Genomic DNA, 57,671 nt, shown 5'->3' on the forward strand with positions numbered 1-57,671 from the left:
AGAAAAAGGAGAAAAAAGCCCCCTTAAAAACGGTGTATCGTAAAACCAAAGCGAAGGAAAAATCAAAAAAGGAATATGGCAAGGAAGCGCATCAGCGTAAAATAGATGCTATTTTGGATAAAATAAGTAAGTCGGGATACGAAAGCCTTTCCAAGGCAGAGAAGGATTTTTTGTTCAAAGCCGGTAAAGAAGATTAGTTTGATCAAGCGCTTATCTCTCTTTAATAAAGCGATTTTTGTTTTTAATGCAATCTTTGCGCTCGCCCTGTTGCTTGTTTATCTTGATTTCTATGGACTTTTGGGGAGACTTTCCCTCGTGTCGTTTTTAAATCTATTGGTCCCATTTCTGGTAGGTGCCAACATACTGTTTTTGGTCTACTGGTTAATTCTTAAGAAATGGGCATTTCTTTTATCTACCGTTATCCTTCTTCCAGGGTATTTTATGTTCGGGGCATTTATAAAATTATTTAATTCGAATACTATCATTGACACCCAAGACATTAGTATTTTAACCTATAATGTTCATGGTTTTAATGGATTAAAATGGGGAAGAGATTCGGTATTCGGCAATGAAATCTTAGATTTTCTTTCGGAGCAGGATGCCGACATCATCAATTTTCAGGAGTTTGGCCATCTGAAAGTTGATGCCTTGGATAAGTATCCCTATAGCTATGTTAATTTCCATTCTTTGGAAGAGGAAAAGCATGTGAACCAGGCTATTTATTCCAAATATCCGATAATTTCAAAAGGGTCATTGAATTTTCCAGGAAGCCGGAACAACGCTATTTATGCCGATATAGTAATTTCCTCGGATACATTACGTGTTTATAACGTTCATTTACAGTCTTTAAGTTTTCGTCTAGGTTCCTTTAAAAGGGAAGAGCCGCAACGGCTCTATAAAAGATTGGGCAGAGCACTTGCTAAACAAGGAGATCAGGCCAGGAGGTTAGCCGACCATTTTAAAGGCACTGAACATAAAAAGATTGTTTTAGGCGATTTCAACAACACCCAATTTTCACGCATATACAGCACATTAAAGGGTGATTTTAAAGATACCTTTCAGGAAAAGGGTATGGGATTGGGAAGTACATATAATTTAAGATTTCTACCCTTTCGAATTGATTTTATCCTGGTGGATCCAAGTTTTGAAGTGACTGCGCATAAAAACTACGATGTGCAACTTTCAGATCATGAACCTATAATGGCTTCATTCCGACTGAAGGGCGAGGAATAAACAATCTGTGGCATCCGCTAGCATATGTATCAAAGCTGCTATTCCGAAAATTCTAACCCTTTTAAAAAACAACAACGCAAAATAGACCGCAATTGCCCAATAGCTATGCAAAGGATGGAAATTGATACTGCATCGATTTGAATCAAAAATAGGATCGGCCCATAAATGATCAATATCCAAAAGAATTCCCGCCCAAAGTATTAGAATTATATACCATTTTTTACTCTTAAAAAAAAGTAGGCCCACGGCTACGGGAACCAAAAAATGTATTCCGTAATGTAACGCAAACCTAAGCATAGATGAAATCCAAATTCTGATTTTTCAAGAAAGAAGTAGTATGGGGACCTTCGTTGAACAAGAGATCCAACACACTTAAATTTTTGATAAATCCATGACGATTTCCAAAAACCTGAGTATATGTTTCCTGAACCAACTGGATTTCCTTTTTGGTATTGACCAAGAAACGGGCGTCGACGGTTTTGGGTCCTTGTCTTAACATTTCCATACTTTTTTGATAAGTGAAGGTCTTTTTTGAAGACATTTTTATTTGAAGACAATCACAAATAGTTTCAATGGTCTTAAGATTGAAATCCAGTAAAAAAAGATGTTCCTTTTCAAACAACGGGGCAATATCATCTTCGTAGTACTCAAAAAATGGCGAGGTTCTATAAGCTGTTTGTAATGTACGCCAATGTTGTCGCTGCCATGAATATGAATTATCCAATCGAACCTCCTTATATTTTTGTCGACCCTCTTTGCCGCCTACATGTTTTATGGGGATTGTAAGCATGTGTTTTCCCTGATCGGTAGAAATATAGCAACGATTACGGTAGGTCTGTTTTTGATAATTATCTTCTATCTCCCAGATAACCTTATCCCCAATTATAATCGCAAAAGCTGCTATATTTGGAAAGTAAGTAGGGTGGAGCAGGGTCTGCATTAGGAATTGATTAAAACGGATCGGCAAAATGAAATAAACCATCAACCGACCATTAATGATTTAAGCTGTGCCTTTCTTTTTTCTTTTTCGAATAAAATCAAAAACGAACCAGGCCGCTAAGGCTATCAAAAACCATTTGAAATAGGATTTTGGCTCCCCTTCTCCATGTACCGTAGTGAAGACCCTGTCCCAGCGTATTTCCCAGTTACCAAGGCCATCGGTAAAATTCTCGATACTCATCCATATAAAAATCGGCGTCCCCACAATGTGGTCCTCAGGTACATAGCCCCAGGCCCTACTATCCTCTGAATGGTCCCTATTGTCCCCCATCATCCAATAATAGTCCTGTTTAAAGGTATAGGTATCGGCCACTTCACCATTAATTTTTATCTGATTCCCGGAGACTTCTATGGTATTTTGTTCGTAGTCCCGAATAATTTTTTTGTAAAGGGGTAAACTCTTTAAATTCAAAGGTACAGTACTGCCCTTTTCTGGAATGTAAATAGCCCCCATATTATCATAATTCCATGGATATTCCGGATTTTGGGGAAATAAATTTATTCCCTGTCTTCCTTTAGGTTCAATGACTTTTACAACGGAATCAATTGCAGAATTGTCTCTTAACTTGGTAGCCATTTCATCCGTCAAGGTTACAATCCGTTGTCTATCCGCAATTTCCTTTAAGGCCAACCGCTGTTGTCTTATGAGATTGGGATCAATGCCTTTATTATCCGTTAAAATTTGAATAGGCTGGGATTCATAGACCCTATGTCCCGCCAATTGTAAGGCCCTTTTCTGAACTTGGGTCAAAGTCTGGGAGACATACAACCTATTAAATTCGTTCACTCCCAATTCCATGAGCAATCTGGAGGAAACGCCTTTTTGGCCATAGGCCATATAATCGTATTGGGGTTTGGCCCGATCGGAAAGTTGAAGTTGCTTCCCATTAATATAAACAAAGCCATCTATTACGGCCAAGGAATCACCAGGAATTCCAACACATCGTTTTACGTAATTTGATTTTTTATCAATGGGCTTTTTAACTCCTTTTTCCTTTTTAAAGAAAACCCTGACCGTATCCGCGGGCCAGCTGAACACTACAATATCATTGCGTTTTACTTTTGTAAAGCCGGGCAATCTAAAATAAGGAAGTTGGGGCTTGTTCAAATAGGAACGGGTGCCAATCAATGGAAGTGTATCGTGAACCATAGGGGCTGCAACCGTTGTCATAGGTGTTCTAGCACCGTAATGGTATTTACTAACGAACAAAAAATCCCCAACACGCAAGGTTCTTTCCAAAGACCCCGTTGGAATCACATAAGGTTGAATAAAATAGGTATGTACCACTGTAGCGGCTACGATGGCAAAAACAATGGAACTTACCCATTCGCCCAGTCCGGTTTTGGGATGAAGACTACGGTCATCCACATATTGAACATCCAAGGCATAATTAACGTAGTAAATATAAAACCCAAGAGTAAGGATGACCAGCCAGGTCTCCAAGAGATTATTTCTTCCAAAACTTCGTATGGTCTCGACCCAGATGACAGGAAACATCAACAAATTGATTATGGGAATGAACAATAAAATGACCCACCACTTAGGCCGGTTAATGATTTGCATCAAGATTATGGCATTATATATGGGAATGGCCGCTTCCCAAGCTTTTCTACCTGCCTTCACGTACAGTTTCCAAGTGCCCAGGAAATGTATTATCTGTATAAGAAGAATAAAAATAATCCATTGTGATCCGTTCATAGAAAATTGTGTTAGTTACTATTGGTCAGCTTGAAAATTAATTTTTAAATAAAGGTTTTTGTAAAAGTATACATGAGGATACGTACTTTATACTTCGAAAAGTTACACATCTTAACCTAGATTTAACACATCTTTCATGGAAAATATGCCTTTCTTTCCCAAAATCCATTCCGCTGCAATTACGGCTCCAAGGGCAAAACCTTCCCTATTGTGTGCGGTATGCTGTATTTCAATGCTATCCACTTCGCTATGGTATGAAACGGTGTGCGTGCCGGGTACGGCATCGATTCTTTTTGAGGTTATAGGTATGGTTTTTTCTCCATTGCCATTTAGCTTCCAATCTAGATAATCTGTATTTTCTATGATCCCTTGTGCCAAGGTTATGGCCGTACCACTGGGAGCATCCAATTTTTGGGTGTGATGGGTTTCCTCCAATGTTATTTTGTATTCATTCACATTTCGCATCATTTTGCCCAGATAGGCATTTAGTTCAAAAAAAATGTTTACACCTAAACTGAAATTGGATGCATAAATAAAGGCTCCATTTTTTTTATGACATAAATCCACCACTTTATCATAATCCTTTAACCAACCCGTGGTACCCGAAATAATAGGAATCCCATGTTCCAAACAACTGCTTATATTGCCAAGGGCAGCGTCTGGCGTGCTAAAGTCTATAGCCACATCCATATCGGAAAAGTCGATATTGGTAGTTCCTATATCCACTTTGGTACTAATGACATGTCCTCTTCCAAGAGCAGTGCGTTCTATCATCTTGCCCATTTTTCCATATCCGAACAATGCAATTTTCATGCGCTAAAACTTAATGGTTAATGCCAACCCATAATTGGGATCGGTGGTAATTGGATTTAAATCGATATAAGGTTGTATGTCCAAATTAAAACTTAAATCATCATCAATATTGTATTGCTTTAAATGCGCATCTACATTGGCATCCACAACATTAAGGGCATATAAAAGAATAGTTATCAAAAGGGCCAGATCCCTGTCCCGTTGAAATCTTTCCTGAGCATCCTCAAGGGCATCATCGGAAAAATCCGGATTTCCTGGGTCTATCCCGCTTCCATCCAAATCATAAAACTCATCATCGGTGAAACCGGCCCTTCTCCTTTTAAAAGCGTCCCTGAAACGATTGTAACGACCATCGTTGAAGGTATAGGCATAAATACCGGTTCCGATAGCGGCATATACAATAGGGACCTTCCAATACCTTTTATTGTAAATTTGACCAAGTCCCGGTAATACTGCGGAGTAAAACGCGGCTTTACTGGGAGCCAGTGGATTTATACGTTTTTTTTTGGTAACCAGGGTGTCTACAACCATAACCCCTTCCTCTTCTAAATTCATTTTCAAGGAATCTACTTCTTGATTCTGGGGTTTCTTTTCTTGTGCGGAACCTATTGTTGCGGCAAGAGCAAAACAAATGGCTATTATGAGGGTTCTATTCAACAAGAATCAATTTTTTAAGCCGATCAAGTTCTTCTTTGGTATGAAAAGGAATGATAATTTTTCCCTTGCCGGATTTTGAGGCATTGATGACAACTTTTGTAGATAGGTGACTGGTGAGCTCCTCGGTGAGATTTTTTGCGAAGTCCGGTTTTTCGCTAGGCCTTTTAACCAGGTCGTTACCAACGCTATTGGCTTTATGATAAGCTTTCACAGCCTTTTCCGTGTCCCTGACCGATAGGTTTTTGGAAACTATTTTTTCATACAAGGAAATCTGATCTTCCTTTATATCAATATTCACCAATGCCCTACCATGGCCCATACTCACAAACCCATCACGAATTCCAGTTTGGATTATGGGATCCAGTCGTAAAAGGCGTAAATAATTGGTAATGGTGGAACGTTTTTTTCCTACCCTATCACTTAACCTTTCTTGGGTCAATTCAATCTCATCGATCAATCTTTGATAGGACAGGGCAATCTCAATGGGGTCTAGGTCTTGGCGTTGTATATTCTCGACCAATGCCATTTCCAGGGACTCTTGGTCGTTTGCGATACGGATGTACGCTGGAATGGTGGCCAGACCTATCATTTTAGACGCCCTTAATCGTCGCTCCCCGGAAACCAATTGATAGGAATTGAATCCTGATTTGCGGACGGTAATGGGTTGTATAACTCCTAATTCCTTTATAGATGTGGCCAACTCGTTTAATGAATCATCATTAAAATTAGATCGTGGCTGAAAAGGATTTACAGCAATGGCATCCACATCCAATTCCACGATATTACCAACAACCTTATCCGCATTTTTGTCAGATGCCGATTGTATGTCATTTTCGGGATCTTTCAGCAGAGCGGACAACCCCCTTCCAAGAGCTTGTTTTTTTGTTGCTTTCGCCATTATACAGTCTCCATATTTTTCTTCACCAGTTCATTGGCCATGTTAAGATAGTTGGCCGCACCTTTGCTACTGGCATCGTATTTAATAATACTCTCACCATAGCTAGGCGCCTCACTGAGCCTAACGTTGCGCTGTATTATCGTATCAAAGACCATGTCTGCAAAATGTTTTCTTACTTCCTCTACTACTTGATTGGATAGGCGCAATCTAGAATCGTACATGGTAAGCAGCATCCCTTCGATATCCAAATCAGGATTATGTATTCTTTGTACGCTTTTAATGGTATTCAGCAATTTCCCAAGACCTTCCAATGCAAAATATTCGCATTGAATTGGAATGATTACGGAATCGGCTGCCGTTAAAGCATTTAGGGTCAATAAGCCCAAGGAAGGGGCACAATCGATTAGAATATAGTCATAGGTGTTTTTTAGCTCGGCAATTGCTTTTTTGAGCATGTATTCCCGGTCTTCCTTATCGACCAATTCAATTTCAATGGCTACCAAATCGATATGGGCAGGGATTAAATCCACATTGGGCGAAGAAGTCTCCAAAATGGTTTCGGTAGCATTTTTTGTATGTTCCAAAAGTTGATAGGTACCCAAATCCACTGATTCTACCTCAATTCCCAATCCGGATGTGGCATTGGCTTGCGGATCCGCATCAATAAGCAAGACCTTTTTCTCCAGAACCCCCAATGAAGCCGCTAAATTAACCGTTGTAGTGGTTTTCCCAACTCCGCCTTTCTGATTGGCAATAGCAATAATCTTCCCCATTATATCATCATAAGTTAGGGGTTAAAAATACGATTATTTCATCGACCAGAAAATGTATTTTGTTAACACAAGGTGAATAACTAGAGCGCTTTGCGTTAAAGTTGGTTAAATAGGGTCAATCCTGTTAATTTATGTGTCCAACCTTATTCGACTTTGACATTTAGTCCAGCAATATCTCCAGAATCTGAATGGCCGCATCACTAATTTTGGTACCTGGACCAAAAACGGCTACTGCTCCGGCATCGAATAAAAATTCGTAATCCTGATGTGGAATTACCCCACCTACAATTACCATAATATCTTCCCTGCCATGACTTTTGAGCTCTTCCAAAACCTGTGGCACCAAGGTTTTATGACCGGCCGCCAAGGAGGAAACCCCTAAAACATGTACGTCATTCTCAACAGCCTGTTTGGCCGCTTCTGCTGGAGTTTGGAAAAGGGGGCCAATGTCCACGTCAAATCCTAAATCGGCATAACCGGTAGCGACCACCTTTGCTCCCCGATCATGGCCGTCCTGTCCCATCTTGGCAATCATAATACGTGGTCTCCTACCATCCTTTTCTGCAAATGTATCGGCCATTTCCCTGGCCTTTTTGAAACTCTCGTCGTCTTTTATCTCCTTTGAATACACACCGGTAAATGTTTGAATTTTTGCTTTATATCGCCCGAATGCCGTTTCCAAAGCATCACTGATCTCCCCTAATGTAGTTCTGGCCCTCGCCGCTTCTACTGCCAAGGCCAACAAATTATCTTCGTTGGAGGTTCCCTGGGAATCGGATTTTCTTTTGGCCGCTTCCGTCAATTTTTGAAGTACCTTTTTTACTGTCTGGGCATCCCTATCTTTTTTAAGTGATTCCAAACGTTCTATTTGCTGTCGTCGTACCTCGGCATTATCGACTTCCAAAATCTGTAAGGGATCTTCTTCTTCGAGCTGATATTTATTGGTACCTACGATAATATCCTGCCCTCCATCAATACGTGCTTGTTTTCTGGCCGCTGCTTGTTCTATGCGCATTTTTGGAATACCCGCCTCAATGGCTTTGGTCATTCCGCCCAATTCTTCTATTTCCTCGATCAACTTCCATGCCTTATGTGCCAAATCATGGGTAAGGCTTTCTACATAATAACTTCCGCCCCAAGGGTCCACAGTCTTTGTGATTTTGGTTTCTTCCTGCAAAAAGATTTGAGTGTTCCTTGCGATGCGCGCGGAAAAATCCGTAGGGAGGGCAATTGCCTCGTCCAAGGCATTGGTATGTAGGCTTTGGGTACCTCCAAATGCTGCTGCTGCTGCCTCAATGGCCGTACGGGCCACATTGTTAAAGGGATCTTGCTCCGTAAGGCTCCATCCACTGGTCTGACAGTGCGTACGAAGTGCCAGGGATTTTGCGCTCTGAGGATTGAATTGTTTTACCAGCTTGGCCCACAGCATGCGGCCGGCCCTCATTTTGGCTATTTCCATAAAATGGTTCATGCCTATGGCCCAAAAGAACGAAAGCCTTGGGGCAAATTGATCAATGCCCAGACCCGCTTTTAGTCCGGTCCTAATATATTCTAAGCCATCAGCCAAAGTATAGGCCAATTCAATATCCGCAGTAGCTCCAGCTTCCTGCATATGATATCCGGAAATACTTATGCTATTGAATCGGGGCATATATTTACTGGTGTACTCAAAAATATCGGCGATGATCTGCATAGAAGGAGTAGGGGGGTAAATATAGGTGTTCCGTACCATGAACTCCTTTAGGATATCATTTTGTATGGTACCCGCCAATTGTTCCGGTGCTGCGCCTTGTTCTTCAGCAGCAACAATATAAAAGGCCATGATGGGAAGTACCGCCCCGTTCATGGTCATTGAAACGGACATTTTGTCCAAGGGAATAGCATCAAAAAGAATTTTCATGTCCTCCACCGAATCTATGGCCACTCCAGCTTTACCTACGTCGCCAACAACACGTTCATGGTCACTATCATAACCTCTGTGGGTGGGAAGGTCAAAGGCAACGGATAATCCTTTTTGGCCCGCAGCCAAATTCCTTCTGTAAAAGGCATTGCTCTCCTCCGCAGTGGAAAATCCGGCATACTGCCGTATGGTCCAGGGTCTTCTCACATACATGGTAGAATATGGCCCCCTTAGGTTAGGGGCAATGCCCGCTACAAAATCTAGGTGTTGTAAGCTTTCAATTTCCTTTTTATTATATATTGGTTTTAAAGGAATATGTTCCGCTGTATCAAAAACATCACTATTTTGGGTTTTCTTTTCCGACATTGGATTTTGCTTCAACTCCAAATGCCCCACTTCTTTTCTATTCATCACCTAATCTTTTTTGTTCAAGGGATTCCGCCAAACGTTTTTCCAAAATAGGCTCTATCAAGGTTTTACGTTTGTCCTTCTTTAAAAAGGGGTAGAGTTCCAAGGCCTCTTTCATATGGTCTTGATCGTTCTTATACTTGTTAGTACCCAACAGCACCTCCTTTCCTTCGTCAAAGAGCAATTGTTCTTTTTCCGCACTTTCCTTTACCTTTTTTTGAATTACATGTTCTTTTAGTTGTTTTAGAAATCCTCCCCCGGCTTCGATGGATTTAAAGAGCTCCAGTGCCTTTTCTGCCAATTGATGGGTCAAGCTTTCAATATAGTAGGCACCATCAGCGGGGTTGGCTACTTTCTCAAAATAGCTTTCACCCTTCAGAATCAACAATTGATTCCTGGCTATCCGTTCTCCAAATTCATTGTCTTTATGGAAAATGGAGTCATAGGAAAGGTTACATACCGAATCGGAACCTCCTAAAATGGCCGACATACTTTCCGTTGTGGTACGGAGCATATTTACATTGTAGTCGTATAGCGTTTTGTTTCTTTTGGTGGGAATGGCCAGAATGTGGCAATCGGTTTCTACTCCATATTCTTGGGCCAAAGTTTCCCAAAGCAATCTAAGCGCCCGTAATTTTGCTATTTCAAAGAAATAATTGGTGCCTACAGTAACCTTGAAAGCAATGGTGGCTACCTCTTTATCCAATTCCTTGAAAAAATTAAGGTATTCATTGGCCTGTGCAAGGGCATAGGCCAATTGTTGTACTTTATTGGCCCCGGCATTTTGATATAAGGAAACGTCGGTTCCTAGAATACAAATGGAGGGATTTCCTTGGGCGTAATCATGGATTTCCTTTACTATCTGGTAATCCTTGTCCATAGAATGATACCAATTTCCGGTTCTTGCCAGATTTCCCACAATATCCAGGTTAAGAAAAACCTCTGTCTTTTTATCACCGATATAGTCCACAAGGGACTTTAAATATTCGGATGATAGAAAATTAAACTCAAAATGAATAGGAACTGATTCTAAATCAATATTGGTCAGTAGATCGTTAATGGAAATAGTCTCCGAGGGTATGACTATCAAAAGACTTTCCGCACCCCTTTTCAGGGCTTCTATTGCTTTCTTGTTCGCACGTTTTGAATCTTGGGCATAAAGACTTTGGGTCACATACCATTTTTTGGGAGATTTCGAGATGTTGGAGAGGACCCCTTCAACATCCTCGGAATGGTAAAACGGTTTTACATCAATACCCTCGGGGGATTTCCAAATCAAAGCTTCGTTGTAATCCGCACCTTTAAGATCCACTTGGATTTTTTGTTTCCAAGCCTTGGCTGACACGGGGTCAAACTCATCGAACAAATTTACGTTACTCATCTTTATTGGTTTTAAGGCTATCTTCATACTCTATGAGATAGATTTCTTCATTTTTCTTTTTGAGATAGTATTGCTCACGTGCAAATTTTTCCAACTCTTTAGGGTCGGACAGTTTCTCTATAACCTTTTTGTCCTTCGCAATCTCCTCCCTCAAAAACTCCTGTTGCTTTTCCAATTTTTTAATTTGTTTTTTCAGCTCCATATGGATCAAGAGTGAATTGGTATCAAAAAACAACATCCATATCACGAATACCGTAAGCACCAAGACGTAAATGTTGGTTAGCACTCCGAACCATTTTTTCTTCTTAAGTTCTTTTAGACCCATGATACTAAGCTAGTTTTTGGTTAATGATGGTGCGAACAATATCCACGGCCACCGTATTATAGGTGTTATTGGGTATAATGATATCTGCATATTCCTTTGTGGGTTCTATGAACTGGTCGTGCATCGGTTTTATGGTAGTCTGATAATTGTTCAAGGTCTCGTTGAGGTCCCATCCCCTTTCGTTAACGTCCCGCTTTAGTCTACGAATCAATCTTTCATCGGAATCGGCATGTACAAAAATCTTTATATCGAACATCTCTCGGATCAATGCATTTGTCAATATTAGAATACCCTCAACAATGAGTACCTCGCTGGGGTTTACCGTGACCGTATCCGTTGTTCTGTTGCACTCCAGGAAGGAATAGACCGGTTGTTCAATGGAATGTCCTGAACTCAACAATTTTAGATGTTCCTCCAATAGTGCGAAATCTATGGACTGTGGGTGGTCAAAATTGGTTTTCTTCCTCTCTTCGATATCCAAATGTGAAAGGTCTCGATAATAGGAGTCCTGAGAAATAATACCCACTTCTCCTGGAGGAAGTTCATCAACTATTTGATTTACCACCGTAGTCTTACCACATCCGGTACCCCCTGCAATTCCAATAATCAACATACGCTTTGGTTTTAATCCAAAAATACGGATTTGGCGCTAAAGCAACTATTTCCCGTGGTCTTTTACGGGTACAAGATTAGTACCTTCTTTTGTATAAAAACATGATAAATTTCATATTCCCAAGTGTTTTTTCAGGATACTTTTGTTCCAGAATGTGAAGTGCCGATTGGGCGTTATGGGAGGCCGCTGGGTATTATTGATAGTTGGGAAAGAAAAAAAAAGAATTGGTTAACTTAAGAATTTTTGATTTGAAACATAAATTAACGGAAAATTAAACTTTAAATGACCATGCCTATGGACAATGTATTTAAGGTAACGGTAAACGAGAATCTTACGTTTGACCTAGCCGATGGGGATATCCAAAAAGTAGATGCCCTTCGTACCTCTGGGACCCAGTATCATATTCTTCAGGGGAACAGACCTTTTTCAGTCGAAATTGTAGACTCCGACTTCAATCAAAAAACATATGAAATAAAAGTGAATAACAATTCATATGCTGTTAACATAGCTGATGCATTAGATCTTTTGATCAATGATATGGGGTTTTCCTTATCGTCGGCCAAGGATATTGGTTCTATTGAGGCACCTATGCCCGGTTTAATCTTGGAAATAAGTGTAAAGGAAGGTCAGGAAGTAAATGAGGACGACCAGCTTTTAATTTTGGAAGCCATGAAAATGGAGAATGTGATTACCTCTCCTAGGAACGGTGTAATCAAATCCATTGGGGTTAAACAAGGAGATGCGGTAGAGAAGAAACATTTACTTATTGAATTTGAATAATATGAAAAAAATATTAGTAGCAAATAGAGGAGAGATTGCGATCAGAGTCATGAAAACAGCCCAGAAAATGGGTATTAAGACTGTGGCCGTTTATTCCGTTGTGGACCGAAACGCACCTCACGTCCGGTTTGCCGATGAGGCTGTTTGTATTGGGGAAGCACCTTCCAATCAATCCTATCTTAGAGGTGACAAGATCATTGAGGTGGCAAAAAGTTTGGGTGTAGACGGTATTCATCCCGGGTATGGATTTTTGAGTGAAAATGCTGATTTTGCGGAGGCGGTAGAGAAGAACGATCTTGTTTTCATTGGCCCCAAATCCAAGGCTATTCGGGTTATGGGAAGTAAGTTGGCTGCCAAAGAGGCGGTAAAGCAGTATAATATTCCCATGGTCCCAGGTATAGACGAAGCTATAACAGATGTCCAAAAGGCCAAGGAAATTGCCAAGGAAATCGGTTTTCCCATTTTAATAAAGGCATCAGCCGGGGGAGGCGGAAAAGGTATGCGTATTGTTGAGAAGGAAAAAGACTTAGAATCGCAGATGAATAGGGCCATTAGTGAAGCGACTTCGGCTTTTGGGGACGGTTCCGTATTTATTGAGAAGTATGTAACCTCGCCCAGACACGTGGAAATTCAGGTGATGGCGGACAGTCATGGCAATATCCTACATTTCTTTGAAAGGGAGTGTAGTATACAGCGTCGGCATCAGAAAGTGGTAGAGGAAGCTCCTTCATCCATCTTGACCCCGGAATTAAGGGCAGAAATGGGGGATGCTGCCGTTAAGGTAGCCAAGGCATGTGATTACCTTGGTGCAGGAACCGTGGAATTCCTTATGGACGCCGACCACAACTTCTACTTTCTGGAAATGAATACACGCTTACAGGTAGAGCATCCCGTAAGTGAAATTATTGCAGGTGTGGATTTGGTAGAATTGCAGATCGATATTGCCCGGGGCGAAGCACTTCAGATAAAACAGGAAGACCTTGAGATACATGGGCATGCCCTGGAACTTAGGGTATATGCTGAAGACCCGTTAAACGACTTCCTGCCTAGCGTAGGTACTCTGGAAACCTATAAATTACCAACAGGAGAAGGAGTTCGCGTGGATAATGGTTTTGAGGAGGGAATGGATGTTCCCATTTATTATGACCCCATGCTTTCCAAATTGATAACCTATGGTAAAAATCGAGAGGAGGCCATTCAGCTTATGATCAAGGCCATTGAGGACTATCATATTGAAGGGGTGCAGACCACGCTGCCTTTCGGGAAATATGTTTGTGAACATGAGGCCTTCCGTTCAGGAAACTTCGATACACACTTTGTAAAGAATTACTATTCGCCAGAGGCATTGAAGGAAAGTACCGAGGAAGAGGCCAAGATTGCAGCGATCATGGCATTGAAACAATATAAGGAAGATCAAAAACTACTAAGAACACCAATAAACTAGAATATGGATCCAAAATTGGAAAAGTTGAAAGAAAGAGTGGCCCTCGCACATTTGGGTGGTGGCCAAAAACGGATAGATAAACAACACCAAAAGAAAAAGCTGACAGCAAGGGAGCGGATAAACTATCTATTGGACGAAGGGTCGTTTGAGGAGACAGGAGTTTTGGTAACGCACCGTACCACAGATTTCGGAATGGACAAGGAGATTTATTTTGGCGATGGGGTAGTTACTGGATACGGAACCATTAATGGACGATTGGTGTACGTTTATGCTCAGGATTTTACTGTTTTCGGCGGGGCTTTGTCCGAAACCCACGCAGAAAAAATATGTAAGGTGATGGACCTTGCCATGAAAGTAGGAGCTCCCGTTATAGGACTTAATGATTCCGGCGGGGCCCGGATTCAGGAAGGTGTAAAATCCCTAGGCGGATATGCGGATATTTTCTTTAGGAATGTCCAAGCCTCGGGCGTGGTACCCCAGATTTCCGCAATTATGGGTCCCTGTGCTGGAGGTGCTGTGTATTCTCCGGCCATGACGGACTTTACGATTATGGTAGAACAGACAAGTTATATGTTCGTTACCGGGCCCAATGTGGTAAAAACGGTGACCAACGAAGAGGTGACCGCGGAGGAACTGGGAGGGGCTACCACCCATGCCATGAAATCCGGAGTGGCCCATAAAACCTCAACTAACGATGTAGCCTGTTTGGAAGACGTAAAGAAGTTGTTGAGCTATCTACCCCAAAGCAATAAGGAAATCCCGGAAAAGTTACCGTTCGATTTGAGGGATGAAGTTCGTGATGTGCTCACGGACATTATTCCGGACAATCCCAACAAACCTTATGACATGCACGATGTGATCAATGGTATCATCGATGAGGATTCGTTCTATGAAATCCATAAGGATTATGCGGAGAACATCATCGTAGGTTTTGCCAGATTGGGTGGTCGTAGTATCGGAATCATTGCGAATCAGCCGATGTTCCTTGCTGGTGTTCTAGGTGTTAAGAGTTCTCGAAAGGCAGCACGTTTTGTTCGCTTCTGTGACTCTTTTAATATTCCGATGTTGGTGTTGGAAGATGTTCCAGGGTTTTTACCAGGAACCGATCAGGAGTGGAACGGTATCATTGTTCATGGAGCAAAATTGCTCTATGCCTTCAGTGAGGCCACTGTACCAAGGGTTACCGTTATTACGCGAAAGGCATATGGTGGAGCCTATGATGTGATGAATTCCAAGCATATAGGAGCCGATTTCAACTATGCCTGGCCTACCGCCGAAATTGCGGTTATGGGTGCCAAGGGTGCCAGTGAGATTATTTTTAGAAGGGAAATCATGGCCTCGGATGATCCGGCCAAAAAATTGGCGGAGAAGGAAACGGAATATGCGGATAAGTTCGCCAACCCTTATAGGGCAGCCAGACGGGGCTTTATCGATGAGGTTATCCTTCCCAAAAATACCCGACGAAAATTGATAAAGACCTTTGCAATGTTAGAAAAGAAGATTGTGGAATCACCTAAGAAGAAACATGGGAATATTCCCTTGTAATCATGGTTTATTTCGAGATTTGAGGCCCCGGAGGTAATAAACCTTCGGGGCCTTTTTTTCAATTTAACAGAAAATTCAAATGCTTTTTAAGTTACAATAAAAGGCATATACCTACTTTTGCCCAATGCAAAATAAACCTGAAAAACCCGACTTTGAGTTTTTGGTCTTAATGGCTTCTTTAATGTCCATTGTGGCCCTGGCCATCGATGCGTTACTACCGGCCATTTCGGAAATTGGTGAGTCTATTAAGAGCTTTAATGCAACGGACAACCAGTTGCTCATCACCATGATATTTTTAGGGCTTGGGGTCGGTCAATTGTTTTTTGGCCCATTGTCGGATTGTTATGGTCGTAAGCCTGTAGTTTATATGGGTTTTACCCTTTTCGCCGTTGCAAGTGTAGTCTGCGTTATGGCCCCTTCGTTGGAAATTATGGTTTTGGGTCGAATCTTGCAAGGCGTTGGACTTTCAGCCCCTAGAACAATCGCCATATCCATTATTCGCGATACCTATAAAGGGGATTATATGGCTAGGGTAATGTCCTTTGTTACGGCCTTTTTTATTTTAGTGCCCATAGTGGCACCTGCCATTGGAAAGTGGATACTGGATGCATTTGGGTGGGAAGCTATATTCTATATACAACTGTTTTTTGCCCTGGTTGTGGCCATATGGTTTTGGAAACGTCAACCGGAAACCTTAAAGCCCGAATATAAAATCCCTTTCTCCAATCATGTTTTTGTTGACGGGTTGAAGGAATTTTTAAAATTTCCTGAAACTATCGCCTTTACATTTACATCAGGCTTAGTTACCGGTGCATTTTTGGTATACCTAAGTGCGTCCCAACAAATATTTGAGTCACAATATGGCCTAAAGGATGCCTTTCCCTATATCTTTGCCGGCCTGGCTATTTCCATCGGTCTTGCTACATTTCTCAATGGGGCTCTGGTGATTCGATTCGGCATGCGAAAATTAGCACTTATGGCACTCATGGCATTTTGTGCCATTGCCCTGCTTTATGTTTTCATTTTTTGGAACAAACCCAATCCGGGAGTTTTCGTTCTGGTCGCTTTTTTATCCTTTCAATTTTTCTGTTTAGGATTTCTATGGGGGAATTTCCGTTCCATTGCCATGGAACCTGTAGGACATATTGCTGGAATAGCCGCCGCAATCAATGGTTTCGTTTCAACGCTTCTGGCCATACCTATCGCTACCTATATAGGTGGTTTTGTTGTGGATTCCGTTTGGCCGCTATTCGCAGGTTTGGGAATTTGCGGATTGGTCTCACTTGGGATTATGCTTTGGGTACGAAAACCCCGAGGGATAGTTGCGCGGGGATTGAGCCGATGACCTATACTTAGTTGTCCGTCTGAACGCCAATCTGAATAACTTTGTCAGGCAGGTAGTCGAAAACATTTGATGAATGTCAGTCTGAGCGCAGTCGAAGACACTTCATCTTGTGTTCCTAAATTTTCCTAAGTCGTTTATGGCTTTTTAATCAAAGTACATTCTCCATAATCTCGTCCACAACCTCAGGATTCAAAAGTGTACTGGTATCTCCCAAATTGGAAGTTTCCTTGCTGGCTATCTTGCGCAGTATTCGTCGCATAATCTTACCACTTCGCGTTTTGGGAAGGCCGGATACAAATTGAATCTTGTCCAGTTTTGCAATAGGACCAATCTGTTCCGTAATCTGTTGATTGATTTCCTTACGCACATTGTCCCTGTCCCTACTTTCTCCGGTTTCTTTGAGCATTACATATCCATAGAGGGCGTTTCCTTTTACATCATGGGGGAAGCCCACAATTGCGGATTCTGCCACTGCTGGATGTTCGTTAATGGAATCTTCTATTGGGGCCGTTCCCAAGTTATGACCCGAAACAATGATAACATCATCTACCCGACCGGTTATGCGGTAATAACCCACAGCATCCCTATGGGCCCCATCGCCGGTAAAGTACTTATTTTCATAAGCTGAAAAATAGGTGTCCCGGTAACGGTCATGATCTCCCCAAATGGTGCGTGCCATGGAAGGCCATGGAAATTTAATACACAATCTCCCATCTACCTGATTGCCTTGGATTTCTTTGCCTTCCTCGTCCATTAAGGCGGGTTGTATCCCTATGAAAGGTAACGTTGCGTAGGTCGGTGTAGTTGGTGTAACATAGGGAATGGGAGAAATCATGATTCCTCCAGTTTCCGTCTGCCACCAAGTATCCACGATAGGACTATGTTTTTTGCCCACATTGTTGTTATACCAGTGCCAGGCTTCCTCGTTAATGGGTTCACCCACGGAACCCAATACTTTTAGACTACTTAAGTCGTATTTTTCCACGAAGTCCAAATTCTCCTTGGCCAAGGCTCTTATGGCCGTTGGAGCGGTATAAAACTGGTTCACTTTGTGTTTTTCCACAATTTCCCAAAAGCGGCCAAAATCCGGGTAGGAGGGAACCCCCTCGAACATAACCGTGGTAGCACCATTGGCCAAGGGCCCATAAAGAATATAAGAGTGACCGGTAATCCAACCAATATCTGCCGTGCACCAAAACACATCGTCCTCTTTGTATTGAAAGATATTTTTGAAGGTATACGCAGTATAGACCATATAACCACCACAAGTATGTACCATTCCTTTGGGTTTTCCGGTGGAGCCTGAAGTATAAAGGATAAATAAAGGGTCTTCCGCATCCATAATTTCCGCTACCAAATCGCCATATGCCTCATTCAAAAGGGGTTGTATCCAATAATCCCGATTTTTTTTCATATGGATTTCACTTCCAATCCGCTTCACCACCAAAACCGTTTCTACACTTGGGCAATCCTCCAAAGCCTTATCTACAATACCCTTTAGGTCTATCGTCTTGGCACCGCGGTAAGAACCATCCGAAGTTATGACCATTTTACAATCCGAGTCGTTGATTCGGGTGGAAAGGGCGTTGGCCGAGAATCCGGCAAATACTACGGAATGAATTGCACCAATGCGCGCGCAGGCCAGGAGCGCGATGGCCAATTCCGGTATCATGGGAAGATAGATGCACACCCGATCTCCTTTTTGGATACCTTTTTCTTTGAGTACATAGGCCATTTTGCTGACCCTTTTATGCAACTGACGGTACGTAATATGCTCTGGTTTTTCGGTAGGGTCATTGGGCTCAAAAAGAATGGCCGTCTTGTCACCTCGGGTGGGTAAATGTCTATCGATACAGTTTTCCGTAATGTTCAATTTGGCGCCGTCAAACCATTTAACCTCGGGCTTCTTAAAATCCCAATGCAATACATTGTCCCATTTTTTTCGCCACACAAAATGTTCTTCCGCGATCTCTTCCCAAAACCCTTCCGGGTTGCGTGTGGATTTTCGATATACCTGATAATATTCCTCTAAATGTTTAATGTGATAATTGCTCATGCGTACTTTAGATTTCTTTTAAAAATAACAAAATTTAGTGACTGGACGCTTCTCCGGCACCGCTGGGTATCCTAATATCCTCGACAATTTCTTGGACCTCTTGTGGGGGTTCAGGTGTAAACTTATTGATAACTATAGAGACGATAAAGTTGACCACCATGGCCACACTTCCAAAACCTTCCGGAGAAATGCCGAACCACCAATCTCTTTCAAGACCAGGTACTGCAGCTTTTCCTCCGTCAAAAATCCCAAACTTGAATTTGAGCATATAGAACAACATTAAAGAAATACCGACTACCATACCGGCGATTGCTCCTTCTTTGTTCATCTTTTTATAAAATATGCCCAAAACAATGGCAGGGAAGAAAGAGGCGGCTGCCAGGCCAAAGGCCAAGGCCACTACTGCGGCAACAAATCCGGGTGGATTAATGCCAAAATAACCGGCGATTACCACCGCAACGGTAGCAGCGCCGCGAGCGGCCCAAAGTTCTCCTTTATCGGATATGTTGGGGACAAAAACCTTTTTGATCAGATCATGGGAAACTGAGGATGAAATTACCAAAAGCAATCCTGCTGCCGTGGAAAGTGCCGCTGCCAGACCTCCGGCAGCAACAAGAGCGATTACCCAAGCTGGGAGATTTGCTATTTCCGGATTGGCCAAGACCATGATATCATTGTCAATGACCAATTCGTTGGCCTTCTTGTCAGCGACATATTGAATCTTTCCATCCTGATTTTTATCGTTGAAAGTCAATAATCCCGTTTCTTCCCAATTCTTGAACCAAACCGGCATGTTCGTGTACTCTTCCTCATTCACCGTATTGATAAGGTTTGTTTTGGCGAATACTGAAACGGCAGGAGCGGTAGTATATAGAATCGCAATAAGGAGTAATGCCAGTCCTGCGGATTTTCGTGCATCCTTTACGCGTTTTACAGTGAAGAAGCGTACGATAACATGGGGAAGCCCTGCAGTGCCTACCATCAAAGCCAATGTAATCATAAACACGTCCATAATTGATTTCTTACCTTCGGTATATTCGGCAAACCCCAATTCGGTTGAAAGTCCGTTCAATTTTTCCAAGAGATATAATCCAGACCCATCATTCAATTTAGAGCCCATCCCTAATTGGGGAACCGGGTTCCCGGTCATTTGAATGGAAATAAAAATGGCGGGTACCATAAAGGCAAAAATTAGTACGCAATATTGCGCAACTTGGGTATAGGTAATGCCCTTCATTCCACCTAAAACGGCATAAAAGAGTACTATTACCATCCCTATGACCACTCCCGTATTAATATCCACTTCCAAGAACCGGGAAAAGACAACACCTACACCCCGCATTTGTCCCGCCACATAGGTAAAGGAGACGATCAGGGCGCAAATAACCGCCACGATACGTGCGGTCTTTGAATAGTAACGATCTCCAATAAAGTCGGGAACGGTGAATTTTCCAAATTTCCGCAGATACGGGGCTAGCAGCAGCGCAAGAAGTACGTAACCGCCTGTCCATCCCATAAGGTAAACCGAGCCGTCATACCCTGCAAAGGCGATAATCCCGGCCATGGAAATGAAAGATGCTGCGGACATCCAATCAGCTGCGGTGGCCATTCCGTTCGCAAGAGGGGATACACCGCCTCCGGCGACATAAAAGTCCTTGGTAGATCCCGCCCGAGACCAAATGGCAATACCAATATACAGGGCAAATGTGATTCCCACTAAAACATACGTCCATACTTGAACACTCATAATTTTTAAAGTTTAGGTTGGTTAGGATCAGGTATCGTACCCGTATTTTTTATCCAATTTATTCATCAATCGTACATAGACGAAAATGAGGATGACAAAGATGTAAATGGATCCTTGCTGTGCGAACCAAAAACCGAGTTTGAATCCTCCGATTTGGATGTTATCGAGCACATCTTTAAATAAAATTCCTGCGCCGTAGGAAACCAGAAACCAAATGGACAGTAGAATAAACAAATATTTTACATTTTCTTTCCAATAAGCTGAAGCCTTGTGCTGTTTTTTGTTCATAGTCAATTTGATTTAATATGGTGCATCAATATAAGGATTTGCGACTAAATTTATGGGTCTATTTAATTTGTATATTTCATATACTAACAAGGTAGGTAAACTACACCGCTTGAAGAGTCCTGCATGGCCCCGGTAACCGAACCCAATACATTCGTTTCGTTTCTTAACCGCAACACACCCATCAACGAAAATACGAGGGCTTCCTTGAACTCAACCAGTTTTTTTGAAGGTATTACTACTTCAATATCATTGCCTAACTGAACTTGCAATTCTTCAATAAAAAAAGTATTCAAGGCACCGCCTCCGGTTACAAAAAGAGTATTGTCTTTTTTGGTTTTATTCATATGAATCTGATTTGCAATTTGGTGGCAGTTATGATGAATGGCCGTATGCAAAAGATTTTCAATACTATCTTCAGTTGCATCTACAATAGGGACAATTTTTTCGATAAACCATTCATAACCCGTAGATTTAGGATATGGAAGCCCATAGTACTCCAACGCATTAAGCTCTTGGAGCATCTGAGGGTTTAATGCGCCTTTACCTGCTATTTCCCCCCCCGGATCATAATTCAATCCGATTTTCTGTGTAATATGGTTTAAAATCATGTTTGCCTGGCCGATATCATAAGCTATGCGCTTTCCATTTTTTTCAAAGGAAACATTACTGATACCTCCCAAGTTCAGACAAAAGTCATATTGCCCAAAAAAAAGCCGGTCACCAATTGGAACAAGGGGAGCTCCCTGACCGCCAATGGACACATCATTGGTCCTAAAATCACAAATGACCTGATGACCACAGGCATTGGCCAAATGTTGCCCGGAGCCTATTTGAAAGGTAAGTCCCATTTCAGGTTTATGATGGGTAGTATGCCCATGACTGGCAATTGCATCAACATCCAGATTAAACTCATTGATAAAAGATTGAGCTTGTTCTCCCAACCAAGTGCCATACTCATTGTGCAATACCAAGAGTTCCTCAGCTGAAAGATGAATGGAATCCTTTAGTTTGGATTTCATTTCCGTGGTATAGGAAACACTTTGGGTTTCCCTGATTTCAAATTTCCAATAGCCCCCTTGTTCATAGATATGGCAAAAGGCCAAGTCAAGTCCGTCCAATGAGGTTCCGGACATGAGACCTATGACCCTGTACATCGTATTTTTCATTTCTGCAGTGTTAAAATCATGGATATTGGTTTTTTGTTTTGATCGGTTACCTCGGTCAGTCCAATAACTTTCATTCCGCACCTATTAATGACCAACATCCAATCTTCCAAGGTACGGGCGTACCAGGAGTGTCCATTTGTAAAATTACCTGGAAGCCCTTTCCACGCATTATCTATCCACTGGCTTTTATATTCCAACCCTTGTTGAAGCAAATAAAAAGGGTGCAGAGTTTGTATGACCATCTTTCCGTTTTTCTCCAATATTTTCCTTGATTGACTTAAAAGAAGGGCCAATCCGTCTTTCCCATACAGACAAAAATTAAAAACAAGGACATCAAAAGGCATTTCCGGAACTGGTTTTTTGGCTATGATTTCTTCATAACTCATACAATAATACGTACCTGGGCCCTTCTTGCGGGCATTCTCCAATAATGCCGGTATGGCGTCTATTCCAATTGCGGTTTTCCCCATTCCTGAAATTTCCCTGGTCAACCATCCTTCACCACAACCGACGTCCAAAAATTTCGAGGCATTAATGTCACGCAGAGTTTGGACAATAGCTGCGTTGGTGAACTGGCGCGACTGAATTTTTGATTCGTCAATAACTCTTATCCATTCTTCCGCATTTTCATTCCAGGATGTAATCACTTCTTTGTTTTCTCCCATATACCAAAATTACTTTTTGACGGATATGGGGAGTTTCCCCTTTGCTTGTATTTTGTCCAGAAAATGTTGCGCGGCCACGTTTTGAAACAGCTCTAAATCTTGATAGACTATTACTACGGCACTTGCATTTTCATAGTTCATATGTTTTAAAACATATGGATTGCCAAATAAATACAGTACGGTGTTTTTTGTAGTTATCAGTTCGTTTACGATTTGAAGTTCTTTCTCCGTAAACCCGAATTTGTTGACCGGCTTAATTTGAGGTGGAAACAGGGCCAAAAGGATATTCTCTTCGGTTTCGATGGTTTTTGAACTATCCATCCGGCTGACTTCGGAGAAAGTCCGGGAATCAAATGGTTTACTTTTTTGAATAGCGTTAAAAAATAAATTATCCGTTGAACGGGATATTTCAACACCTAAAAAACCTTCCTCCTTGAATTTTGATATTTCAGTTCTTGTTCCTTTGAAAAGGGTAAGACTTTGCTTGGCCAATTTTGTGTTGAGTTCATTGTTGTTTTCAAGTTCTGAATTTGAACCCATTTCTTGGACTGCAAAAACCTTCTTTTTAAGTTCCCAGATACGTTCAAAACTTTTTTCAATTTGATGGTGAGTAGCATTTTTTAGGATGGTCTCGATTCCCTCTTTTGGATGTTCCGCAAAACAAAGGACGTCATTGCCTGCATCAAAGGCCAACCATTCCAATTCTCCTTTTTTTGGGTAGTTTTTGGAAACTGCATGCATATTTAGCGCATCCGAAATTACAATTCCATCAAATCCCATTTCTTCCCGAAGTAATCCTTTAATGATGTCCTTGGATATGCTTGAGGAAATGCGTTTGCCATTTGCCAAAGCCGGAACGGATAGGTGACCCACCATTACCGAATCAACTCCTTCATCAATTAATTTTTGAAAGGGGTACAACTCATTTTCAAGAAGTTCTTGTTTCGATTTATCGATTAATGGCAGCCCTAAATGGGAATCAACGGAGGTATCCCCATGGCCTGGAAAATGTTTTATACTGGTTAGCACACTCTCACTCTGTGAGCCCTTTATGTAAGCAAGAGCCTTTTGCAAGACCGAATCCTTGTTCTCCCCAAACGAGCGATACCCAATTACCGGATTTTCTGGATTGTTGTTTATGTCTGTTACAGGGGCCAAATTCCAGTGAATGCCTGCTGCTTTACAATCCCGAGCTATATTTCGTCCAACTTCATAGATGAGATCGTTATTATCCTGAATGGCGCCAAGCGTAATGGCGTATGGGTATTGCGGAGTATTCTCGATGCGCATGGCAAGCCCCCATTCTGCGTCGATGGCAATGAGCAAGGGATATTTTGCTATATTTTGATACCGATCGATAAGCCGCTTCAGGGTATCAAAGCTACGTTTGTTATAGATTACTTCCTTTTTACCTTCGTAATTGGTAGCCGCACTGGCGCGGCTGTGGAAAAAACAAAGTCCTCCGATGGCATGCTCCTTAATCAGCTTTTCCAATTTTTGAATTTCGACTTCCGAATCGTTGATGAAAGCTGCAGGCATAAACAACTGACCGATTTTTTCGGCCTGTGAGAATGGTGTGGAACTCCATTTTTGGATGCTTGTCTTACTCATTTCCAGACGTTTTTTTGCCATAATCTGCAGGATATTTGATATATCGCAATAGAAATAGGGCGGGCAGTGCCGCGAGGACCACCCAGATAAAGAACCCACCATATCCCAACCAACTCTGCATATAACCACTAAGCATTCCTGGAAGCATCATTCCCAGTGCCATAAATCCGGTTGCAATTGCATAATGGGAAGTCTTGGATTTTCCTTCAGCTATATAGATGAGGTACATAAGGAAGGCTGCAAAACCAAATCCATAACCAAATTTCTCAAACACCACAGTGGCCGTTACGGCAACAATATGATCGGTTTGGGTCTGGGCCAAAATGGCATACAGTATATTTGGAACGTTTAACGAAAGTACCATAGGAAGCATCCATTTTTTTAAGCCATCTCGCGAAATAAGGATTCCGCCTAAAATTCCACCTATAGAAAGCATTATTACGCCAACCGTTCCGAAAATGGTACCGAGTAACTCGGTTGAATATCCCAGACCTCCTTTTTCCGGAGGATCCAGTAAGAAGGGAGCGGCCATTTTTACTAATTGTGACTCTCCCAAGCGATAGGTGAGTATAAAAGCCAAAGCAATGCCGATATTCGGTTTTTTAAAAAAAGATGTGAATACTTCCAAAAACCCTTTGGGTTTGTCAAGGGATATGGAAGAAGAAGATTCATACTTAGGGGCAACAAAAAAATTGGAAGCGGTCAATGCCAGCATTAAGAAAGCAGTTGCCGTTATGGTAATACTCCATGCCTTGGTATTGTCCCCATAATGGTTTTCCAAAAAACCGGCCAGAATCACGATAAGTCCTTCGCCAGTAACCATGGCCAGCCGATAAAAAGTACTACGTATACCTACAAAAAAGGACTGTTTTTTTTCGCTAAGTCCGATCATATAATAACCGTCCGAGGCAATATCATTGGTGGCCGAGGCAAAGGCCGCCATCCAAAAACAGGCTAAGGTGGTTACAAAGAACAAATTGGTCGGTAAACTGAGGCCCACACCGAAAAGTGCCAATGCGATGACCAATTGCATGGCCAAAAACCAATTTCGTTTGGTACTCTTTAAATCAACAAACGGGCTCCACAAAGGCTTTAGCACCCAGGGTAAATACAACAAACTGGTGTACAGGCCAATGTCATCATTGCTAATGCCTAGTTTCTTGTACATGATTACAGATACTGTTACCACTATGACATAGGGAAGGCCTTGGGTGAAGTATAAAAAGGGTACCCAGGCCCAGGCCCTTTTATCTTTTTGAATCATACGGGTCAGTTTGGTTTAAATGTATGACAATCGGTTCGCTTTCCCTACCAAATTTATCAAGAAAGGTGAGCGCGATGTGCTTTCTGTCGCGTACCCATTTCTTGTCGATTTCTATTTGGTCTTTAGTGCCTAGATAAATCTTGGCCAACAACTTTTTTATTGGATAATTCGATTTTACTTTTTTCCCAGAAGCGTAGCACAAAGCATATGGATATACTTCAGGGTTATCCAGGCTTATCCGTATGACATCCTTCTCATTAAGAACGGAAACGATACTTATTTTATCCTGGCGAGTACTATCTGCCCATGGTGAAATTGGAGTAAGTGCATCCAAGTTATAGTATTTCTTTTTGAGATATTCAACTACGTCCGAGTTATTTTGCATCAGGCTTTTAGCACTGAAAAAAACGTTTCCTTCAACCGCCTCATTTTCACGTGCCAATTTCAACTGATCGGGTAGTTCTTTCTTTCGATTCCAAGAGGAATCACTATTATTTCGGATTTTGTATGTTCCATTTCCGATGTAGAGGTTTGTGTTTTTCGTATTATGGGACCACCAATCTACAATCTTGCGATGTGATGCAACTGGCAGATCCATGCTCCAATACACCTGGGGAACCAGATAATCCATCCAGCCTTCTTCCATCCAAAGCAATGGATCTGCATAAAGGTCATCGTAAGTGGTTTGTCCCGCCTTGGTATCCGAGCCTTTAGGGTCGGTCGAATTGTTTTTCCATACCCCAAAAGGACTTATACCAAATTGCACCCAAGGCTTTTTGGATTTTATGGACCGGTGAACATTTTTAACAAGGGAATCTACGTTACTTCGTCGCCAATCTTCCATTGATTGGTTGGCAAGGTGATTGGAGGTATATGATAGGGAATCGCCAAAAACTTCATCTTTAACTTTGTAGGGATAAAAATAATCATCAAAATGGATTGCATCAATTTCGTAGTTCGTGATTAGTTCTTCCATAATAGATACCAAATGTTTGCGTACTTGAGGCAAACCTGGATCGTAATAAAACTTTTTGCCATACTTAATCATCCATTCTGGATGCAAATAATAGTCATGAATGGGACTCAGGATTTCAGTATTAAGATCAAAAGTGGCACGGTATGGGTTGAGCCAAGCGTGAAATTCCATTCCCCGTTTATGGGTTTCGTCTATCATCCATTCCAATATATCAGTACCGGGGGCTTTACCTTCCTGGCCTGTTAAAAAACGAGACCAAGGCGCGTGCTCTGAATCATAAAAGGCATCACCGGCTGCCCTAATTTGTACAATTGCAGCATTGAAGGACATATTCTGGTAAAATTCCAAAATGTCCAAGTAGTCTGCCTTTTGTTTTTCTAGGGTATCCTTGCCGCTTTTGGGCCAGTCTATATTGACCACGGTTGCGACCCAAAAACCGCGGAACTCCCTTTTAGGTTTAGGGATGGGTTTGAAGATACTACAGGAGGTCGCCAATACTAGAATTAGAAGAAAATATGGTTTTCCTGGCATTATGGTTTTCGAAAGATTTAATACATAAAATTGTCATTCCGAATATAGTCGGGAATTTTTGCAAATGGCTAATCATGTAAAGAAATCCCTCTTTACCCGGAATGACAAAAAACAATTTTAGGCCTAACGTCTACAAGTCCTATTCTAGCTTATATCTGACGAAGGCCTCCATGGCTGCATAATCCGCTAGACCCAAGGCATTATATTTTGCAGCGGTATCTTTATTGCGTTCTTCCGCACGCATCCAAAACTCTCTGGAGTCCTCGCCTTGGAACATAACACCATCCTTCTGCGATTGATGACAAAATATAGCGTTACGTTTCCGGAGCACTTGATCAGGACTCAGAGGGACGGCCATCTCTATTTGGTCCACATCCCATTCATGCCAAGCACCCCGATACAGCCATAACCAGCAATCCTCCATGAAAGGCTCTGATTTTAGTCTTGCCATAGCCTCGAAAACCGCATCCAAACAAACTTTATGGGTGCCATGTGGATCGGCCAAGTCCCCTGCCGCATACATCTGGTGTGGCTCTACAGTCTTAATGATATCCATCATAATTTTAATATCCTCTTCGGATAAATTATTTTTTTTGATGGTTCCCGTCTCGTAGAACGGCAAATCTAAAAAATGGACATTCGAGTCTTCCAGGCCTAAATAACGCGTAGCAGCATAGGATTCACCCCTTCTGATGTTACCTTTCAAATTTCTCACTTCCAAAGAGTCGACGCTACTTTCTTTCTTGGACTTGATGGTATCTATAATGGTCTGTGCCTCATGGGAGGATGATATTCTTTTGGAAATCTCGGCATATCGTAAGGCATCCTTGTCAGAAACTGCAATGTTGCCGGAAGTCTGGTACGCTACATGCACCTCATGGCCCTGATCTACCAATCGATCAAAGGTCCCACCCATGGAAATCACATCGTCATCGGGGTGCGGGCTAAAGATGATGACCCTTTTTTTAGCTGGCTTGGCCCGCTCAGGCCTTTTGGTATCATCGGCATCAGGTTTGCCCCCTGGCCAGCCGGTAATAGTATGCTGAAGCCGGTTGAACATACGTATGTTCAGGTCATAGGAGTCCTCTTGGGCCAATAGGCCAGACATGCCGTTATCGTTATAGTCCTTATCCGTAAGGTGAAGGATTGATTTGTCGACAGTACTACACAACCAGACTACCGCCTTGGCAGTGAGATTGTCTGTCCAATCCAATGACTCATCCACTAGCCAAGGTGTCTTATTTCTAGTGAGCTCGCTACCCGCAGCTTTATCCAAAACAAACGTGCAGTTCTCGTGCTCTTGTAAATAGGTTGCGGGAACTTGAGGGGATATTTCTCCTTCAATGGTTTTTTTTATAATACCCGCTTTGTTTTGGCCCCATGCCAAGAGCACAATTCTTCGCGCGCTTCTAACAGTGGCAATTCCCATGGTAATGGCCTTCCGTGGTACATTATCGATACCTAGAAATGCGGGGGCCGCATCCACTCGTGTAATGTGGTCCAGTGTAATTACCCGGGTCCCGGAATTATAATGCGAACCCGGTTCGTTGAAGCCTACGTGACCTGTTCGGCCGATGCCGAGCAATTGAAAATCAATGCCTCCGGCCTCTCTTATTTTCTGTTCATAGGCCAAACAGTATTCTTTGGTACTTTCGGAGGATATCATTCCATCTGGAATGTTGATATTTTCTGGCAATATGTCTATATGGTCAAACAATTGTTCGTGCATGAAATGGAAATAGCTCTGCCTATTTTCCTTATCCATGGGCAAATACTCGTCCAAATTAAAGGTAATTACGTTTTTAAAGCTTAAGCCTTCTTCTCGATGCATTCGGACCAGTTCATCATAAACGCGGATCGGGGAAGACCCCGTTGCAAGCCCTAATACACAGGCTTTGCCTTTAGATTGTTTTTTTCGAATCAACTCAGCAATTTCCTCCGCTACCTTCGCGGAAGCTTCGTCGGAACTTTCAAAAATCACGTTGTGAATCTTTTCAAAACGTGTTTCCTCGAACTGACCCGCTGGTTTATAGGTTATGTCCTTTTTTTTGATTTCTATCATGGTTTTAGCTGATTTTTTCAAGTCTGTTTATTCGCGTTTTTTTCATTTCCCTTTTTCATACGATAGCCCAATTTCGCAGGCGATTTTGATATTGTCGCAAAGGTAATAAATAAAATATATCTCTGCGGTATTTTGCTATTTTTTTTGCTGTTTTTTGCTATAATTAATATTATTTAATACTTTATTTACTATATTTTAACCTTGATAACCTCTAAAAACAGTAAAAAACGGCATATAGTTTTATTTCTTATCTTTGCAATTGAAATGTAATCGTACCTGCTTTTTATGCTAAAAGAGGAAAGACAACGGACTATATTGAACGAAGTGGAATTGCACAACAGAGTGCAATTGACCGATATAGCTGAAATTTTGGATGTCTCCATCGATACCGTACGAAGAGACGTTAAGGAACTTGACGCGGAAAATAAGCTAAGAAAGGTCCATGGTGGGGCTGTTTCTTTGGGATTTATTGGTAGCAGTACTCGAAGCACAAATGTCTATGCACTTGATCGTAAAATCAAAATTGCAGAGAAAGCGGTCGCCCTACTAAAGGATGGAGGTGTAATTTTCATCGATGGCGGAACCACTTGTATGGAATTGGCGCGATTGATACCGGCCAAGCTCCAGTTGACCTGTTTTACCTTTAGTCTGCCTGTGGCCATGGAATTGATTTCCAAACCTAATACTACCGTTATTTTCATTGGTGGTGAAATCTCCAAGGATGGCCAAATTTCAGTGGGGCCCAGTACAATTCATAATTTATCGGAGATTCGGGTGGATTATAGTTTTATAGGGACTGGTTATGTGGATTCATTTTATGGGTTGACCGAATTCGATTGGGACATTGTCCAAGTCAAAAAAGCGGTAATAAAGTCCTCGAAAAAAACGGTACTTTTATCCATTTCAGAAAAGCTAAATTCCCAACATCGCTATAAAACGTGCGATATCAATGCTATTGATACTATGATTACGGAATTAGATCCTGAAAACAATCTTTTGAACCTTTTTAGAAACCACGATTTACGCATACTTTGAACTATGGATTACAAAAAAATTACAGAGACCCCTTCAAATTACGACCACTTGGAACAAATGGATACAACATCCATCCTTACCAATATGAACAAAGAGGACCAAAAAGTGGCCGAAGCAGTTGCTTTGGCCATTCCCCAGATAACAAAGTTGGTAGACGAACTGGCTGTTAGATTTTTAAAGGGGGGCAGACTCTTTTACATTGGTGCCGGAACCAGTGGTAGATTGGGCATTTTAGACGCTTCTGAGATTCCTCCAACCTATGGAATGTCCCATACACGGGTCATTGGTCTAATTGCCGGGGGCGATGTAGCCATTAGAAAATCAGTGGAACATGCCGAAGATGATACCCAACTAGCTTGGAAAGATCTCATGGCCTATGATATTAACGAGAATGATGTTGTAGTTGGTATTGCTGCCTCGGGCACCACGCCCTATGTTATAGGCGGTATCCTGGATGCACGGGCCAATGGTCTCATAACGGCAGGAATAACCAATAATCCAGGTTCGCCTTTGGCAGTAGAAGCTGATATTCCCATTGAAATGAATGTGGGTCCTGAATTTGTTACGGGAAGTACACGAATGAAAAGCGGTACATCCCAAAAATTGGTCCTGAATATGATTTCAACTGCTTTGATGATAAAAATTGGAAGGGTAAAAGGAAACAAGATGGTAAATATGCAACTCAGTAACAACAAGTTGGTGGACCGAGGTACCAGATACGTTTCCGAAGGATTAGGAGTTGACTACGACAAGGCTAAAGAATTACTAGAAAAATATGGTTCTGTAAAAAAGGCGTTGGAGGAGGAGAGCTAAAAGAAAGATTTTTTAAAGATATAGATCGTTATGGGCCTTAGTGGCCGTGCTACACTAGTCCTCTGAAATCAGCTCAACTTCCGTTGGGGTAACCATTTCATCCGAAGCATTGCCCCATGAATTGAGGATAAAATTCATGACATCGGCAATTTCTTCTTCTTCCAATCCCATTGGCGGCATTGTGTTGTTGTAAGTAACACCATTGACCATAAGTTCGCCCTGTTGTCCATATTTAATTCCACGGATGCTTTCTTCCCGGTAGGTCAATAAGTAATCCGAACCGGCCAAGGGTGGGAAAGTATTGGCAACACCTTCACCTGTTCCTTGGTGACAGGTAATACAAAAGTCTTGATAGATTTCACTCCCCCGTTGTATACTTTCTTCCAGCTCTTTATCTTGAAAAAAAAGAATCGCAAGCCCAGTAATGGTGGCGAAATATATAAAAAGAAAAAATTTCACGAAAACAAGGGTATGGTGTTAAACATCTAAAAAGTGTTATCTAAAAAATAAGAATAGCATCAACTACCCTTAGGCACCAGTTTGTAAATTCCCTTACCCTCAACGGAAACATATATCAACCCGTCCGGTCCTTGCTTTACATCCCGAACACGGCCTATATCCGCCATTAATTTTTCTCGATTTACTACCTTATTGCCGTTGAGTTCCAATCGTTCCAAATATTGGAAGGCCAAGGAACCTACCAAAACACTCCCTTTCCAACTTCCATAGTTATCCGTAGTAACAAAAGCCATACCGCTAGGCCCTATGCTGGGTACCCAATAATGTACAGGCTGTTCCATACCCTTCATCTCGGTTTTATCCGTAATTGGAGTACCACTGTAGTTTATGCCGTAGGTTATTACCGGCCATCCGTAGTTGGCCCCTTTTTTGAGCGTATTGATTTCATCACCTCCTTTTGGCCCGTGTTCATTATCCCAAATCTGCCCCGTTTCAGGATGCCTGACCAAGCCTTGCGGGTTTCTATGGCCATAACTAAAAACTGCTGTTTTGGCGCCATCAGTGTTTACAAAAGGGTTGTCGTTCGGGATACTTCCATCATCGTTTAAGCGATAGATTTTACCTCCATCCCTCTTAATATCCTGCGGATTTACATCGCGGTTGCCACGGTCACCTACCGAAAAATAAAGATATCCCTCGTTATCGAAAGCGATTCGGGAGCCAAAATGTTGCCCTTTAGTAGTATTTGGGCCTGCCTTGTATAATAGTTCAATTTCGGTCAATGCATTATCACTCAGTTTGGACCTAATCAATGCGGTATTCCCTCCCTTATCTTCGCCTTCTTCGGAAGAATAGGTGATATATAGCCATCCATTATTTTCATAATCGGGATGAAGTTCTATGTCCAATAGTCCGCCTTGGCCCCTTTGATAGACCTCTGGGACGTTTTTTATTTCCGTCTTTTTTCCATCCTTAAAATGAATTATTTCCCCGGATTTTTCAGTCACCAGCATACCACCGTCAGGAAGGAATGCCATGCCCCATGGAATCTGTAGCCCATCGATTAAAAGTTCTGCCGTAAAGGGGATTTCGGAAGGGTCATTTACCTGATTTTCAGCATCCTGAGCGCAAGAAAAATTAAGCGTTATAACGATTAAATACAGGTATACGATACTATTTTTCATAATTTGACGTTAAAAGAAATATTATAAGGTAACAATTTTGTCTAAAGATAAATAGAAAATATAAGTTTAAACAATTACACCAAAGAATATTCTGATCCCAAATCACGCATATTCTTGCCAAAACTGTACTTAACCTATGCTCCCAAGAAAACCACGGCATACCCTGTATGCCCTACTATTGATAGCGCTGTCAATAGTATGTACATCGGCCATAGCAAATACAAAAGTTTATAGTTTTATAAGTGATGTTGTCTCCGTATTGGAAAAACCTGCTCCAGAGACAGGGGATTCCGAGATAAAAACCTCTACACTTAAGACTTCCGACTCCTACAATTCCAAAAATGTCAATTCTGGGGAATTAGTTGCTCCTCCTATGTTTATGACTATTATCCAAGGGGCGGATGAGGAAGTGGGCTGTAGTACCAATGGATTAACCGTAGCCAGGTTCAACCTTTGTGGGGATTCTGACGATAGAATAATATCACTGTCCGGAAGTCCGGGCTCTGTTTCCTGGCAAATCCTAAATGGAGGATGTTCACCGGATATTAACGAAGATTGTCCAAATACCAATACGGGATGTTATACTCAAGTAGGTACAGGAGCTACCTTCAATTTGACGGCAAGTAGTATTCCGGCAACAACAGGGGCAGAGTTTAGGGTGGTTGCCGATGGTACCAGCTATTATTTCAAGGTAAAGAAAAGTACCATTACCCAAGCCTTTGTAAAAAACGACTTTATCTGTGGTGTGCCGGGAAGAATTCAGGTGACCAATCTTTCCAGTGCCTATGAATTCAGTATAGACAACGGAAGTGGGTTCGGACCATGGCAAGGGCCTATTTTTGATAACTTAACCCCTGGGACCTACATTGTAAAGGCTCGATTAAGAAATACTCCAAATACATGTGAATATCCATACCAACCCATCACTATTGACCAATTGGATATTGATATCGATGTAACCTTTACCGATGCCCTTTGTGCAGGGGATACGGGTACCATAACGGTAACGGCCAACAATGTTCCTGGCCCCTTCAAATATACCTTGCTCAATTCGAGTGGTGTAGCTCAAGAGTTTACGGCCTTTATACCGGACAATCCCTATACGTTTTCTGCCGTAGGTTTTGGTACCTATATCGTACAGGTAGAAACCCAGCAATGTACCGGCGATCCGTTAAATGGTATTGATCCACCAAGACAGAGTTTGGACACGGGAGGTAATCCTATAGTTATTGGTAATGGACTCACGCCATTGGATGCCTCCACTGAAGTAAATGAAAGTTTCAATACAGACCCTAGCTGTAGCCCTGCGGATATCCCGATTATTGTCCGTACAACCGGAGGTTCACCCCCATATACCTTTACGGTGAATGGAATTGCACCTGCGCCTACCCCAGTACCCTATCCTTACAATTCCCAAACTGAATTTAGGGTTAGTACAGCGGGTACTTATGACTTTGTTATTACCGATAGCAACGGATGTACCATAAACGCCTCCGCCAATGTTGCAGAATTAGACCCTCCTGATATCACGGCTACCGGAGTGGATGGTGACTGTACCAATGGTGGAAATCGGATAAATATAAACGTTATTGATGCCAATGGGTATAATCTATCCTTTAGGGCGGATGCAGGCGATCCTTGGGAGACCAATCCTGTTTTATCGGTTCCTGATGGGACATATAGTCCTCAAGTACGTTATCAACAAGGTACATTTGATTGTATTTTGGACATTGATTCGGATGATGACGGGACACCGGACAGCATTACAGTGACCGGTGTAGGCCCAATTGTGGGTTCGGCGACCAAAATTTCGGATCGTACATGTGATGGTTCAGGGGGCACTAATGGAGGACAAATCGATTTTGTCGGCCCATTTTCTGGAGGTTCCGGAAGCGGTTATGTGTTCAGTATAGATGGATTGAATTTTTCAGCTACACTTTCCTATCCGGGTCTAGTACCTGGTACCTATACCCCTATTATTGAAGATGGGGGGGGATGTCGTTTAGAGCTTACCCCGATAACTATTTTGGATGTGGATCCTCCTACAGATCTGGATTTTGTACAAAGTAATAGCAACTGTACCACAAGCACTTCGGACGTTCAATTGGTTCCTACAAGCAACGCTCCCATAATAAATTATTCCATAATAAGTCCAATAACATTGGATAATGGGGCTAGCGATACCTTTGTCGGTTTAAGTACAACAACTTCATACATCTTTCAAATTACGGATGCCAATAATTGTATTTATCAAGAAGGATTTAGTCCAGCCCTAATAAGCTCTATTCGGGCCCGAGTAAAATCAGGAGGAGACTTAAGGGTATGTAATGGTGCTACCGATGGTTCTGGCACCTTCTTGATTGACGGTTTTAGCAATAACTATACCTATGATATTAATGGTGGACTCTTTACAGGAGGACCACAGAACGGCGGAGAGGTTATTCTACCACCCTCTGGCGCTGGAACCTATACGATTACCGTAACCGATGTGGATACGGGTTGTACGGATACGGCCTCCTTTGATATACAGGAATCTAGCTTGTTGACCTTGACAGGTACTATTACACCCATGAGCTGCGCCAACAATAACTTGGGGCGGGTAGTGGCCAACCCTTCGGGTGGATGGGGTAGTAATAGGTATACCTTGATATATCCGGGAGGTGCTACCACAATAGGACCAAAATCCGGACCGACTTTTGGAAACCTGGGCCAAGGTACGGATACTTTGGATCCACTGGATGTTTATACTTTAATTGTAGAAGATTCCGAAGGCTGTACGGCTACCTTTGAATTTGACCTCACCCCGATAGATGCGCCAACATTGGCATTAGACCCTGCTGCTTCAGATTTTTGCTATGTACCGGGTCCAGGAGCCACGGTTGCCGTGACATCCACAGTAGGATCTGCACCGGGCGCCAGTCATCAATACAGAATAAATGGTGGGCCCTTGCAAGCGAGCCCCGTATTTACGGGAATAGCTCCGGGCAATTATACCGTGGAGGTAATAGATGGAAATAATTGTAGCGACACCGTTAGTATGACCATCAATCCGCAATTAAGAGTAAATGCGAGCATTGAAACAGAAATTCCTTGTGGGGGGGCACCGGGTCAAATTAGGGTAGTGGTTACGGGAGGTTACACCTCTGGAGCAGGTCCGAAACAATATGAAGTCAGTTCGGATAATGGCGTAAGTTTTGGTGCACCTATTCCTTTGGCATCCAATAATTTTTTATACGATACCACCACACCGGGAACCTACATATTTCGTGTATCCGATAACAATACTTCGAACAGTGCTTGTACTGCCTCATCTGTACCTGTAATACTTGATCCACCGGTTTCCATTGACCCACCTACCGTTAATGTTACCCCGGCAAGTTGTGGGCAGAACAATAATGGAATTGTGACCATAATCCCGGATGCCACTAGTGGAATTCCCCCATATGAAATTAGTTTTGATGGCGGACCTTTTGGGTCTCAAACCACTTTCTCTAACCTTATCGCCGGAAATACGTATCCTTATATTGTAAGGGATGCCAGAGGCTGTGAAACGCTTCCTGCATCTGTTCTTATTCCTCTGGACGGTACTCCACCGCCTGATGCAAGTGTTTCGCCAACATTGGCAACCTGTTCATTGGGAACTGTGGAAGGAAGCATTCAGGTGACCAGTGTTGCCGGAGGTACCCCGGACTTCACCTATATTTTACAGGATCAATTTGGGGTTGAACTATCTAGAATTGGCCCAACATCCAGCACCAGCGAAACTTTTGGCAATTTGGCACCAGGAATCTATACTGTTGTAACCATAGATGCTTTGGGATGTAGGGATACGGATACGGTAACTGTGGTTCAGACCAGTCTGGATGTGGTACCGGACCCTGTTGTTCCAGTTTGTGATGTCAGTGGCTTTAGCAATACAGTGGAGATTATTGGAGGTGTCGGCCCCAATTTCCTAATTCGTTTGGAAAATGATCCTAATCCACCGGTAACGCCCAATTCTCCACCAAGAAGGCATACTTTTTCAGGATTACAGTACGGGGTTACATATACGGTAGAGGTAACTGATTTAGGTACCAATTGTGTATATTTAGTTGAAATACCACCAGTTGAAGGTCCAACTCCTTTGGATGTTACAGCAACCTCAACCCCAGGATTTTGTGATGTAAACCGCAACGGTGAGATTATATATACGGTTACCGGGTTTACTATTGGAGACGATTTGAGAATTGAATTGTTAAACAATGGCGACGGTACTCGCATAGATCTCCACAACCCTGTAACCACAGTTGCTGATCCCTTTGTGGACAACACTTTACAACTTCCAGGGGACTATCAAATTATAGTGACCAATTTAACGGATAATTGTACGGATGCTACAGGAGTTATTATTGACCAAAATTTACCGTCCATTGATATTTTAAACCTTACCCCCGCCAACTGTAATGCGGATGGCGCAATTACGGTGCAAGGAAGTGGTGGGGCCGGAGGTCCATACACATTTGCCTTTATGCCGGTCACGGTTACACCGACGCCGGGTGATTTTGGCACAGCTACGACATTTACAGGGCCTGCGGGCAACTATGATGTTTATGTTATGGACTCAAGCGGATGTACTTCTTTCGCCATTGCGGAGATTATCCCCTTATCACCTGCATTGCCTACACCTATGTTTATAGTAGAAAATCAATGCGACGTTACTTCCACCTCGTTTGACATCGTTGTACAAGTACCATCTACAGTGGACACTCCGAGATTTACCCTTGGAGGAGATACCCAATTTGGCGTATTGAATGGTGGCGGTACCTTGTATGAATACACCTTCAATGTGAGCACCCCGGGGGACTATATAGTGGACGTTGTGGATGCGGATGGCTGTACAAGTCAAGGTACTGCAACCGTTTATGAATTTCTCTCGGCTTCAGGTGGATTTTCTACACTTTCCACATGTAATGCCGCGGATGGCGTAATTACCATTTCTACAATTGGAGGAAGTGGAGACTTTGATTACGATCTTACAGGAACCGATTATTTGGGCGGTGGAGTCAATATCTCCCAGACCAATAATCCGGTTTTCACAAATATGCTGCCCGGTAGCTATCAGGTTACGGTAACCGATAATATCGTATTTGATGGTTCTATCTTCTGTTTCTTTACCGTGAATAACATTAATTTGGACGAGGCTATAGTACCTGCCATAGGCGCGGTTTTGGAAAATGATATATCCTGTAACGGAGCCGACGATGGTAGCATTGATATCATATTGGCACCTGGAACCGATGCAGATGGTCCCATAGAGTACACCTTGTATAATGCAGGGACGACAGCCCCCATTATACAACAGAACGGTTCAGGGTCCTTTACGGGACTTGCGCCAGGTAATTACGATGTAGTAGTCCTTTCTGACCGAAATTGTACAGTGACGGCGCCAAACATACAAATAGACGAACCTCCCGTTTTTTCCATAACGGCAAACGCTCCGGACTTTGCATGTGAACCGGGCGCAAATCGTTTTAGCTCCACCACTATAACAACTACCGTGGTAGACCCGGGGACGGTCGGAAGTGGATATCAATACAGTATTACTGGACATTCCAACTATCAAACGTCTCCTACTTTTGAGATTGTGGATAACGGTTCGGTTCAAAATATTACGGTATATGCCATTGATGGCAATGGATGTAGGCATGAGTTTACGCTGCCGCCTATTAATCCTCCTACAGGGGTAGTTCCCTCAATAATTCAAATAGACCCCTTAAACTGTAGGGATGATGAACGTGTGAGAATTCAGGTAATCGGGACAACGGACTTTACAGTAAGTGCAATTTCTGCCGTTGCTGCTGGACCATGGACCAATACACCAGGAGATAATTTCGTAGATGTGTTTCTGCCCGCAACAGGAGATTATTTATTTGAGGTTCAGGATAATATAGGAGGTTGTGCTTACCCGATGCCTGTGCACACGGTAAATGAACCTATTGAGCCCACTGTGCTTATCGCGGAGGCGAAACCCATCAGCTGTTTTGGTGCAAGCGATGGAGAACTTTCCATTGAAGTGACCGACTATACTGGACAATATACCTATAACGTATACAGTGGAAGTGATCCGGGTAAGACTACCATATTGGCTACGGGAACTTTAGATACGGCCGATAATCCCGAAATCATTGCCGGACTTCCCGGTGGAAATTTCTTTGTGGAAGTAATTTCAATAGCCATGCCTTTCTGTTCTTCGGATAGTAATTCGGCCACAATACGTACACCAAACGGTGCTTTGGATGTTACCGCTATAGAAATTGGTAACGTGAGCTGTAATGATAATACCGGAAGAATAGAGGCTACAGGGACCGGAGGTTGGGATTCCTCTCCTTACCAATATCGATTATTACGAGATGACGGTTCCGGCTATCAAGAGGTAGAGCCTTTTTCTGCCAATAGTGATTTTCAAAACCTGTCCAGTGGCGATTATAGAGTAGAAATACAAGACGTCGAAAATTGTACGGATACTTTCGACATCAATCTACCTATTGTTCCGCAAATCGATGCAGGTATCCGAGAACCTCAGGCCCTGGTGTGCCCTAACGGTAATAATGCTATTTTGGAGGCTTATGACCCCAGCACCGGGGATGCTTCTACGGCTATTGCGGGGGCAACTGGCGGTGTAGCTGGTGCCGGATACAACTATAGGTTATTGTATTTGAACAGTAATGATAATACGGACATAGTCTCTACAAGTGGTTTACAGAGTTCCCCTACTTTTATTGGGGCCAGCGGTGGTTTCATTAGTGGTGGTTGGTACGCTATTGAGGTATCTTCCAGTTATGATTGTATTTTTGTGACACCTCCCTATTTTGTAAGCCCACCTCCACCAGTAGAACCTAGGTTGGTACAGACCAGAGTGCCGGGTTGTGGCGGCCAAGGAGAAATAGAATTAAGGATAGAAAATCCCGACCCCTTATTTACATATGAATTTCAACCTGTGGAAAATGGTGTCGTAGTCGGTCCTTATCAAGATATGACAGGTACTTCACAGCGTTTTCCCGGGGACGCCGGAATCACCTATCAATTTGACGTGCGTAAAAAGAATGCGGCCAATACTTGTTTGGCCGTCCGCTCTAATGGAATTACCATGACCGATGCTACGGGTATTACGTTATTGCCTAATTTACCGGACGATATTTCCTGTGCTTCTGAATTGGACGGTAGGATAGAATCGTTTGTCAACGGCGGAGTGGGTAACGATTTGTTCTATTTGTACAATGGCGATCCCCAAGATGCCTTTAGTCCAGCGGCTACGTCAACTTTATTTAGAGGGCCGCAGGCAAACGGTACTTTTGAAGGTCTACCCGAAGGTACGGATTATTATATTGCAGTAACCAGTGGAGCTAGTTGTAGCGACATAGCAGGTCCATTTGAAATTGTTAGACCGGAACCTATACTATTTACGGCAGATTCTACACCGGTTACCTGTAGCGGTGAGGAAGATGGAACCATTACTATTGAAGTAACCAGTGGTGGGGTAGGTCTGATACAATTTGCCATAGAGCCAAATTTCAATGAATTCTTTAGTGATCCAGCTACTCCTGGTATATATACGTTCGATGAATTGGCAGTAGGGGATTATGAGATTTTGATTCAGGATGAAAATGGTTGTTTTGAGAAGGATGTCATATCCGTAATAGAACCGCCGACCCTACAGATAAGTAATTTACAGACCACACCTGAACTCTGTATCGGGGCCAATGACGGTACCGTAGTGTTCAATATTGTTGGAGGTACACCCTTTAATGATCCTTTGATAAGTCCAACACCTTATTTTGAATACAAGATTGAAATGATAGACCCTGTAAATGAAACAGGTACCGGGGTATTTGCACCGTATGATGGGGGAATCATCCAAAACCTTCAAGGTGGTGCTTCGTATGCTTTATACATTCAGGATGCCAATGGGTGTGATACTTCGGACGTGTTTACTATTGGTATTGGAGTGGATCTTACCGCAGAACCAATAGTGCAATATGGCTGTGAGGGTATTTTTCCCAATAGTACCGCCACCGTAGAAATGCAGGATAACAGCTTGTTGCCAAGGTTATTGTTTGCCTTGGACGTAGATGATATTACCCAAGCTGATGCCGCAAGAACATGGGGCGATTTACCCCCTGGAGATCATACCGTCTATATCTATCATGAGAATGGCTGTACCAATTTTGTTGAGTTCAGCATCGATGCCTATAATCCATTAACGCTTACTGCAGTAAAAACTGGACCCGATGAAATTACCGCCACTGCGGAAGGAGGTTTTGGCGGATATGAGTTCTTTTTCGATGGTGAATCATACGGAACGGAAAACATATATAGGACCAATGTAAGCGGCACTGTAGAAGTACGAGTGGTAGATCAAAATGGTTGTGTGGCCGTAGTTCCTATTCCATTCTTGTTTACAGGGATGTTGGAAATCCCGAACTTCTTTACACCGGATGGGGATAACAACAATGACCTCTGGGTAATCAATGGACGGGAATTCTTCCCTAATATTGAAGTCAAGATTTATGATAGATATGGCCGGGTGGTAGCTATTCTGGATCAAGTAAAAAATTGGGACGGCACCTATGAGGGCAGTGAACTTCCAACAGGGGATTACTGGTATGTGGTAAATCAAAATGATGCCAGAAGTACACGATATGTGGGACACTTTACGTTATACAGATAATATTTTCTGGTAAAGCGATAATCTAACTATAGGCGGACATTTCAAAAATGTCCGCCTTTTTTTATTCTTATTTTTCTGTATCTTATTTGATAAAATGATATCAAGCTTCCAAGGTAGTTTTTAGTATTTTCATTTTTTTGAACTTTCGGAATAGTTCAAAAATGATAAGGCGTATTTGGCCGTATCCCTAGAGTTTGTTCAATAGGATATTGTGATACTTTTTTTTAAATACCTTCTATAAGCAAAGACGTTCCCACCGATTTTGGGAGAATATAGATTAAATAGTACTCAAGACATAAGGTAACATAATTAGAATCCATCCAATGAAAATTAAAAAGTACATTTTAATCCTTTATACTTTCATTATTGCTACGAGCTCCTTGGCCCAGCAAGATATTCTCGATGGATGGACTTATATCCAAATAGATAGTACAAAACAAAAGTGGGGCGATTGGAACGAACCCAATTGGTTACGGTACTTCGGATTGGATGCTGGGGATGTAAACAATGACGGTAATCTTGATATTGTATCCGGAAGGTATATATATCATAATCCTGGCAAGGGAATGGAGGGGCATTGGAAACGAACAGTTTTAGATGATAATGTAGATGCCATTCTTTATATAGATGTTGATGGCGACCCCTATGGAGATATCATAGCTATGGCTTTGCCTGATCTGTATTGGTATGAAGCAATTGATACCGAAGGAACGCGATATAAAAGACGTTTGATCGGGCAGGTACCTGCTACGAGCCATGTAAATAGTCAAGGTTTTGAAAAAGCAAATCTGGTTACTACGGGACGTTCCGAATTTGTGATTGCTGGGAATGGAAATATTTATGCCATTTCAATACCTGAGGCCAATGCCGATGCCATAGATTGGAAAGTGAACATGATTTGTGAAAATACTTCGGATGAAGGTATAGGAGTAGGAGATATAGATGGAGATGGAGACTTGGACATAGCTGCCGGCCGAAGACCGGATGGTGAAGATGAACCAAAAATTTTGGTTTGGTATGAAAATCCGGGAAATATTGAAACACTATGGAAAGAGACTATAGTGGGTCGGAGTGAACATCCCATAGACAGAGTGGAAATAGCTGACCTAAATGGAGATGGGAAGACGGATATCGTTATAACGGAGGAACGCTATCCTGGATTGGAGCCTGATGCCAATTTTTGGTGGTTTGCACAACAGGATTCAATGAATTGGGAGCGCAACAGGATTGTTACCCAATACTCCATCAACAATTTGGATATTACAGACCTGGATCAAGATGGGGATATTGATTTACTCACTGCAGAACATAAGGGTGAAAACCTGGAATTACAATTGTGGAAAAATGATGGAAAGGGAAATTTTTCCAAGACCGTAATCGATACTGGAAAGGAAAATCATTTGGGGACCCAATTTGTGGACTTGGACAATGATGGCGATTTGGACATCATAGGAGCAGGTTGGGACCAGCACAGATATATGCATGTTTGGAGAAACGATGCCGTAAAATCCTCTAAATCGGGAATGTTGCCCAAGGAATATCAAAGAGTTCCGGATAGCCTGGGAGATTACGGAAAATTACAGCATGCCGATGGAAAATTGGATTACGCCAGTAATGAGAACTCGTTTCAGAAAGATGGTTATAAGGATAACTATAATCTCCTAAATCAAGTCAAGAACAATGTTGGTATATCACAAAGTATGTATGAAAGTAGACCACATTTCATTGTACATACAAAAGGTGCCACATATTATTTTGATAGAGCTGGAGGAGGATTCTCCAGAATATTGGATGCTTATGGGAATGATTGGGTAAGTTACAGAAGAGAACCCTGGGATCAATACCCTGCTTCCGCAGCATCCGCTTTCAGGGGGTTGCCCAATCTGGTGTTCAAATCGGAGAAAGATAAAGGGGCAGGTCACCCTGGGCATAATAAATGTATTTCGGAAGTGGTATCGGAAAACAAAATTAGGACAAGGACAAAAAGTGGGTTATGGGAATGGGAATGGACTTTTTTTGAGAACTACGCCGTTTTGGAGGTTTTAATAACGGATAACACACCCTATTGGTTTTTGTACGAAGGAACACCGGGAGGATCATTTATACCGGAAATTTCCATCTATGGAACAGATGTTTCCGGACCAAATTCTGAAATCCCCGATTTTTATAAGGGAGATATTAATTTCAATAACTTTCGTTGGGCCTACTTTAATAAGGAAGGGTTGGACACCGCTTTTTTTGTGGCGCAGATCGATGAGGACGAGCATATGGATATGATGTCGTATCTTGGTAATACCGCGGAAGGTGCGAAGAGCAAGGACGGAATGACGGTCTTTGGTTTTGGTCGTGGTGAAAATACCACACCATTGTTGGAGGGAAAAAACTCGTTCATCATTGGGATGCAGGACTTTGCCGCTGCAGACAAAGGGAGTCACCAAAAAATCTCAGAATACATAAACGAATTGATCAAAGAACATAATCGTTAAACAGAGAGCTAATGAAGAGAGGTATCACCCATGTTTTCCTAGCGGGATTTTTAATAATTACCGGAATTTTCCAATCATGTAGGCAAGAAAAAAGGAAGGAAGCTGTCACCGAATCGGAAACAAAAAAGGAACTGGCATTTAAACAGCGTAAAATTGTGGACAGCGCCAAGTACTGGTGGGCACATACCCCGGCCGATATATCCGGGGATGGTATTGCCGATTTACTTTTCATAAATAATAACTCAGGAGGAGGTTATTTGGGCTACTACAAAGGACAGAAAGAGGATGGCCTCTGGGAATTAAATATTATTGCCGAAAAACCTCCCACCGGAGGACTTTTTGCAAGCGGTGATTTAGAGGCTGCCGATATAGACGGTGATGGGGATACGGATGTGTTTGCGGTAAAACATCCTGGTGAATGGGCGGATGCGGGTGCCACAGCCGAAATTTTTTGGTATGAAAGTGATAATGGTACTTGGAAACCACATACCATTGGTACTGTGCCGGATGCCATAAAAGATGTAAGCTTTGCTGATTTTGATACCGATGGCAAGTTGGATATCGCACTTCTTACGTTTGATGAACATACCTTGAGTATTTTTAAACAAGTAGACAGCGATACTTGGCAAAAGGTGCAATATATAGAGAATGAAGTACTCCATGAGGGTATGGATGTGGGGGATTTGAACAATGACAGGTATCCTGATATTGTAGCGACAGGGATGATTTATTATAACCCGGGCTCGGATTTGACAAAACCTTGGGTAGAAGAAAATTTGGATGAACAATGGAACAATCAAGAAGGGGACTGGTCCAGAAATGGGACGAAAACTTTTATTCGGGATATAGATGGCGATGGACAATCCGAAATCTATATGGGACATTCCGAACGGGCAGGCTATCCCTTGGCGGTCTACCAAAAGTTGGGTGATTCCTGGAATAACATAACCATTGCCGATAGCATTCCGGCATGTCATACGCTACAGGTGTATGACTTTGATCTGGACGGGGATTTTGACGTCATGGCCGGTATCAATAAGGGCAGAGCCGTAAATTTGAACAAAACGAATTTTGATGTTTCTATTTTTATTAACGAAGGTGATTATGCCAATTATGAAAAAATGATAATTGAGACCAATGGCATATACAATGGCCAAGCAGTTGATTATGATGGGGATGGTGATATGGACATCTTTCGATATCCGGATCATGAGGCAACGGACTTTTTTGTTTTGGAAAATCTGATAAATTGAACTCGGCAAAGAGATTGTTTTGAACAAGAGCATTTATTTAGTTTTGAGTTTGTTGTGCTTTCAGAATTGCACGGCCCAGTCCAAATCACTTTTAATAGATTCGGAACAAGAGATCGTAACCAAGGAGAAATTAAGCTACTATCTTTATTACCCCAAAGGTTATGAATCCAATCCCAATAAAGAGTTTCCATTATTGTTGTTTCTTCATGGTGGTGGTGAATCTGGTGATAGTCTACAGACCTTAAAAAAGAATGGGCCTCCGAAGCTAATTGTGGAAGGAAAGCAGTTTCCGTTTTTAATATTGGCACCCCAAAATCCTCATAAAAGAAAATGGTGGAATGTCCGGGCCGTCAATCAATTGCTAGATTCCATTGTGGGCAACAACCGGGTGGATAGAAACCGTATCTATTTAACCGGGTTAAGCCGGGGTGGGGGTGCCGCTTGGGAAATGGCGGTACAATATCCTAAGAAATTTGCAGCAATGGCCGTTGTATGTGGAATGACCCCGGTGCCCTATGCTTCCTGGATAGATAGAAAAATGCCCATATGGGTATTTCATGGAGAGGAAGATAAATCCATTCCTATATCGGAATCGGAGAACATGGTCAAGGCCTTGAAAAAAATGGGATACGATATCCGGTTTACCCGTTATCCAGGGGTAGGCCATAATTCATGGATTCAGGCTTATAGTACGGAAGAGTTGTACGATTGGTTTATGGAGCAAGATCGAAAGGACCAATAGTTTTAAAAAGTGTTTCTACTTTTTAGTAATCCTTACTTGGGGTGTATAATTTATTGTTGTTTTGAAGCTTTTTCATTACGTAAAAACCCGATTTCCTCCATCGAACTCATAGCAGACTAATGGCTATTTTAATATGTTATGGTCGATTCGTTACGACTCTTTTTCGATTCAATTACTTTTCTAAAGAAGGACAATAAATCTTCTACATGATAGTCAAAAGAAAATTGATCTCTTTTCTTCCACATATTTTCCCTGATTTCTTGCATTCTATCTTTGTTTCGAAGTATGCTCCCCAAATCTCTAAATTCTTTAAAGAACACCCCACAGTCCAATTTTCTTATTAAAGATTGAGTTGCAGCAATATGACCTTTATTATCCCTTTGAATCATAGGGACTCCGGCGGCGGCAAGGGTAGACATTCGAGCAGGGTAGTTCAAATCGTCCCAAGATACTCTGGCGGTTTCTCCCTCATTTCTGCTTTTGAAAACATGCAGCCATCCGGCATCATATTTGGAGAATTCTTGAACCCAATTCTCAGGAAAACAGTTGGGGTGAAGATGCAAATAGTTAGGAGCCAATTCCTTTGCCTCTTTTATCCAATCGCTATAGGCCATTTGATATCTGTTGCCATAAAAATGTAAATGAATATTTTGATCGGCCATTTCCTTAAAATGTTCTGGTTCTAGCCCAATCAATCGTCCAGAGGATAGCGTATGAATCTCCCCGTCTTGGTCCGAGAGCAATTCTGATCGTTCTTCCGAAAAAAAAATCTGACTCGGTAAATCGCCATCCAAAATATAACTCGTATCCTTGCTTTTTCCCAACATGTATTGGGTGTACCATTCCCTTGTTTCCCGGTTAATAAAAATTTGTCCGTCCGAATGATTCAATAAATGAATTAGTTTTTCCCACAACCCCGAGCTACGACAGTAAAAAGGGCCTTCCTTGAAGTGCCATATAAAAGGTATTTCCGTATTTTCGGACAAAACTTCATAGGCCAATGGAACGGCCTGAAAGTTTAAGAGAGCATAGATAATATCAGGTTGTATTTCATTCACCTTTTTCTTCCACACTCTTATGGGAATATCCTCGATATTGCCAAAAGGGAAGGGGCCAATGGCATTGTAATGGTTGGGTTCTTCTATCCAAAGCCCATATAGCTTGTGTCCTCGATCCTCAAAGGCACAGATACGGTCGGCATTATATGACAATTCACCCACCAATAGTATTTTTAGGGAGGATTCAGAGAATTTTCGTTTAATGATTTGAGATGGCCTGAAATCTTTTTTTTCATCTATCACCTCCCCAGTAGATTCATCATGAAATCGAATAGGTTGGTTTACGTTATAGAAAGCTTTGAATTTATAGATGCTCCCACCATAACTGCTCATTATCTTCTTATGTCTTTGATTTGCATGAAAAGTCCATTCACAGGTAATTTGTTTTGTTGGAATACATTCTCCTTGGGTTTCAATTTTCTTCCAAAACATTTCGAAGAGGTCACTGGTTACCATTTGATTTCTATCGGACCAACGATCAGGAGTTTTTTTATGTACTACCTGAACAGGTTGGACATAGAAATTCTCCGCGTGGGTTTCGGAAAACTTACTTATACTATTTTTATCGGTATTTATAGAATAGTATTTTAGACCGGAACATGCCAAAATTGCTTTTGGATTTTTTTTCAATGTCAAAAAGAGTGAATTTAAGTGATCTTTGTAATACAAGTCATCGGAAGGCAAATATCCTATTAAGGAGTATGAAGCGTTTTCAATACCTATATTTAAACAAGCGCCAAGTCCTTTGTTTTCTGGGTTTGTAAAGCATTTAATCCTATTTTCTTTTAAAAAAGGGTGGATGACTTGATCGGTATTATCAGTAGAACCATCATTGATAATGAGAAGTTCCCATTTTTCAAAAGTCTGTAATTGAAGACTTTTAATCGCTCCGGCAATAAATGACGACTGATTATAGGTTGGCATGATTACCGTAATGCCGTTATATGCGTTACTTATTTCTTTCTTCATATTTTAAAGTTCCTTGAAATCCTTAAGGCCTCGCTAATGACCAGTTCCATATCCATATACCTGTAAGTGCCCAAACGACCCAGGAAGGTGAAGTTTTGTTTTTTTTCAATATCCTTTTGATACTTTTCCAGGGCCTCCTTATCGTCTTTCAATCTTTTGGGATAATAGGGTTCATCGTGTATTTCGGTTTCCTTGCTAAATTCCCTAAAATAAATGGTCTTTTTGAAATTGGTCTTTTGAGAAAAGTGTTTATGTTCATGAATCCGTGTATAGGGAACATCAAGGTCGGCATAATTGATTACGGCGTTTCCTTGATAATCCCCAATCGTTCTTTCTTCTTCAAAAGTGACGGTCCGGTAACCTAATTTTCCGTATTTATAGTCAAAGAAACTATCGATTGACCCAGTGTAGAAAACATGATCAAAGGATGATACATCGAAGGAGGAATCGAATGGTGTATCGGTCAATACGCGAATACTCTTGTCATCCAGCATGTTTTCTATTATATTGGAATATCCTTTTTGGGGTATTCCCTGATATATCTTATCGTAGTAATTATCGTTGTAGTTGAATCGGACTGGCAATCTTTTTAAAATGCTCGCTGGAAGTCGTTCGGGGTCACATCCCCATTGTTTCTTGGTGTAACCGTAAATAAAGGCCTCATACAAATCTCTACCGATCATGCCCAAGGCTTGTTCCTCAAAGTTTCTGGCTTCGATAATCGATTTGTCTCTTTTTTGATCAATGAATTGAGCGGCCTCGGACGGGGAAAGAGAAACATTGAAAAACTGGTTAATGGTATGTAGGTTTATAGGGAAGGAGTATATTGTGCCACGGCTATTTACCTTGATCCGATTGGTAAAGTTGTTAAACGTACCGAACGTCCGTATATAATTCCAAACATCTAAATTATTTGTATTGAAAATGTGCGGGCCATATTTGTGCACAAGAATCTTGGTTTCCGGGTCCACTTCGGTATGGCAATTGCCGCCTATATGGCATCTTTTATCCATAACGACAATATTGTATTTTTTTGTTTTTGATAGCCTTTCAGCGATTACCGCCCCGGAGAATCCCGCACCAACAATTAGTATATTTTTTAGCATTACAGTAATATAAAACTTACATAAAATATACTAAAATACAACATTTAGTCCAACTTCTTATACTTGTTTTCGACTAAAGCGGTTTCATTTTATGAAATACCTTTAATAAGTTAATTGAATCAATAAAAAATAGGTCTTTGTAAAAAGCGGGCCTGATTATTTGCGGTGCAAAACTTGATGAGACGTTCATAAAAATCTTACATAAATCATATAAATTAGCAATAAATTAACTTTTTACTTACATAATAAATGTAAGTAAATACTTATATTTAATGTAATATTAAATCCTAAAAGATACTATTATGAAAAAAAAGAAAGAGCTCTCGTTGAGTTTAAACAAGAAGAAAGTGAGTGAGTTGAATAGGTCATCTCAACGGCAAATTCAAGGAGGTTATTGTAATACGTTCAATTGTCCAACCTGTAACTGTGGACCAACCCACGACTGTACGGATTTCTCAAAATGTGATTGCTAAAGACCCATAATTAACCTGGTGGTAAAGTGCTCCCAGTGGTTGATTGTAAAATTGGCCGTTGGAGTTCCTATGGTTTGGGCGTCGGGCTCGTATATTTATTACAAAATTTGCAATTTTAAAATAAGACTTCAACAGTTTTCACAGTGGATCGATTGAAAGTTAGAATCCATTTGAGAAAACTGTTGAGTTTTTCAATGACCTCATTTGGGTTATTCGGTTTTTCGAACCCTTGTAAAAGCACATAACCAGATAGCGAACCGATTTAATTTTTTTCTTCTCTGCGAGTTTTTTCAGGGGAATTTGCTGAAGACCCAATACTTGAACCCTTTCCAGCTTTTGTCCGCGGTGTCAAAGCTCGCAATAGATTTGATACATTTAAAACACATAACCTCCATTTACAAAAAGGAAACCTTTATTTCAACTAACAATGATAAAACAAATGTTTCTACAAGAAATAGAATTAAGTCAATAAAAAAATAGGTCTTTGTAAAAGGCGGCCCCGATTATTTACTGTGCGGAATTTGATATTGTTAAAAATCTTGGAGTAAATCATATATTTTAGTTTTAATTTAACTATTTACTTACAATTAAAAGAAATAAAATTCTTACATTTAATGTGATGTTAAACCTTAAAATGAACTATTATGAAAAAAAAGAAAGAGCTCTCGTTGAGTTTAAACAAGAACAAAGTGAGTGAGTTGAATAGGTCATCTCAGCGGCAAATTCAAGGAGGTTATCCAACGGTATCAGTTTGTATGCTTTGTACCGATACCAATTCACCGCCCATATCAGATTGTTAAGGATTCTCAGAATGTATTTGTTGCAAAATTTACATTTTTAAAATAAGACTTCAACAGTTTTCTCCAATAGGTTCTAATCTTCGACCGATCTACTGGAGAAAACTGTTGAGTTTTTAAATGGCCTCATTGGGGCCATTTGGTTTTTCGAATCCTTGTAAAAGCATATAACCAGATAGCAAACCGATTTAAACTTTTTCTTTTTCTTATCAAATTCTTCTTTGGTCCATTTCTCTATTCAAAATAAAGTGGAGGTGATGCTAAAGCATACTTCTTTAACAAATGGATTTGAACAAGCTTCTTTATGGGTTTTACTTATAATAGTATAGTATCAGCGGTAAGCTTTTGGTAGTAAACGAAACTGAGAATAGATGTTCTTAAAGTGATTTTTGGGAAGTGAAGGTATGGGCTTTCATTCGTACGCATAAGCTCTTAGCTAATCATTAAACATTCATCCCAAGAGTTAGGTTCTTCCGATAGATAATCTATGATTACAAGGCCGATGCCAGCCACTCCATCGAGCAGGGATAGTCGTGGTGTCCAACTTTGGACTGGCACGTTCCATTGTTTATAACCCGCATGGCCATCTTCATAAATTGCTTTTTGAATACCATCGGCTATCCAAAAATCAACTAGCTCCTTGAATGATTCATGCTTCGTATTTTCCCATAATTTTTGATAAATATGTGCGTTTCCATAAGAGCCATGACAAAAACCCGCATCCTTAACTTGGGTGTCATCAGGCGATTTTCTCTTTGTGGTATGGTTTAATATTTCTAGGGCGTGGTTCTTCATTGAACCATCGACTAAAGAATTTGCTGCGTATAATAAAGAAAGACCGATTCCTAAATCACCATAACACCAGGCAAGCCTACTGTTGTATTCAAGCGGGGCATCTGTTTCTACCCGAAAAGGAAATAAGGAGAGGTTTTCGGGACGCTTATCCTCTACATCAAAAATATAGTTCGCACTTCCAATGATGATTTTTCTGGTAGACTCTTTAAAAACATCAAATTTATATAATCGCGCAGCAAAATTAAGAATACTGGTAATACCATGGGAAAGACCTAGATTAACACCTCTACTGCCATTTTTTACGTCTAAAGTTGACTCCCATTTTAAAGTTTTCCCATTTGAAATAGAAAGTTTTTCCAAGGTTTTTATCAACTCGTCAAGATAGGATCTATACCTAAGTTTTAAATCGGTATTCTCCGTGTTTTGGTAACGGCTTAAAAAATAGTGGCCTTGCCCTATAGCGCCATGTAAATAATCATAGTAACCGACGGCTAGATCAGATTTCATTTGAGTATATAGATATTCATCAAATTGCCCAAGCAAATCATCACAATCCAACGACAAAAACTCTTCCTTGGTTAAATGTTGAACTGCCCAGCCAAAACCGGCAATACCCGTGCAGTACGTAGGGTATGAATAGCCTTCATTTATTTTTTTGATACAATCCGATATGATTTCGACGCCAACATCAGAAAAGGAGTCATCGTCGAGATACTTAGCATAATAAAAGCAGAATAAGGCCATACCGGAAAGACCTGATAAAACGCCAATGTCATTTTCTTTCCCATAATGATCTCGAATAGCCTCTGCAATTTTTTGAAGTTGATCTTCTAGTGTGTTATCATGTATCATTTTAAAAATTTTGAATTAAATAAGACATACTAACCATGGTTTGTAAACTTATAGAGTACCAAATAATAGATTAAAGAAAAAGTTTTGCGCTCCTAAAAAAAACTTTGACCTCGATAAAGTATATAGGCTTTGATAAATTATTGGAAGTTAAATATAAGCAATTAATATATATTTTTTCTTACATATTTTGTAATATTTAATGTATATAAAAAGAAAGAAATATATGTTTCGTTATTTTGATTCCAAATATGATTTAACTCATTTCCACGCTTATTTCCAAAATATTATTGCCCTCAAGTTCTTCATTAAATTTGCTGATAAATCCTTAAAAATATTGGCTTTTTCAAAAGCCATATGTAAAGTGATTGTTGAATTGATTTGGCCTTTTTGGTAAGGTTATTACAAATAGCTTATTGCTTTTGCTAAAAAAGGTGGAGGGAGGTTACTCTCCAATAGCTGAAACGAATAAATAATATGCTGTTATTCGATTATCAAAATCAAACAGATTACAGATAGCTTGTATCAAATATTCTTCTTGATTAATTTTTTTTTTCTGGTCCCATTTTTTGAAATTACGTATAATATAATACCAATGTTTTTGAAAAGGCTCCATTTCACTGGATTCATAAGTATCCTGATTTATAAATGAAACAAGTCTTTCTTTATTTTCCACAAAATTTATTTTGTTGGTTATTTTAACTTCTGTTAATAGCTTTGCGTCCAAATTTTTGTATTCGGATTCCAATAATCTTTCAAAAAGCTTTACGGATGATTCTTTTGTTAACCATTGAGATGTACTTGACATAGAAAATAATTCGATGAATATTTCAACAAGATTACGGATTGTATGCTCTCTATAATGTTGAAATATGGTTATCAATAACGTGGTTAGCTCTTTTTGTAAACGACTTTCGGTATAATCAAAATCATAAACTCCATAATGAATGGTGTTGGGTGTGAAATCACGGTAAGTTCCATTTCCGGAAATTACGTTTTTCGTATCACCGGCTCCAATTTTTGTGATACACTTTTTGAAATACGCATCAATTTTTAGAGCTAGTCTGGTTGCCTCTGCATTTGATGATACAATTGTCAGTCGTATGTGGCTCCCCCGGTCTTTGCTTACTGATAAAAAATAATTCTCGATTCCTGTGTTTTTTTTCAAGAAGGAGGGAATGTAATTTAAAATAAATTTATGCCATTGCGTATGGTCACAAAATATGGAGATACTCAGAGATCTTTTATTCTTTAAATCCACTTTCCGGTTCATGCACGATTTTTAATTGAGTTGATCTCGCCAAAAATAGTATTAACCCTAATTATTTTTTGTTCTTTGTTTTTCTCCATCTTGATACGGTTGTTAATTTGTGAGAAAAACATCACCCTCGTCTGAAAATCTTCCGGCTCACTACATTCATAAAATATTTCTCCCCTACGATTTTGCATTTTCCCAGTGGATATTGGAGTCAATGAAATTTGTTTATTACAGGTTTTTAGAACGATTCCATCATCACTCTTGATATAACTTCCTTTGACCCAACAATTGTTTTGGAGACTAAATTGATATGAGAATTTTCTATTTTCTATGAAAACATTGTAAACTGATTTTGAATTGACCAAACGATTTATTACCACTATACCCATGTAAAACACGCCAGTTTTAAATAAATAAAGCAATTCTGAGCTGTAATGATTTATATAGCGTAGATAAATTTGATTTATGGAGTGAATATTGTGCTCGTTTTCGATACGGGTCACATCATCATGATTTAAAACTTGGAGAAATTGACTATTACTAAAATAACGCGCTTTTCTTCCAAGTAATTCCAACCTATTCACTAAATCAAAATCCTCAAATCCATAGTCGGTCATATCTTCATCATAACCCGTTATTGCCATAAAATCATCTCTTAACACGCAAATTCTTCCATAGCAATCCTTTTTTCCAAAATCTCTTGGAACCGTCAGGTAGATATGCTGATGTTCCATAAATTCTCGGTTGATGTAATCCGCGAACCCTTCCCCGATATAATTGTCTGCATCTACATTACAAATAATATCTCCTGTAGCGTGTTTGGCGGCTACGTTCTTGGAATGGCTTCTCAGAAAATATTCTGGAAACCTTGTTTTAACATATATCAATAGGCCTGCAGCCCTATATTGGGACATCTCGGCCATTATCCATTCTTCCAAACCATCTTTCGAATTATAATCCAGTACCACAAACTCGAAATTACCGTAGGTCATCGTGTCTTCAATGTTTTTGGGAAGCGTTTTTTTCAAATGCTCCAATCGATTCATACATACGGTACAAAATGATATTTTAAGTTTTTTCGTCATATTTGAATTTTCTTTATTCAAAACTTTAATGTAAAAACTTAAGAGTGTGACGATTAAAGGGGATAGTGAAGACTTACCCTTTTTTCGCACAGCGGTTAAAGCAAAAAAAAATTGAAACTGATTATTTCCTGGGCAGAGCCATCTGATGATTATTTAGTTAAGCGAAATGTTTTTTGACCACCTCCCATATATAGGTGCCGGTCATGACGTGAGAATTTGCGATAAAGGTCTATTTTCTAATAATCTTCAAAACTCTGACATCAAAAAACCTGGAGGTTGCCACTTCATTCTACTCTGTTATCTAAACAATAAAAAGCCTGCGAGAAACCATCTAAAGTCCAATTCGGAAATTCTTCATTCTTTTCTAACACCATTCCTTATTTTAGCTCCGCGTTTGCGTATTACGAGCAGTAGCACAATTACACCACATGACTGTAACAGGTCATTGGGATAACCGGCACCGCATTTAATTCTGAATTGTACGTAAGATTTAACTTATTTAACACTTCTTTGTTGAGAATAAGTCCCAATTTCTTTTTCTTTAGATTTAACTGTTAAAAGGTTATTTGAGCTAAAAATACTATATAATAATGCATATATTCTTACAATTAAAGTTAAAAATTCATTAAAATCAAATTTCAAATATCATGTTCATTTGGAAAAATAATTTAGTTGTTAAGAAGATAGGTCTGCAGGTTTCTACTTTTTTTTGAGAAAAGTAAAGCGTATGATATAAACCCTATTGGTTTTAAGGAATTTTACCTCTATTTTCATCTTGAAAAAATATCTTTCATCTGAAACAATTGGGCGATGAGGCTTTCCATTTTTGTGCTTTGTGCTGTATTTTTCCTTTTCGTTTCCTGTTTTGAATCCTTGCCTCCATTTTCTAACACTTTCACGGGCGACATTCGAATAAATCAAACAGGATACTATCCCGCTGCAATAAAAAGGGCCACTGTTCTCAATGGAGAAGGGAAGGACGAATTCAAGATAGTGGATAAGGATAGGATGGAGGTAACCTTCACAGGAAAACTTTCACAGATCAAGGATTGGAAATTGGCGGGGGAAACAGTACGTATTGCCGATTTTAGTAATATAAAAGATGAGGGAACTTATATGATATTTGTTGAGGGTGTGGGATATTCGTACCCTTTTGAAATAGGTGAGAATGTATTGGACGAGGCTTTTTTAGGCTCTATAAAAGGACTTTATTACCAGAGAGTGAGCATAACGCTAAGAGAAGAACATGCCGGTAAATGGCATAGAGCAATGGCACATTCTGACGACAGTTTGCTTTTTCATCCCTCAAGTGGAAAGACAAAAGACTTTTTGTATTCACCAGGAGGATGGTACGATGCCGGGGATTACAATAAATATGTGGTTAATGGTAGTTTTCCCTTAGGACAGTTGTTTCTTTTGGAGGAGCAATATCCCAACACTATAAATGATCAAGAGCTTAATATTCCTGAGAGTGGTAATGGTATCAGCGATTATTTGGATGAATTAAAATATGAGATGGATTGGCTTTTAACGATGCAGGATGTGGACGGTGGATTGTTTCATAAGCTTACGGCAAAGAAGTTCGAGCCTATGGTAATGCCCCATGAAGCTACCAGTCAGCGTTATATTGTTGGTAAGGGAACCGCAGCTACTTTGGATTTTTCTGCATGTGCCGCACAGGGCTATCGCATTTTCAAGAAAATGGATGCCGAATACGCAGAAAAATGTTTAGAGGCTGCAAAGCAGGCGTATGCTTGGGCCTTGAACAATCCTGGAATTGAATTTGTAAATCCTAAAGACGTATCAACGGGACAGTATGGCGATACCAACTTTGATGATGAATGGTTTTGGGCGGATGCAGAACTTTTCATTTCCACACAAGATTCTTCTTACCTTGATCATTTAAGGACAAATTCGATTGATTTTGAATTCAAGCCCGGAGAAAGTTGGACAGCATATATGCGTTTTTTAGGAATGTTCTCTCTTTTGGAGAATCGGGAAACGGTTCCGCAGGATTTGTATCAAAGATTAAAAAATGGAATTACCGAGTCTGCCGATGGGTTGGTTGAAAAAGCAAAAAAATTGGATTATTTTCAACCCGTTGATGATTTTCATTGGGGATCCAATAGTGATGTACTAAATGCTGCTATGATAATGGCCCAGGCCTATAGATTGGAAAACAAAGCAGATTATTTGTTCGGGGTACAGTAGGCCATGGATTATATTCTAGGCAATAATGCTATAGGCATTAGCTACCTTACAGGTTTTGGGGACAAAACCCAAATGTTTATCCATCATCGGCAAAGTGCTGCCGATGGTATAGCAGAGCCTGTACCGGGTCTGTTATCAGGTGGGCCCAACAGTCGTTTGCAGGATGTGGTAGGAGGAGTGGTTTATCCTGAAAATCCTTCACCAATGAAGAGTTGGGCGGATCAAGAACCCAGTTATGCTAGTAATGAGATCTGCCTGAATTGGAATGCGCCTATGACCTATGTACTGGGTTTCCTGGAGCAAGAATCGAAATAGAACACTAAATTGAATAGATTTGAACATATGAAAAAAACAATTTGTTTTAGCAGCTTATTTTTGGCCTTGATATTGAATAGTGCTGTATCCTTTGCTAATATCGACCCTAAAAAATCAATTAAAAAGAAACCTCGCAATGTAATCTTTATTCTTACGGATGACCATAGGTATGATTATATGGGTTTTACGGGAAAAGTACCTTGGTTGGAAACACCCAACATGGACAAATTGGCCGCTGAGGGTGCCTATTTGCCCAACGCATTCGTAACTACTTCCTTATGTTCTCCAAGTAGAGCTTCCATTTTAACAGGACAGTTTTCGCACACCCATACCATTGTTGACAACCAAGCACCAGATCCCGGAAACCTTACCTATTTTCCACAACATTTACAAAAAGCGGGCTATCAGACCGGGTTTTTTGGAAAATGGCATATGGGAGATCATGGGGATGAGCCACAGCCCGGTTTTTCACATTGGGAGAGCTTTCCCGGACAGGGGGTATATTATAACCCTACCTTGAACATCAACGGGAATCGAGTAGCTTATAAGGATTCGACTTATATTACTGATTTGTTGACCGAACATGCCGTGGATTGGCTGGAGAAACGTGATAAAAAGAAACCGTTTTTTCTATATCTATCCCATAAAGCGGTACATGCGGGTTTTCAACCGGCTAGACGTCACAAGAGAAAGTATAAGGGAAAGAAAATTGCCTTGCCCAAAACCTATGACCAGACCAAGACTGGAGCATATAGAGATCTCAAGTGGCCACAATGGGTCGCGGATCAACGTATAAGTTGGCATGGAGTGGATTTTATGTATCATGACAACCGAGATTTACACGAGATGGTGGTGGACTATTGCGAAACGTTACTGGGAGTTGATGAAAGCGTTGGC

At 41.0% G+C, this 57,671-nt stretch carries 42 protein-coding genes and 1 pseudogene (2 of these 43 running past the window's edge); 16 read left to right on the forward strand and 27 right to left on the reverse strand.

Annotated elements, in window-relative coordinates:
- Window positions 1–197 carry the 3' end of a rhomboid family intramembrane serine protease gene (locus D7Z94_RS24085; protein ID WP_120714210.1) on the forward strand. It extends 679 nt beyond the left edge of the window, so the window shows 197 of its 876 coding nt (coding positions 680–876); the start codon falls outside the window, past its left edge; the stop codon is at window positions 195–197.
- Between the two features lies 1 nt (window position 198).
- Complete coding sequence (locus tag D7Z94_RS24090; RefSeq protein ID WP_120714211.1) at window positions 199–1,233, forward strand: endonuclease/exonuclease/phosphatase family protein; 1,035 nt, start codon at window positions 199–201, stop codon at window positions 1,231–1,233.
- On the opposite strand, the gene D7Z94_RS26045 is transcribed toward D7Z94_RS24090, so the two are convergent.
- The 11 genes from D7Z94_RS26045 to udk all read right to left on the reverse strand — a co-directional run bounded on the left by D7Z94_RS26045 (window position 1,207) and on the right by udk (window position 11,699).
- Window positions 1,207–1,530 carry a DUF6122 family protein gene (locus D7Z94_RS26045; RefSeq protein WP_120714212.1) on the reverse strand — a complete coding sequence of 108 codons (324 nt, stop codon included), beginning with the start codon at window positions 1,528–1,530 and terminating at the stop codon, window positions 1,207–1,209. The two genes, D7Z94_RS24090 and D7Z94_RS26045, sit on opposite strands and share 27 nt — an antisense overlap.
- Window positions 1,523–2,173 carry a WbqC family protein gene (locus D7Z94_RS24100; RefSeq protein WP_120714213.1) on the reverse strand — a complete coding sequence of 217 codons (651 nt, stop codon included), beginning with the start codon at window positions 2,171–2,173 and terminating at the stop codon, window positions 1,523–1,525. Before D7Z94_RS24100 ends, D7Z94_RS26045 begins: the two co-directional genes overlap by 8 nt.
- 60 nt (window positions 2,174–2,233) lie before the next feature.
- Entirely contained in the window at window positions 2,234–3,931 is a 1,698-nt protein-coding gene (lepB, locus tag D7Z94_RS24105; RefSeq protein WP_120714214.1) for a signal peptidase I, read from the reverse strand.
- Between the two features lie 111 nt (window positions 3,932–4,042).
- Complete coding sequence (dapB, locus tag D7Z94_RS24110) at window positions 4,043–4,744, reverse strand: 4-hydroxy-tetrahydrodipicolinate reductase (protein ID WP_120714215.1); 702 nt, start codon at window positions 4,742–4,744, stop codon at window positions 4,043–4,045.
- Between the two features lie 3 nt (window positions 4,745–4,747).
- Window positions 4,748–5,401 (reverse strand): DUF5683 domain-containing protein, encoded by a 654-nt coding sequence (locus tag D7Z94_RS24115; protein ID WP_120714382.1) that lies wholly within the window; start codon window positions 5,399–5,401, stop codon window positions 4,748–4,750.
- Entirely contained in the window at window positions 5,394–6,299 is a 906-nt protein-coding gene (locus D7Z94_RS24120; protein WP_120714216.1) for a ParB/RepB/Spo0J family partition protein, read from the reverse strand. The genes D7Z94_RS24115 and D7Z94_RS24120 overlap by 8 nt, the downstream gene beginning before the upstream one ends.
- Window positions 6,299–7,072, reverse strand: coding sequence for a ParA family protein (locus D7Z94_RS24125; protein ID WP_120714217.1), 774 nt, complete (start codon window positions 7,070–7,072; stop codon window positions 6,299–6,301). The genes D7Z94_RS24120 and D7Z94_RS24125 overlap by 1 nt, the downstream gene beginning before the upstream one ends.
- 160 nt (window positions 7,073–7,232) lie before the next feature.
- Window positions 7,233–9,383, reverse strand: coding sequence for a methylmalonyl-CoA mutase (gene scpA / locus D7Z94_RS24130; protein WP_120714218.1), 2,151 nt, complete (start codon window positions 9,381–9,383; stop codon window positions 7,233–7,235).
- A complete protein-coding gene (locus D7Z94_RS24135) occupies window positions 9,376–10,761 on the reverse strand; it encodes a methylmalonyl-CoA mutase subunit beta (protein WP_120714219.1) in 1,386 nt (461 codons plus the stop codon). The genes scpA and D7Z94_RS24135 overlap by 8 nt, the downstream gene beginning before the upstream one ends.
- Window positions 10,754–11,086 (reverse strand): FtsB family cell division protein, encoded by a 333-nt coding sequence (locus D7Z94_RS24140; protein ID WP_120714220.1) that lies wholly within the window; start codon window positions 11,084–11,086, stop codon window positions 10,754–10,756. The genes D7Z94_RS24135 and D7Z94_RS24140 overlap by 8 nt, the downstream gene beginning before the upstream one ends.
- Before the next feature lie 4 nt (window positions 11,087–11,090).
- Window positions 11,091–11,699, reverse strand: coding sequence for a uridine kinase (gene udk, locus D7Z94_RS24145; RefSeq protein WP_120714221.1), 609 nt, complete (start codon window positions 11,697–11,699; stop codon window positions 11,091–11,093).
- Window positions 11,700–11,993: 294 nt separating this feature from the next.
- On the opposite strand from udk, the gene D7Z94_RS24150 reads away from it, so the two are divergent.
- The 4 genes from D7Z94_RS24150 to D7Z94_RS24165 all read left to right on the forward strand — a co-directional run bounded on the left by D7Z94_RS24150 (window position 11,994) and on the right by D7Z94_RS24165 (window position 16,813).
- A complete protein-coding gene (locus D7Z94_RS24150) occupies window positions 11,994–12,479 on the forward strand; it encodes an acetyl-CoA carboxylase biotin carboxyl carrier protein subunit (RefSeq protein WP_120714383.1) in 486 nt (161 codons plus the stop codon).
- 1 nt (window position 12,480) lies between these two features.
- The gene (gene accC / locus D7Z94_RS24155; RefSeq protein WP_120714222.1) at window positions 12,481–13,923 is read left to right on the forward strand and encodes an acetyl-CoA carboxylase biotin carboxylase subunit; all 1,443 of its coding nucleotides are present in this window, start codon (window positions 12,481–12,483) and stop codon (window positions 13,921–13,923) included.
- A 3-nt stretch (window positions 13,924–13,926) separates the two neighbouring features.
- Window positions 13,927–15,468 (forward strand): acyl-CoA carboxylase subunit beta, encoded by a 1,542-nt coding sequence (locus D7Z94_RS24160; protein ID WP_120714223.1) that lies wholly within the window; start codon window positions 13,927–13,929, stop codon window positions 15,466–15,468.
- A gap of 124 nt (window positions 15,469–15,592) precedes the next feature.
- Entirely contained in the window at window positions 15,593–16,813 is a 1,221-nt protein-coding gene (locus D7Z94_RS24165; protein ID WP_120714224.1) for a multidrug effflux MFS transporter, read from the forward strand.
- Between the two features lie 148 nt (window positions 16,814–16,961).
- On the opposite strand, the gene acs is transcribed toward D7Z94_RS24165, so the two are convergent.
- From acs to nagB, 9 genes are all read right to left on the reverse strand, one after another.
- Window positions 16,962–18,869 carry an acetate--CoA ligase gene (gene acs, locus D7Z94_RS24170; protein ID WP_120714225.1) on the reverse strand — a complete coding sequence of 636 codons (1,908 nt, stop codon included), beginning with the start codon at window positions 18,867–18,869 and terminating at the stop codon, window positions 16,962–16,964.
- Between the two features lie 34 nt (window positions 18,870–18,903).
- Window positions 18,904–20,616 (reverse strand): sodium:solute symporter family protein, encoded by a 1,713-nt coding sequence (locus D7Z94_RS24175; RefSeq protein WP_120714226.1) that lies wholly within the window; start codon window positions 20,614–20,616, stop codon window positions 18,904–18,906.
- 27 nt (window positions 20,617–20,643) lie between these two features.
- Entirely contained in the window at window positions 20,644–20,904 is a 261-nt protein-coding gene (locus tag D7Z94_RS24180) for a DUF4212 domain-containing protein (protein ID WP_120714227.1), read from the reverse strand.
- Window positions 20,905–20,987: 83 nt separating this feature from the next.
- Window positions 20,988–22,070 (reverse strand): anhydro-N-acetylmuramic acid kinase, encoded by a 1,083-nt coding sequence (locus D7Z94_RS24185; RefSeq protein ID WP_120714228.1) that lies wholly within the window; start codon window positions 22,068–22,070, stop codon window positions 20,988–20,990.
- Entirely contained in the window at window positions 22,067–22,735 is a 669-nt protein-coding gene (locus D7Z94_RS24190) for a class I SAM-dependent methyltransferase (RefSeq protein ID WP_120714229.1), read from the reverse strand. Before D7Z94_RS24190 ends, D7Z94_RS24185 begins: the two co-directional genes overlap by 4 nt.
- A 9-nt stretch (window positions 22,736–22,744) precedes the next feature.
- Window positions 22,745–24,346, reverse strand: a complete 1,602-nt coding sequence (locus D7Z94_RS24195) for a glycoside hydrolase family 3 protein (protein WP_120714384.1) — start codon at window positions 24,344–24,346, stop codon at window positions 22,745–22,747.
- Window positions 24,339–25,610, reverse strand: a complete 1,272-nt coding sequence (locus tag D7Z94_RS24200; protein ID WP_211341854.1) for an MFS transporter — start codon at window positions 25,608–25,610, stop codon at window positions 24,339–24,341. The genes D7Z94_RS24195 and D7Z94_RS24200 overlap by 8 nt, the downstream gene beginning before the upstream one ends.
- Window positions 25,594–27,117, reverse strand: a complete 1,524-nt coding sequence (locus tag D7Z94_RS24205; RefSeq protein WP_120714231.1) for a glycoside hydrolase family 10 protein — start codon at window positions 27,115–27,117, stop codon at window positions 25,594–25,596. The genes D7Z94_RS24200 and D7Z94_RS24205 overlap by 17 nt, the downstream gene beginning before the upstream one ends.
- A gap of 139 nt (window positions 27,118–27,256) precedes the next feature.
- The gene (gene nagB / locus D7Z94_RS24210) at window positions 27,257–29,179 is read right to left on the reverse strand and encodes a glucosamine-6-phosphate deaminase (protein ID WP_120714232.1); all 1,923 of its coding nucleotides are present in this window, start codon (window positions 29,177–29,179) and stop codon (window positions 27,257–27,259) included.
- Between the two features lie 285 nt (window positions 29,180–29,464).
- Between nagB and D7Z94_RS24215 the strand changes: the two genes are divergently transcribed.
- Entirely contained in the window at window positions 29,465–30,214 is a 750-nt protein-coding gene (locus D7Z94_RS24215; RefSeq protein ID WP_120714233.1) for a DeoR/GlpR family DNA-binding transcription regulator, read from the forward strand.
- A gap of 3 nt (window positions 30,215–30,217) precedes the next feature.
- Window positions 30,218–31,027: an N-acetylmuramic acid 6-phosphate etherase gene (locus tag D7Z94_RS24220; RefSeq protein ID WP_120714234.1), complete on the forward strand. Its 810-nt coding sequence runs from the start codon at window positions 30,218–30,220 to the stop codon at window positions 31,025–31,027.
- A gap of 54 nt (window positions 31,028–31,081) precedes the next feature.
- On the opposite strand, the gene D7Z94_RS24225 is transcribed toward D7Z94_RS24220, so the two are convergent.
- On the reverse strand, window positions 31,082–31,486 hold the full coding sequence (locus D7Z94_RS24225; protein ID WP_245967297.1) for a c-type cytochrome: 405 nt from the start codon (window positions 31,484–31,486) through the stop codon (window positions 31,082–31,084).
- Window positions 31,487–31,545: 59 nt separating this feature from the next.
- Window positions 31,546–32,670 (reverse strand): PQQ-dependent sugar dehydrogenase, encoded by a 1,125-nt coding sequence (locus D7Z94_RS24230; protein WP_120714235.1) that lies wholly within the window; start codon window positions 32,668–32,670, stop codon window positions 31,546–31,548.
- Window positions 32,671–32,806: 136 nt separating this feature from the next.
- On the opposite strand from D7Z94_RS24230, the gene D7Z94_RS24235 reads away from it, so the two are divergent.
- The 4 genes from D7Z94_RS24235 to D7Z94_RS24250 all read left to right on the forward strand — a co-directional run bounded on the left by D7Z94_RS24235 (window position 32,807) and on the right by D7Z94_RS24250 (window position 45,858).
- Window positions 32,807–41,377, forward strand: coding sequence for a T9SS type B sorting domain-containing protein (locus D7Z94_RS24235; protein ID WP_120714236.1), 8,571 nt, complete (start codon window positions 32,807–32,809; stop codon window positions 41,375–41,377).
- A gap of 323 nt (window positions 41,378–41,700) precedes the next feature.
- A complete protein-coding gene (locus tag D7Z94_RS24240; protein WP_120714237.1) occupies window positions 41,701–43,863 on the forward strand; it encodes an FG-GAP repeat domain-containing protein in 2,163 nt (720 codons plus the stop codon).
- An 11-nt stretch (window positions 43,864–43,874) separates the two neighbouring features.
- Complete coding sequence (locus D7Z94_RS24245) at window positions 43,875–45,116, forward strand: FG-GAP repeat domain-containing protein (protein ID WP_120714238.1); 1,242 nt, start codon at window positions 43,875–43,877, stop codon at window positions 45,114–45,116.
- 19 nt (window positions 45,117–45,135) lie between these two features.
- On the forward strand, window positions 45,136–45,858 hold the full coding sequence (locus D7Z94_RS24250) for a carboxylesterase family protein (RefSeq protein ID WP_245967298.1): 723 nt from the start codon (window positions 45,136–45,138) through the stop codon (window positions 45,856–45,858).
- Window positions 45,859–45,986: 128 nt separating this feature from the next.
- Here D7Z94_RS24250 and D7Z94_RS24255 read toward each other — a convergent pair whose 3' ends face one another.
- Together D7Z94_RS24255 and glf are read right to left on the reverse strand one after the other, a co-directional pair.
- Entirely contained in the window at window positions 45,987–47,885 is a 1,899-nt protein-coding gene (locus D7Z94_RS24255) for a glycosyltransferase family 2 protein (protein ID WP_120714240.1), read from the reverse strand.
- Window positions 47,882–48,991: a UDP-galactopyranose mutase gene (glf, locus tag D7Z94_RS24260; protein WP_120714241.1), complete on the reverse strand. Its 1,110-nt coding sequence runs from the start codon at window positions 48,989–48,991 to the stop codon at window positions 47,882–47,884. Before glf ends, D7Z94_RS24255 begins: the two co-directional genes overlap by 4 nt.
- A gap of 302 nt (window positions 48,992–49,293) precedes the next feature.
- On the opposite strand from glf, the gene D7Z94_RS26245 reads away from it, so the two are divergent.
- Complete coding sequence (locus tag D7Z94_RS26245; protein WP_211341855.1) at window positions 49,294–49,464, forward strand: class I lanthipeptide; 171 nt, start codon at window positions 49,294–49,296, stop codon at window positions 49,462–49,464.
- 644 nt (window positions 49,465–50,108) lie between these two features.
- On the forward strand, window positions 50,109–50,264 hold the full coding sequence (locus D7Z94_RS26250; protein WP_211341856.1) for a class I lanthipeptide: 156 nt from the start codon (window positions 50,109–50,111) through the stop codon (window positions 50,262–50,264).
- 429 nt (window positions 50,265–50,693) lie between these two features.
- On the opposite strand, the gene D7Z94_RS24270 is transcribed toward D7Z94_RS26250, so the two are convergent.
- The 3 genes from D7Z94_RS24270 to D7Z94_RS24285 form a co-directional block, all read right to left on the reverse strand.
- Window positions 50,694–51,908 (reverse strand): lanthionine synthetase C family protein, encoded by a 1,215-nt coding sequence (locus tag D7Z94_RS24270; RefSeq protein WP_120714243.1) that lies wholly within the window; start codon window positions 51,906–51,908, stop codon window positions 50,694–50,696.
- A gap of 442 nt (window positions 51,909–52,350) precedes the next feature.
- Window positions 52,351–53,178, reverse strand: coding sequence for a hypothetical protein (locus D7Z94_RS24280; protein ID WP_120714245.1), 828 nt, complete (start codon window positions 53,176–53,178; stop codon window positions 52,351–52,353).
- Complete coding sequence (locus tag D7Z94_RS24285; RefSeq protein ID WP_120714246.1) at window positions 53,175–54,248, reverse strand: glycosyltransferase family 2 protein; 1,074 nt, start codon at window positions 54,246–54,248, stop codon at window positions 53,175–53,177. Before D7Z94_RS24285 ends, D7Z94_RS24280 begins: the two co-directional genes overlap by 4 nt.
- Window positions 54,249–55,058: 810 nt before the next feature.
- Here D7Z94_RS24285 and D7Z94_RS24290 point away from each other — a divergent pair.
- Together D7Z94_RS24290 and D7Z94_RS24295 are read left to right on the forward strand one after the other, a co-directional pair.
- Window positions 55,059–56,774: pseudogene (locus D7Z94_RS24290) on the forward strand (glycoside hydrolase family 9 protein).
- 27 nt (window positions 56,775–56,801) lie between these two features.
- A protein-coding gene (locus D7Z94_RS24295) for a sulfatase family protein (RefSeq protein ID WP_120714247.1) crosses the window boundary here: on the forward strand, window positions 56,802–57,671 show its 5' portion. Its footprint extends 621 nt past the window's final position; only the first 870 of its 1,491 coding nucleotides appear in the window; it begins with the start codon at window positions 56,802–56,804; the stop codon falls past the right edge of the window.

Source organism: Ulvibacterium marinum, assembly GCF_003626755.1.
GTDB lineage: Bacteria > Bacteroidota > Bacteroidia > Flavobacteriales > Flavobacteriaceae > Ulvibacterium > Ulvibacterium marinum.

Coding starts and splice junctions, on each gene's coding strand:
- D7Z94_RS26045 (WP_120714212.1), bottom strand. CDS start 1,530: ATGCTTAGGTTTGCGTTACATTACGGAATACATTTTTTGGTTCCCGTA.
- D7Z94_RS24100 (WP_120714213.1), bottom strand. CDS start 2,173: ATGCAGACCCTGCTCCACCCTACTTACTTTCCAAATATAGCAGCTTTT.
- lepB (WP_120714214.1), bottom strand. CDS start 3,931: ATGAACGGATCACAATGGATTATTTTTATTCTTCTTATACAGATAATA.
- dapB (WP_120714215.1), bottom strand. CDS start 4,744: ATGAAAATTGCATTGTTCGGATATGGAAAAATGGGCAAGATGATAGAA.
- D7Z94_RS24120 (WP_120714216.1), bottom strand. CDS start 6,299: ATGGCGAAAGCAACAAAAAAACAAGCTCTTGGAAGGGGGTTGTCCGCT.
- D7Z94_RS24125 (WP_120714217.1), bottom strand. CDS start 7,072: ATGGGGAAGATTATTGCTATTGCCAATCAGAAAGGCGGAGTTGGGAAA.
- scpA (WP_120714218.1), bottom strand. CDS start 9,383: ATGAATAGAAAAGAAGTGGGGCATTTGGAGTTGAAGCAAAATCCAATG.
- D7Z94_RS24135 (WP_120714219.1), bottom strand. CDS start 10,761: ATGAGTAACGTAAATTTGTTCGATGAGTTTGACCCCGTGTCAGCCAAG.
- D7Z94_RS24140 (WP_120714220.1), bottom strand. CDS start 11,086: ATGGGTCTAAAAGAACTTAAGAAGAAAAAATGGTTCGGAGTGCTAACC.
- udk (WP_120714221.1), bottom strand. CDS start 11,699: ATGTTGATTATTGGAATTGCAGGGGGTACCGGATGTGGTAAGACTACG.
- D7Z94_RS24150 (WP_120714383.1), top strand. CDS start 11,994: ATGGACAATGTATTTAAGGTAACGGTAAACGAGAATCTTACGTTTGAC.
- accC (WP_120714222.1), top strand. CDS start 12,481: ATGAAAAAAATATTAGTAGCAAATAGAGGAGAGATTGCGATCAGAGTC.
- D7Z94_RS24160 (WP_120714223.1), top strand. CDS start 13,927: ATGGATCCAAAATTGGAAAAGTTGAAAGAAAGAGTGGCCCTCGCACAT.
- D7Z94_RS24165 (WP_120714224.1), top strand. CDS start 15,593: ATGCAAAATAAACCTGAAAAACCCGACTTTGAGTTTTTGGTCTTAATG.
- acs (WP_120714225.1), bottom strand. CDS start 18,869: ATGAGCAATTATCACATTAAACATTTAGAGGAATATTATCAGGTATAT.
- D7Z94_RS24175 (WP_120714226.1), bottom strand. CDS start 20,616: ATGAGTGTTCAAGTATGGACGTATGTTTTAGTGGGAATCACATTTGCC.
- D7Z94_RS24180 (WP_120714227.1), bottom strand. CDS start 20,904: ATGAACAAAAAACAGCACAAGGCTTCAGCTTATTGGAAAGAAAATGTA.
- D7Z94_RS24185 (WP_120714228.1), bottom strand. CDS start 22,070: ATGAAAAATACGATGTACAGGGTCATAGGTCTCATGTCCGGAACCTCA.
- D7Z94_RS24190 (WP_120714229.1), bottom strand. CDS start 22,735: ATGGGAGAAAACAAAGAAGTGATTACATCCTGGAATGAAAATGCGGAA.
- D7Z94_RS24195 (WP_120714384.1), bottom strand. CDS start 24,346: ATGAGTAAGACAAGCATCCAAAAATGGAGTTCCACACCATTCTCACAG.
- D7Z94_RS24200 (WP_211341854.1), bottom strand. CDS start 25,610: ATGATTCAAAAAGATAAAAGGGCCTGGGCCTGGGTACCCTTTTTATAC.
- D7Z94_RS24205 (WP_120714231.1), bottom strand. CDS start 27,117: ATGCCAGGAAAACCATATTTTCTTCTAATTCTAGTATTGGCGACCTCC.
- nagB (WP_120714232.1), bottom strand. CDS start 29,179: ATGATAGAAATCAAAAAAAAGGACATAACCTATAAACCAGCGGGTCAG.
- D7Z94_RS24215 (WP_120714233.1), top strand. CDS start 29,465: ATGCTAAAAGAGGAAAGACAACGGACTATATTGAACGAAGTGGAATTG.
- D7Z94_RS24220 (WP_120714234.1), top strand. CDS start 30,218: ATGGATTACAAAAAAATTACAGAGACCCCTTCAAATTACGACCACTTG.
- D7Z94_RS24230 (WP_120714235.1), bottom strand. CDS start 32,670: ATGAAAAATAGTATCGTATACCTGTATTTAATCGTTATAACGCTTAAT.
- D7Z94_RS24235 (WP_120714236.1), top strand. CDS start 32,807: ATGCTCCCAAGAAAACCACGGCATACCCTGTATGCCCTACTATTGATA.
- D7Z94_RS24240 (WP_120714237.1), top strand. CDS start 41,701: ATGAAAATTAAAAAGTACATTTTAATCCTTTATACTTTCATTATTGCT.
- D7Z94_RS24245 (WP_120714238.1), top strand. CDS start 43,875: ATGAAGAGAGGTATCACCCATGTTTTCCTAGCGGGATTTTTAATAATT.
- D7Z94_RS24255 (WP_120714240.1), bottom strand. CDS start 47,885: ATGAAGAAAGAAATAAGTAACGCATATAACGGCATTACGGTAATCATG.
- glf (WP_120714241.1), bottom strand. CDS start 48,991: ATGCTAAAAAATATACTAATTGTTGGTGCGGGATTCTCCGGGGCGGTA.
- D7Z94_RS26245 (WP_211341855.1), top strand. CDS start 49,294: ATGAAAAAAAAGAAAGAGCTCTCGTTGAGTTTAAACAAGAAGAAAGTG.
- D7Z94_RS26250 (WP_211341856.1), top strand. CDS start 50,109: ATGAAAAAAAAGAAAGAGCTCTCGTTGAGTTTAAACAAGAACAAAGTG.
- D7Z94_RS24270 (WP_120714243.1), bottom strand. CDS start 51,908: ATGATACATGATAACACACTAGAAGATCAACTTCAAAAAATTGCAGAG.
- D7Z94_RS24280 (WP_120714245.1), bottom strand. CDS start 53,178: ATGAACCGGAAAGTGGATTTAAAGAATAAAAGATCTCTGAGTATCTCC.
- D7Z94_RS24285 (WP_120714246.1), bottom strand. CDS start 54,248: ATGACGAAAAAACTTAAAATATCATTTTGTACCGTATGTATGAATCGA.